Origin of the sequence: Curtobacterium sp. 314Chir4.1, from assembly GCF_900215175.1 — a bacterium.
GTDB lineage: Bacteria > Actinomycetota > Actinomycetes > Actinomycetales > Microbacteriaceae > Curtobacterium > Curtobacterium pusillum_A.
Window position 1 is genome coordinate 168,263 of the sequence record NZ_OCMI01000005.1, and the last position, 50,341, is coordinate 218,603.

Here is a 50,341-nt window from a genome sequence, read left to right on the forward strand (position 1 = left end):
GACCGGGTCGACGAGCTCCGAGTACGCCGTCGCGAGCTCGAACCCGCGGACGTACAGGTCCCACTTCTCGACGATGCCCGGACGGGTCCGGTGCTCGCGGGTCAGCGGGGAGGTGTCGACCGGGAAGTTCATCACGAACGTCGGACGATCGAGCGAGTCGATGACGAAGTGCTCCCAGAGCTCCTCGACGTACTTGCCGTGCGTGGCGTGTGCGACCTCGACGCCCTCCGCCGCGGCGAGGGCCTGCAGCTCGGACAGCGGCGTCTCCGGGGTGATCTCCCGACCGGCGGCCTCGGACAGCGAGCCGTACATGTCGATGCGCGGCCACTCGCCCCCGAGGTCGTAGGTCGTGCCGTCGGCCCACGTGACCTCGAGCGTGCCACCGGTCACCGCGCGGGCGGCGTTCTGCACGAGCTCCTGCGTGAGGTCGGCCATCTGCTCGTAGTCGCCGTACGCCTGGTAGGCCTCGAGCATCGCGAACTCGGGCGAGTGCGTCGAGTCGGCGCCCTCGTTGCGGAAGTTCCGGTTCACCTCGAACACCCGGTCGATCCCGCCGACGACGGCCCGCTTGAGGAAGAGCTCCGGCGCGATGCGCAGGTACAGCTCGGTGTCGAAGGCGTTCGAGTGCGTCACGAACGGGCGCGCCGAGGCTCCGCCGTGCTGGGTCTGCAGCATCGGGGTCTCGACCTCGAGGTAGTCGTGCCCGGCGAACGTCTGTCGCAACGAGGCCATCACGGCGGCACGCGCGCGGACGGTCTTCCTGGCGTCCTCGCGCACGATGAGGTCGAGGTACCGCTGACGGACCCGGGTCTCCTCGTTCAGCTCGTTGTGGAGGTTCGGCAGCGGCAGGATCGCCTTCGCCGCGATCGCCCAGTCGTCGACCATGATCGACAGCTCGCCACGTCGCGAGGAGATCACCCGACCGTGCACGAACACGTGGTCGCCGAGGTCGACGAACTCCTTCCAGCGCGCGAGCGACTCCTCGCCCACCTCGGCGAGGGAGACCATCGCCTGGATGCGGGAGCCGTCGCCGGACTGCAGCGACGCGAAGCAGAGCTTGCCGGTGTTGCGCGAGAACACGATGCGGCCCGCGACGCCGACGACGTCGTCCGTCTCGACCCCGGTCTCCAGGTCGGCGTACTCGTCGCGGACCGCCCGGATCGTGGTCGTGATCGGGAGCTCGGCCGGGTAGGCCTCGATCCCCGACTCGAGGAGCTTCGCCCGCTTGTCGAGCCGGACCTGTCGCTGCTCGCTGGTCTCTTCCGCGGAGAGCTCGGTGGCGGGTGCGGTCTCGTCGGTCATGCTGGTGCGGCTCCGATGGTCGTGGGGGTCCCGGAAATCGTACCGCCCGCCCCGACTACAGCGTCGCCTGCCCGTCCACCGCGGCGAGCGCGTTGTCCACGGCGGTGCGGACCAGCGCGCCGAGGACGCGTCCCGGGTACTCGACCCCGATGTCGGAGAGCGTGCCCGCGGACTGGTCGACGATGGCGGTCGAGAAGCTCACCGCGGCCCGGACGGCGTCGGCGTAGGCGGGCCGGTCCTGCTCGGTGACGACGAACGGCTCCGCCCCCATCTCCACGACGAGGGCCTGGGCGATCGGGAGCACGGGCGACGGCGCCGTCACGGCGCAGTACGCGTCGCGCAGCCGGGTGAGGTCCACGCTCGTGCCGGTGAAGGCCATGGCGGGGTGGATCGCGAGCGGGATCGCGCCGGCCGCCATCGCCGGCTGCAGGATCCCGACGCCGTGGTCCGGGCTCGTGTGCACGACGAGCTGCCCCGGCTGCCAGATCCCCGCGTCGGCGAGCCCCTGGACGAGGCCGGCGAGCTGGTCGTCGGGCACCGCGAGCAGCACGAGTTCGCTGCGCTCGACGAGGTCCGGCGTCTCGAGGACGGGCGCGCCGGGGAGCATCGCCTCGGCGCGGTCGCGTCCGGCCTCGGACACCGCCGTCACGCCGACGACGGCGTGCTCGGCGTTCGCGAGCGCGGCACCCAGCACCGGCCCGACCCGCCCCGCGCCGACGACGCCGATGCCCAGCCGCCCCGCCCTCACCGCGCGGCTCCCGGTGGCGGGACCTCGCCCCAGGGGCGGGCCGCACCGTCCACCGGACGTTGCGGCGACCAGTTCGGGTCCGCAGCGTGCGTGGCGGGGTCGAGCCGTGCCTCCCGTTCGCGCCATCGGTGGGACGTGTCGACCGCAGCGGCCTCGACCGCGCGCTCCGCGGTGTCCGACCACAGCCGCTGTGCGTCGCGCGCGTCCAGCGCACCGACGCGGGCCGACACCGGCCCCTGGACGGTCTGGACGTGCACCGAGGCGACCCGCAGCGCGCGCTCGAGCGGCCCCTGCGACACCTTGACGCTCTGCACGCGCGGCAGCGGCACGATCACGAGCGAGCGCCAGACCGCGCCGAGCCGGAGCAGGACGGCGCCGGGCACGAAGCGGTAGCCGTTGCGGCGGAACGCGAACGGACGCAGCCATGCGCCTCGACGGGGCGAGTGCACGAACCCGCCGCGGTCACCCGTGGTGGTGAGGCTGTCGTCGACGACGTTCACGGCTTCCGACGAGCCCTCGCGGAGTTCCTCCTGCGACGCCGCGGGTCCGGCGACGGCGGTGCCGACGAGGCCGGGGAGGATGATGTCGAGGACCTCGCGGACGTCGCGCGCGGTGCCGACCGGCAGCACGATCGACGAGACCTGCTGGTTGTTCGACGCTCCGTTGCCGGCGTTCGTGGCGCGGTTGATCCGGACGTCCCACCAGCCGAACGGCCGCCAGAGCAGCGGCTGCGCGACGCTCACCGCGTGGATGCGGCCTGGGGGCAGCGTCTCGTTCGAGGTCGAGACCAGGCCGAACCCGATCCGGATGCCGTCCCGGGTCTCGGCGATCGTGTACTGCAGCGAGCGCGAGAACTTCCGGACGTAGTAGCCGCCGGCACCGATCACCGCGGGGAACAGGCCGAACAGGATCCCGTACTCGTCGGTGAGCGCGACGCTGACGATCATCGCCGCGACGGCCAGCAGGATGAAGACCGTCGTCCCGGAGAGCAGCATCGACGCGATGAGTCGTCCGGGGTGCACCTTCACGATCCGCGTCGCACGGACCGCGGCGGGGTCGAGCTCCGGCGAGAAGATCTCGTCGACGCGGTCCTGCAGCACGCCGTTCGACCGTCGTGCCGAGCCGCCGGACTCCTCGTCCTTCGCACCCGACGCGAGCACGAGGATGCGCTGCCGGAGGTCGTCGGCCGCCTTCGTGCCGAGGTAGGCGAGCTGCACGTTGGCGTCGTTGCCGGCCTGGGCGATCTCGAGCTTCGCCGTGCCGAAGATCCGCGGCACCAGCGGCCGGGAGATGTTGATGCCCTGGATCCGGTCGAGCCGCGCCTTCCGGTTCGTCCGGAACAGCACGCCCGAGCGGACCTCGACGATCTCGCCGGTGACGCGGAACTCGTGCATCCGCCAGGACAGGTAGAACAACCCGATCAGCACGACCAGGAGCACCACGATGCCGAGCAGGACCCACCCCACGACGCCGTGCTCGTACACGTAGCGGACGGGGTCGCCGTCGTCCTGCGGCCCGCCGCCGGGGATGAAGAACTCGACGAGCTGGTCGCGCAGGCTGTTCAGCACGTAGCCGAGGATCACGATGAGGAAGATGCCGCCCTTGAGCAGCGGCGTCAGCGGGTGCATGCGGTGCCACTCGCCGTCGGTGAGCGGTGCGGCGGCCGCGGCGTTGCCGTGGCTCGGCGGTGCGGGCGGCGGCGGCCCGGGTCGGAACGTCATGCGCGCCCCTACAGTCCGGCGCGACGCGACTCGGCGAGCTCGACCAACCGGTCGCGCAGCGCGTCGGCGTCCTCGAACGGGATGCCCGGGATCCGGACGTTCGTCGACGCCGCGGCGGTCACGAACTTCAGCTCGCTCATGCCGAGCACCCGGTCCAGCGGGCCGCGGTTCACGTCGACGAGCTGCATGCGGCCGTACGGCACGGCCGTGAAGCGCTGCCACATCAGCCCGCGGCGCAGCACGAGGTCGTCGTCGCGGAGCGCGTAGCCGATGGCCCGGACACGGCGGGGCGTCAGGATCGCGGTGACGAGGGCGATGACCGCGACCGCGATGCCGATGAGGAGCCAGACCGTGCCGGCATCCCGCCCGAACCCGCCGCTCACGACGCCGATGATGACGCAGCCCGCGGTCACCACGACGCCCACCAGGACGGTCGAGACGAGCTCGGTCCAGACGAGCTTCGAGGACACCCGGGTCCAGGTGGTCCCGGTCAGACCGAGTCCCGGTTCGTCGAGTCGTTCACGCGGCATCGCGGGTCTCCTGCGGTCGGGTCGTGCCGCCTGGGCGCGGCTGGGTCAGTGCGCCTGCGTCGTGCCACCTCGGGGGAGGTCGTCGTCATCGTCACCGGGAGGGGCGATGCACATGCGTTCGGCGACGAGCGCGCACACCGTCAGCACGATCCCGCCCCCGACCGCCACGACGTTCGGCAGGGTCGAGCCTAGCGAAGGGAACGCCGACCGGGTCAGGAGGTACACGACCAGCCCGAGGGCGAAGCCGCCGAACAGTGCGCCACAGATGCTCGACGCCTTCGCGAGCACGACGACCCTGGTGGCGTAGAGCGGGTCCACGGGGCGTGACCGCCCGGCGCCGTCACGGGCGTGCCGACGCACCGGCCGGGCCATCAGGACGACGGCGATGCCGATGAACGCGAGGGTGACGCCGAGGGGCGTCGCCAGGAACAGCGTGGGCGCCTGCCGCGACGCCAGGACGGCGTCGAGGGCGAAGCCCGCCACGGCGGCCACGACGGCGATGCTGATCAGGGTGGAGGCGCGGGTCGGCTTCACGAGGCGGCTCCGGTCCGTCCGTCGGGCGCGGTCGTGGGCGTGGAGGAAGGGCCCACGCGGGCCGGCTCGTCGAAGAGGCGCGGCTCGTCGACGCGCTCGGTGTCGTCCCCCACCGCAGCGAGCAGGTCGGCCACCGGCCCGGCACCCGGCAGCACGGCGTCGGGGTCCGCGTCGAGCCACGGCGCCAGCACGAACGCCCGCTCCCCGGCACGGGGGTGCGGCACGGTCAGGGTCGCGGTGTCGATCGACCGGTCGTCGTACGCCACGAGGTCGAGGTCGAGCGTCCGGTCGCCCCAACGCTCCTGCCGGGTGCGGCCGTGGTCGTCCTCGATGCCGTGCAGGGCGTCGAGGAGCTCCTGCGGCCCGAGCTCGGTGTCGATCACGACGACGGCGTTCCGGTACCGGGGCTTCGACGTGTCCGGCCCGTCGAGCGTGACCGCGACGGACTCGACCTCCCGACTGGACGCCACCGGACGGACGCCGGGCAGCGCGGCGATCGCCTCGGCGGCGGCGCGCAGGGTGCTCCCCCGGTCGCCGAGGTTGGCGCCGAGTGCCACGACCGCGCGGCTCACTCTTCTTCCTCGTCGCCCGCTGGCCGGGCAGCGCCTCGGGACCGTCGGATGGTGATGGAGACGTCGGTGAACGGCACCGTGATCGGTGCCTGCGGCTTGTGCACGGTGACCTCGGTCGCCAGGGCGGCACGGTGGGTCAGCACGGCGGCCGCGATGCGCTCGGCGAGGGTCTCGATGAGGTCGACCGGATCGCGTTCGATCTCGGCGACGACCTGCTCGGCGAGCACCCCGTAGTGCACGGTGTGCTCGAGGTCGTCGCTGCCGGATGCGGCCCGGGCGTCGACCTCGACCGCGACGTCGACGACGAAGTCCTGCCCGTCGGCGCGCTCGTGGTCGAAGACGCCGTGGTGGCCCCGGGCGCGCACCCCGGTCAGGCGGATGGTGTCCCTCACGATCGTGCTGCCCTCCAGGCGTCCCAGACGTCGAGCACGGCACGGGTCGGTGCCGGGTCGTGCACGCGCACACCCCACGCCCCGCGTTCGGCGGAGAGCAGGCTGATGGCGGCGGTGGCGAGGTCGCGGTCCTTCGGCGGGGCACCGGCTGCGCTGCCGATGCCGTCGAGGAACCGCTTGCGGGAGGCGGCGACGAGCACCGGCAGCCCGATGGACGCGAAGCGCTCGTAGCCGGCCAGGATCTCCCAGTTCTGCGCGCCCTGCTTGGCGAAGCCCAGCCCGGGGTCGATCACGACCTGCTCCTGGCGGACGCCGAGGACGATGAGTTCCGCGACGCGGAGTTCGACCTCGCGCCGGACCTCCTCGACGGCGTGCACGTACTCGGCGTTCCGGTACATCCGGTCGCTGTGCCCCCGCCAGTGCATCACGACGAAGCCGGCGCCGGTGTCCCGGACGACGCGGGCCATGTCCGGGTCGGCGAGGCCGCCGGAGACGTCGTTGACGATCGCGGCCCCGAGCTCGACCGATCGTTCGGCGGTCGCGGCGTTCATCGTGTCGACGCTCACCGTGATGCCCTCGGCGACGAGCTGCTGCACGACCGGCAGCACCCGTTCCTGCTCGATGTCGACCGGCACGCGCTCGGACCCCGGTCGGGTGGACTCCCCGCCGACGTCGACGATGTCCGCCCCGGCCGCGACGAGCTCCCGGGCGTGCTGCACGGCGGCGTCGTACGCCTGGTGCAGGCCGCCGTCGCTGAACGAGTCCGGCGTGACGTTGAGGATGCCCATCACGCGGGTGCGCTGGTCGACGGGGGTCCCGCGGTGGCGGTCCCGCCGTCGACCGGACGCCTCGGCTGGGGCAGCGGCCGACGCCTGGCTCACCGCGGCGAGCCGACGCGACCGCCTCGTCGGCAGGTCGGTCATGCCGGCCTACGCGGGGGCGATACCCGGGTTGCCGAAGGGACGGCGACGGGGCTTCGACGACTCGGTGTCGGAGTGCTCGGACGCGGTGGAGGCGGCCTTGCCGGGCACCTCGATCGCGGGCAGGTTGCTGACCGGACGCTTGTCGCTGGAGAGCCACTGCGGGCGCTCCGGCAGCTTGCGGACGTCCTTGAAGATCTCCACGAGCTCCGGAGCGTCGAGCGTCTCCTTCTCGAGGAGCTCACCGGCGAGGCGGTCGAGGATGTCCCGGTTGTCGTTGAGCACCTGGTAGGCCTCGTCGTGCGCGGCCTCGAGCAGGGCACGGGTCTCGGCGTCGACGGTCTCGGCGATGTTCTCCGAGTAGTCGCGTCCGGTGCCACCGCTCATGTCGCGGCCGACGAACGGCTCGCTCGACCCGGAGCCGAGCTTGACCGAACCCACCGCGCGGCTCATGCCGTACTCGGTGACCATCTTGCGCGCGGTGCCGGTGGCCTTCTCGATGTCGTTCGACGCACCCGTGGTCGGGTCGTGGAAGACGATCTCCTCGGCGACGCGACCACCCATGGCGTAGGTGAGCTGGTCGAGCAGCTCGTTGCGGGTGACCGAGTACTTGTCCTCGAGCGGGAGCACCATCGTGTACCCGAGGGCACGGCCGCGGGGCAGGATCGTGATCTTCGTGACCGGGTCGGTGTGGCGCATCGCGGCAGCCGCGAGGGCGTGACCGCCCTCGTGGTACGCCGTTATGAGCCGCTCCTGGTCGGACATGATCCGCGTCCGGCGCTGCGGGCCGGCCATCACGCGGTCCACGGCCTCGTCGAGGGCGCGGTTGTCGATGAGCTGCGCGTTCGAACGAGCCGTCAGCAGCGCGGCCTCGTTCAGCACGTTGGCCAGGTCGGCACCGGTGAAGCCCGGCGTCTTGCGGGCGAGGAGCTCGAGGTCGACGCTCGCGGCGAGCGGCTTGCCCTTCGCGTGCACCTCGAGGATCTGCTTGCGACCCTGCAGGCTCGGGGCGTCGACGCCGATCTGGCGGTCGAACCGGCCCGGACGCAGCAGCGCGGGGTCGAGGACGTCGGGACGGTTCGTCGCGGCGATGAGGATGACGTTCGTCTTGCCGTCGAAGCCGTCCATCTCGACGAGGAGCTGGTTCAGCGTCTGCTCGCGCTCGTCGTTGCCGCCGCCGATGCCGGCGCCACGGTGACGACCCACGGCGTCGATCTCGTCGATGAAGACGATGGCGGGCGAGTTCTGCTTGGCCTGCTCGAAGAGGTCGCGCACACGGCTCGCACCGACACCGACGAACATCTCGACGAAGTCCGAACCGGAGATCGAGTAGAACGGCACGCCGGCCTCACCCGCGACGGCGCGGGCGAGCAGGGTCTTGCCGGTCCCGGGAGGGCCGTACAGGAGCACGCCCTTCGGGATCTTCGCGCCGACGGCCTGGAACTTCGCCGGCTCCTTGAGGAACTCCTTGATCTCGTGGAGTTCCTCGATCGCCTCGTCGGAGCCCGCCACGTCGGCGAACGACACCTGCGGGTTCTCCTTGTTGTTCATCTTCGCCCGGGACTTGCCGAACTGCATGACCTTGGAGCCGCCGCCCTGGGCGCTCGACAGCAGGAACCAGAACAGGGCACCGATGATCAGGAACGGCAGGATGATGCCGAGCAGCGAGAGGAACCAGTTCCCCTGGTTGACCACGTCGTTGTAGCCCTTGGGCAGGTTCGCGTCGTTGACGGCCTGGATGACCTCTTCACCGCGGGGCGTCGAGTAGTAGAACTGCTCGTGCGCGTTGCCGTCCTTCAGGGTGAGGTCGACGCGCTGCTCGGTGGAGTTCACCACCACGGAGGAGACCTTGCCGTCGGAGAGCTGGTCGAGGCCCTTCTGCGTGTCGATCTGCTGCGTGCCGGACTGGCTGATGACGGACCAGCCGATCCAGATCCCCACGATCGCGATCAGCACGTACAGGTACGGCCCGCGAAGGATGCGCTTGAAGTCCATGTGATCCGGGCAGAGCGCCCGACACCTTTCTCTGCCGAAGTTGCGTGCTGATCAGCATACGGCCGCGTTTCTGTGGCGAGAATGGGTGTCCTCTGCGGGCGAACTCCACCCGCCGACAGGATCAGCTGTAGACGTGGGGCGCGAGCACGCCGACACCGCGCAGGTTGCGGTAGCGCTCGTCGTAGTCCAGGCCGTAGCCGACCACGAACTCGTCGGGGATGTCGAAGCCCACGTACTTCACGTCCACCTCGACCTTGGCAGCCTCGGGCTTGCGGAGCAGGGCGACGATCTCGACGCTCGCGGCACCGCGCGACTCGAGGTTCTGCTTGAGCCAGGACAGCGTCAGACCGGAGTCGATGATGTCCTCGACGATGAGGACGTCGCGCCCGTGCAGGTCGGTGTCGAGGTCCTTGAGGATGCGGACGACACCGGACGACTTCGTTCCGGAGCCGTACGACGACACCGCCATCCAGTCCATCCGGGCCTGCATCTTGAGGTGGCGCGAGAAGTCGGCCATCACCATGACGGCACCCTTGAGGACACCGACGAGCAGCGGGTCGCGCCCGGCGTAGTCGGCGTCGACCACCGCGGCGAGTTCGGCGAGCTTGTCGTCGATCTGCTCGGGGGTGAAGAGGACTTCGGACAGGTCTGCCTGGACGTCGGAGAGTTCCACCACCCCAGCCTAACCGGCGCTGAACGCCAGGCGGTCGCCCGATCGGGACGCCTGCACACCCGGCAGGTCGATCGGACCCTGTCCGCTCCAGTCCGTGACGAGCCGGCACACCTCGAGGGTCTGCACACGGGAGAGCGTCACGCCGAACTCGCTCTCCACCGCGAGGCGCACGAGTCGCTGCCGCAGGGCCGGCGGGTTGGCCGCGAGCTCCGGCACGGACAGCGAGATGCCCGCCTCGGAGTGCTCGGCGAGGTCCTCCGCCATCTCCTCGGCGAAGTGGTCGAGCGCCGCGGAGTCCTCGCGCAGCTGGTCGGCCGTCCGCGCGAGCGCCTCGGGGACCCCCGCCCCGAGCTCGCGTTCGAGCGCCGGCATCAGCCTGTTCCGCACCCGGACGCGCGTGAACGCCGGGTCGTCGTTCTGCGGGTCGTCCCACGGCGCCAGTCCGGCGGCCGTGCACGCCTGTCGCGTCGTGTGGCGGCGGACGCCGAGCAGCGGCCGCCCGTAGGCGGGCCCCGTGTCGCGTCGCGTCAGCGGCGCCATGCCGGACAGCGAGTCCGGCCCGCTCCCGCGGGCGAGGCCCAGCAGGACGGACTCGGCCTGGTCGTCGAGGGTGTGCCCGAAGAGCACGAGGGCCGACCCCGTCTCGGACGCGACCTGTGCGATCGAGGCGTGTCGTGCCTCCCGGGCGGCCCCTTCCGGGCCCCCTTCGGAACCGACGGCGACCCGACGGACCGTCACCGGTGCGAGTCCCAGCTCCGACGCCTGCCTGGAGGCGCGGCTCGCCACCGCCTCGGAACCCGCCTGGAGTGCGTGGTCGACGACCACTGCCCCGGCGCGCAGGTCCTGCTTGGGCGCCTCGAACGCGGTGGCCGCGGCGAGCGCGAGCGAGTCCGGTCCGCCGCTCAGTGCGACGAGCACGAGGTCCCCTGGGCGCACCGAGCGGTCGTCGAGCGCCTGCGCGAGCAGCGTGCGGACCGCGCGACGGGTGTCGGCGACCGCGGGGTCGAGCCGGGGACGCGGAGTGTTCACCCGGTAACGTTAGCCGCGCTTTCTTCCCGCAAAGAGACCAGGAGCGCAACATGGCCGCGTACGACGTCGTCGTCGAGATCCCCAAGGGCAGCCGCAACAAGTACGAGGTGGACCACGAGACCGGTCGCGTGTACCTCGACCGCGTGCTGTTCACCTCGTTCGTCTACCCGACCGACTACGGGTTCTTCGAGAAGACCCTGGCCGACGACGGTGACCCCGTGGACGCGCTGCTGCTCCTCGAGTACCCGACGTTCCCCGGTGTGGGCGTCAAGGTCCGCCCGGTCGGCGTCTTCAAGATGAGCGACGAGGCCGGCAACGACGCGAAGGTCCTCGTCGTCCCCGCGAAGGACCCGCGCTGGGCGCACATCCAGGACATCTCGGACGTCGACGAGCAGACGAAGGCCGAGATCGCGCACTTCTTCGAGCGCTACAAGGACCTCGAGCCGAACAAGTGGGTCAAGGCCGAGGGCTGGGGCGACGCCGCCGAGGCCGAGGCGATCGTCACGGCCGGCCAGGCCGCGTACGTCCCCGCCGGTCACTGACCCTTCCGGTCGGGCGTTCGCGCCCGTCCGTGCGGGCGTCCGCGCCCTGCGACGCACAACGCGCCCCGTTTCCACGGGGCGCGTTGTTCGTTCTGGGGCGCAGTCCGACTAGAGCGAGCCGCTCGGCCGTGCCACGTACGGCAGGAGCTGGCTCGGGGTCCAGATCGCCCGCTCGAGCACGCCGCGCTGCGGGTTCGCCGCCTCGACCATGGTGCCGTAGCCGGTGACGATCGAGTCGTGGTAGGCCCCGGAGACGCTGCCGTTCGACGAGTAGAAGAGGATGTCGCCCGGCTGCCGCTGCGACAGGGGCACGAGGCGGCCGATCGACTTGAAGTAGTTGTACTGCCAGACGACGTTGTGCCCACCGGTCGCGATGCCCTGCGAGCTGTACGCCATCATCACGAGGCCGGAGCAGTCCCACTGGTTCGGGCCCGCGCCGCCGAAGACGTAGGCGTCGCCGATCTGCGCACGGGCGTAGGCGATCGCGCCGGCGGCCTTGGACGGGGTGCTCGGCGCGGTGGGGGTCGTCGGAGCCGCGGGTGTCGTCGGGGTGCTCGGCGTGCTCGGCTTCGACGGCGTGCTGGGCTTCGCCGGGGTGCTCGGGGTGGCGGGCTTCGCGGGCGTGCTCGGCGTGCTGGGCTTCGCGGGGGTGCCCGTGCCGGGGTTCGTGGCCGAGCCGCCGGATCTCGGCGTGGTGGGTGCGGTGCCGGTGCTGGGCGCGGTCGACGTGGTGCCGCCCCCGCCGGTGGTCGTGGTCTGGGACGCGAGCTGCGCCTCGGCCTGCTTCGCCTGCTGGGCGTTCCAGTACGCGGTCTCCGTGGCGACGCTCGTGCCCTTGAGGAACGCGAGCTGCTGGAGGACCTCGTCCTGCTGCTCCTGCTCCTTCTGGACGCGGGCCTGTGCGGACGAGGCCGTGTCGTTCGCGTCGTCGAGGGCGCGCTTCGTGGCGTCCGTGGCCTTGGCGAGCGCGGTCGTCGCCGAGCGCTGCTGCGCGGCGATCGAGTCGACGGTGTTCTGGTCCGCGCGGGCCTGGGCCAGCACGGTCGCGGAACGCTCGGACAGGTGGGACATCGTGCCGACGCGGTAGAGCAGGTCCTTCGAGTCGCTCGCGTCGATGAGCATCGTCGTCGACAGGTCACCACCACCGGTTCGGGAGAGCTCGACCACGAGCCCGGCGACCTGCTTCGCCGAGTCGTCCGCCGCGCGCTTCGCCCGCTTCGCCTGGGCCGTGAGGTCGTCGAGCGTCGCCTGCGCGTCCTGCTGCTCGGACGACGCGAGGGCGTACTTCTGCCCGGCCTGCAGCTCGACGACCTGCGCGCGGTCGGCCGCGTCCTGCAGGGTCTGCAGGCGGTCACTCAGCTCGTCGACCGTGGACTGCGCCTGGGCGGTGTCCGCCTTCGCTGCTCGCACGTCGTCCCAGCTCGGGGCGGACGGTGCCGCCTGGGCGGGGCCGGCGATCACGACGGAGAGGCCGATCCCGAGGACAGCGACCACCGCCATCCCGCAGGAGAGGGTGCGAGCGGAGTGCTTCACGGCGTTCAGGGCCTTTCGGGCGCGCACACGGTCATACCGAGATCCCCCGCGCTGCCATGAAGGGGACCGGGTCGACGGCGGAGCCGTTCACCCGGGTCTCGAAGTGGAGGTGGCACCCGGTCGACCAGCCGGTCGATCCGATCTTCGCGATCTGCTGGCCGGCACTGACGTGCTGGCCGACGGACACGAGGATGCCGCCGTCGACGATGTGCCCGTAGGCGGTGGAGATCCCGCCGCCGTTGTCGAGCACGACCTCGTTGCCGTACCCGCCACCGTTCGCGGCGAAGGTCACCGTGCCGGAGTGGGCCGCGTAGATCGGTGCGTAGCAGGCGGGCGCGAGGTCCACACCGGCGTGCAGTGCGCGGTAGTGCGTGTACGGGTCGACGCGGTAGCCGAAGGGGCTCGTCTGGTACCCGCCGGCGGGGCGGACCCAGCCGGAGGCGTTCGCGGTGCCGCCGCCCGTGCCACCCGAGTTCGTCGCCGCCGCCTTGGCCGCCGCTGCCGCGAGGGCCGCCTGACGCGCCTTCTCGACCTGGACGCCCTTGTTGTACTTCGCCTCGACGTTCGCCTCGTTGCTGGTGAGGAGGGTGAGCTGCGCCTCGAGCCGGGCCTGGTTGTCGCCCTGCGCATCGACGGCGGTCTGTGCGGCGTCGGCGGCCGACTGCGCCGCCTGCATCTTCTGCTGCGCCGCGTCGGCGAGCTTGCCGAGGGCGTCCTTCGCGCGGTCGGCCTTGTCGGCGAGGCCCTGCGCCACACCGCGGTCCTGCGTCGCCTGCGAGTAGATGCCGTCGGCCTGCTCGCTCAGCTTCGACATCGCGCCGAGCTCGTAGAGCAGGTCGCTCGACTTCGAGGGGTGCGTGAGGATGTCCGTCGTCACGTCGTTGGCGCTCGCCCGACCGAGCTGGGCCGCGAGCTGGCCGGCCTGCTCCTCCGACGCCGCGGCGGTCTTCTCGGCGTCGTCCGCCTGCGACTGCAGCTTCTGCTGGGTGAGGGTCGCGTCGTCGTACTTCGTCTGCGCCGTCTGGTAGGCCGTGCCGGCGGCCTCGGCGGACTTCTTCGCCGCCGTCGCCTTCGTGGTGAGGTCCGCGATGAGCGCCTTGATCTCGGTGACCTTGGCCTGCTGCGCCGACTTGGACGCCTTCGCCTTCTGCACGTCCGACCAGCTCGGGTAGGTCGCTGCGCTGGCTGACGTCATCGGAGCGAGGGCCGCGAGGGTGCCGGCGGTGAGCGCGACGGCGACCGCGGCGGCGATGAAGCGGCGGCGGGGACGGGGGCGGAGTGACAGCGATGGTGAGGTCGACATGTATCTCGATTTCGTAACAGCGCGGCAAGGCTCACGCACGTAACACTGTTAACAAACGCAACAGTAACAACAGGTGTCGCACCCGCACATCCCCTCGCACGAGGGGTACGGGCAGACGACGATGCTCGCATCCGATCATCGACAGCACGAATCAGGGCCTGGAGCCCCACGGTGAGTGAAGCCCGGTGCGCCCGCACGGACGCCGCGACACGCCGAGGATTCCGCGGGGACGGGCGCCGATTTGTGAAACCCGCAGGGCATCCGTATGCTTGTCCATCGGTAGCGCGAAGCACCGCTTGCGGCCCTATCGTTTAGTGGCCTAGGACACCGCCCTTTCACGGCGGCAGCACGGGTTCGAATCCCGTTGGGGTCACTCTTCACAGGGTGAGCGAGCAAGCAGAGCACCACCGAAGCAAGACAGCAACTCAATATGGCCCTGTAGCGCAGTTGGTTAGCGTGCCGCCCTGTCACGGCGGAGGTCGCGGGTTCAAGTCCCGTCAGGGTCGCCACGGCTGGATAGCTCAGTTGGTAGAGCGTTCGACTGAAAATCGAAAGGTCCACGGATCGATGCCGTGTCCAGCCACGGTGAAAGGCCCCCTACTCCGGTAGGGGGCCTTTTCGCGTTCCCGGGCGCCTCGTATCCCGGGGCGGTCTCGCGCCGAGGGGCGGACGGTCGGCCGTCGGCTCCGCCGGCCGCTCGACGCCCCGCACAACCGAAGTCACCCCGAACCACGCGACTGCGCAGTTCGGGGTGACTTCGGTTGTGCGACGCGTGGCTCAGGCCTCGCGGGTCTTCGGGCTGCTCTCCTGCGTCTTCGCCGGGTCGCGCTCGACGACCGAGCCGAGGGCGTCGTCGATGCGTGACAGCAGCTCGGCGGGGATGGTCACTCCGGCAGCGCCGGCGTTGTCGTGCACCTGCTCCGGTCGCGAGGCACCGATGATCGCCGACGCCACGTTCTGGTTCTGCAGCACCCACGCGACGGCGACCTGTGCCATCGACAGGTTCAGCTCGTCGGCGATCGACTTCAGGTCCTGCACCGCCGTGAGCACCTCGTCGCGCATGAACCGCTTGATCATGTTCGCGCCGCCCTTGTCGTCCGTGGCACGCGAGCCCTCGGGGAGCGGCTGACCCGGCTGGTACTTCCCGGTCAGGACGCCCTGGGCGATCGGGGACCACACGATCTGCGAGATACCGAGCTCCTCGGACGTCGGGACGACCTCACCCTCGATGACCCGCCAGAGCGCGGAGTACTGCGGCTGGTTCGAGATGAGCTGCACCCCGAGGTCGTCGGCGAGCTCGTGCCCGGCGCGGAGCTGCTCCGCGGTCCACTCGCTCACACCGATGTACAGCGCCTTGCCCTGCCGGACGACGTCGGCGAACGCCATCATCGTCTCCTCGAGCGGGGTCTCGTAATCGAAGCGGTGCGCCTGGTACAGGTCGACGTAGTCCGTCTGCAGGCGCTCGAGCGAGCCGTTGATCGACTCGAGGATGTGCTTCCGGCTCAGCCCGGTGTCGTTGTGGCCCTTCGGACCGGTCGGCCCGAACACCTTCGTGGCGATCTCGAGGGACTGCCGACGCTCGCCCTTCAGCGCTTCACCGAGGACGGTCTCGGCGCCGGTGTTCGCGTAGACGTCGGCGGTGTCGAACGTCGAGATGCCGACGTCGAGCGCTGCCCGGACGCAGGCGATCGCGGCGTCGTTCTCCACCTGGGAGGCGTGGGTGAGCCAGTTGCCGTAGGTGATCTCGGAGACCTTGAGGCCCGAGTTGCCGAGGTAGCGGTACTCCATGTGCGTGTCACTCCTGTCGTGGCCGCGTCGGTGCGGCTCCGCGGGTGACGGTAGTCCTTGAGGCCTTTGCGCGAGGCAGGAACTGTAAGGTGATGTATCAGAGAGTCGCGGCAAAGACGAAACCCCGGCGATGTGGCCTTGGCCAGTGATCGTTCCGGGGTCTTCGCTGACAACGGTAGCAGACAGGGGCATGATGCAGGAAGACGAGCTTGGACGCTTGATCACCGTCGAGCGGCTCCGCTCGTACACCGAGCGGACGGGTTCCTCCGCCGACGCGTTGCGGCTGTACGAGTGGAACATGCGTGCCGCGGCATCCGTCATGGAGCTCACCGGCGTCGTCGAGGTGATGGCGCGCAACGCGCTCGACCGCGAACTGCGTGAGTGGACAGCGAAGCGAACCGGTGCTCCCTGGTTCGACGTCGCCCCGCTCGACGGTCGCGGGCGCGCCGATCTGGTGAAGGCGCGAGCGCGTGCGAGCCGAGACGGACGTCGCGACGAGGTGCACGGAAGGGTCATTGCCGAGCTGACCTTCGGCTTCTGGCGCTACCTCGTCGAGACGCGGTACCTGACCGCGCTGTGGACACCTGCGCTCCACAAGGCGTTCCCCCACGGCCCCGCGGACTCCCTGACCCGCCAACGCGAGGTCCGGCGTCGGCTGCAGCAACTGCACTTCGTCCGCAACCGCGCAGCGCACCACGAACCCATCCACACACGGGACCTCCAGCGGGACCACGACTACGCACTCGAACTCGTCGGCTGGATCAGCCCGCACGCCGCGCTCTGGGCTGCGGACACCACGTCGCTCCGTGCGGTGCTCCGCGCTCGTCCTGACGGGTAGGTGCAGGATCGGAGAGGTTGCGGTGCAGTGGTGCACCGCCGGGAGCGAAGGAGCATCCATGTCGGGACCGAGCGTGCTGTTCATCGGCGGCAGCGGGGTCATCAGTGCCTCGTGCGTCCGCGAAGCCGTCGAGCAGGGGTTCGACGTGACCGTGCTCAACCGGGGGACCACCGGGGGCAGGCCGATCCCTGAGGGCGTGACGCGCCTCCAGGCCGACGTCTCGGACCGCAGCGCGCTCGCGGACGTGCTCGGCGACCGGAAGTGGGACACGGTCGTGAACTGGATCGCCTTCACACCGGACCAGGTGCAGGCGGACGTCGACTACTTCGCGGGTCGGACCCGGCAGTACGTCTTCATCAGCTCGGCGTCGGCGTACCAGACGCCGGCGACGCACCTGCCGATCACGGAGTCGACGCCGTTGAAGAACCCGTACTGGCAGTACTCGCGGGACAAGATCGCGTGCGAGGACCTGCTCATGACGGCGTACCGGGAGCAGGACTTCCCGGTGACGATCGTCCGGCCGTCGCACACCTACGACGAGACGAAGCTGCCGTTGACCGGTGGGTGGACGGCCGTCGCACGCATGCGGGCGGGGAAGCCGATCATCATCACGGGCGACGGCAGCTCGCTGTGGACCCTCACGCACAGCCGGGACTTCGCGGTCGGGTTCACGGGGCTGCTCGACCGGGCGGAGGCCATCGGCGAGGCGTTCACGATCACGAGCGACGAGGCACCGACCTGGAACGCCATCGCGCAGGAGATCGCCGCGGCGGCGGGGGTGGACGACCTGCGGATCGTGCACGTGCCGGCGGACGCGATCGCCGCGGCCGACCCGGAGTGGGGCGCCGCGCTGTTGGGCGACAAGGCGAACAGCTCGGTGTTCGACAACAGCAAGGTGCGGTCGCTCGTGCCCTGGTACCGGCCGCGGACGCCGTACCGGCACGGTGTGCGCGAGGTGATCGCCTGGTTCGAGGCGAACCCCGAGGCACAGGTCGTCGACGAGCGACTGGACGCGCTGATGGACGAGCTGGCGGCGCGCTGGGCGGTCTGACGCAGCGTCCACCGAGCAGGAATCGTCGGGTGCCGTGATCGGACCCGACGATTCCTGCTCAGTCGACGAGCGGCCTCACCGCGCGGCGAGCACCTCGGACAGCGTGCCGATCGCCAGGCGGATCTCGTCGTCGGTCACGACGAGCGGCGGCGCGAACCGGATCGTCGACCCGTGGGTGTCCTTCACGAGCACGCCCCGGTCGGCGAGGTCCTGCGAGATCTGCTTGCCCGTGCCGAGCGCAGGGTCGATGTCGATCCCGGCCCAGAGTCCGGCGACGCGGTGCGAGACGACCCCCTTCCCGAGCAGGTCGTCGAGCAGCCCGCGCAGCAGCGGTTCGCCCTCGAGGGCCCGCTGCTGGAACGTGCCCTCCCCGAGCATCGCCACGACCTCGGATCCGACGGCCGCCGCGAGCGGGTTGCCGCCGAAGGTCGAACCGTGCTCACCGGGACGCAGCACGCCCAGGACGTCACGCGAGCCCACCACGGCGGACACCGGGACGATGCCGCCACCGAGGGCCTTGCCGAGGGTGATCAGGTCGGGTCGGACCCCGACGCGCTGCACCGCCAGGGTGTGGCCGGTGCGCCCGAGCCCGGACTGGATCTCGTCGGCGACGAACAGCGCGCCGAACTCGTCGCAGACCGCACGGACGTCCCCGAGGTAGGAAGCCGGCGGGATGACCACGCCGCCCTCGCCCTGGATCGGCTCGAGCAGCACGGCCACGACGGTCTCGTCCATCGCCTCCCGCAGGGCAGCGGCGTCGCCGTACGGCACCGTGCGGAAGCCGGGCGTGTACGGCCCGAAGTCGTCGTGCGCCACGGGGTCGTCCGAGAACGACACGATGGTCGTGGTCCTGCCGTGGAAGTTCCCGGACGCGACGACGATCGTCGCCTGCCCCGCGGGGACCCCCTTCACCCGGTAGCCCCAGGCACGGGAGACCTTGATCGCGGACTCGACGGCCTCGGCGCCGGTGTTCATCGGGAGCACCAGCTGGGTGTCCGTCAGCGCGGCGAGCGACGCGGCGAACGGCCCGAGCTGGTCGTTCACGAACGCGCGCGACGTCAGCGTGACCCGGTCGAGCTGTGCGCGGGCGGCGTCGAGCAGCCGCGGGTTGCCGTGGCCGAAGTTCACGGCGGAGTACGCGGCGAGGCCGTCCAGGTAGCGCTTGCCGTCGACGTCGGTCACCCACGCCCCGGAGCCCGAGGCGATGACGACGGGCAGGGGGCTGTAGTTGTGCGCCAGCGAGCCGTCCTCGACGGCGAGCGCCGCAGCGGTCGCCGTCCCGAGAGCGGCGCTCATCAGGACCGTGCCACCGAGTTGCCGGTGCCGACGGGGTGCAGGTCGAGCGTGCAGCACTTCACGCCGCCGCCGCCGAGCAGGAGCTCGGACAGGTCGACGCCGATCGGGTTGTAGCCCTTGGCCCGGAGCTGCGACGCGAACGTGGTCGCGCGCGACGCGATCACGACGTTGTACCCGTCGGAGTACGAGTTCAGCCCGAGGATCGAGGCGTCCTCCTCGGTCGCGATGATCGCGTCCGGGAAGCGCTCGCGCAGGATGGCCAGCGAGGGCTCGTCGAACGCGCTCTCGAGGTACGCGATGTTCGACGTTCCGTCGGCGGCGGGCTCCGGGTCGAGCACGGCGATCGCGGTGTCCAGGTGGTAGAAGTTCGGGTTGACCAGCTTGAGCGTGACGACCTCGCGGCCGTAGATGCCGGCGAGTTCCTCGTGCGAGGTGCTGTCGGAGCGGAAGCCGGTGCCGGCGAAGATGGTGTTCCCGACGAGCAGGAAGTCGCCCTCGCCCTCGTTGGTCTGCTCGGGTTCGGCGACGGTCAGGCCGTTCGCGGCGAACCACTCCATGTACGCGGGGCCCTCGGGCTGGCGCTCGGGGTACTGGAACTTCGCGCCGTACGCGATGCCGTCGAGCACGAACCCGCCGTTGGCCGCGTAGACCATGTCGGGCAGGCCGTCGATCGGGTCGATGTAGGAGATGTCGAAGCCGAGTCCCTCGTAGACGTCGACGAGCGACTGCCACTGCTGGACGGCCTTCGACGTGTCGGTCGGGTCCTCGGGGTGCATCCACGGGTTGATCCGGTAGCTCACCGTGTAGAAGTCCGGCTTGCACATCAGGATCGTCCGCTTGGTCGCGGTACGGGTCGGTGCGTCGGTGGTCGAGGGTGCGGTGTTCGACATCAGTCCTCCTGGAGGGACCGGGGCCCGAGCCTGCCAGGAACCGAAACGGAACGGGGTGAAGTGCTCCGGCGAGATGCAGGCTCACTCGCCGTAGCGGACCAGGTCGACGCCGCTGACGAGTCTAGACAGAACCGTCCAGCGGGTGCAGCAACCGGGCGCGAAACACCGTGACACCCGTTCGGGGCGCGCACGTTTCGTGCGCAGACCCCGCCGCTCGTGCAACAACTCCGCGTAGCATGGGTCCAATGGATTCGCTCGACCACCGCATCCTGGACCAGCTCCGGGAGAACGCCCGCGCCGGCTACGGCGACATCGGGTCGGTGGTCGGACTCTCGGCCTCCGCCGTGAAGCGCCGCGTCGACCGGCTCGTCGGCGACGGGGTGATCCAGGGCTTCACGATCAAGGTCGACCCCGCCGTGGAGGACCGCGGCACCGAGGCCTGGGTGGAGCTCTACTGCCGCGGCACGGTCTCCCCCGACGAACTGCGCTCCCTGCTCGACACCGTCCCCGAGGTCATCGACGCCGGCACGGTCACGGGCAGCGCCGATGCCGTCGTGCACATGCGGTCCAAGGACCTCTCCGCCCTCGAGGAAGCGCTCGACAAGGTCCGCCTCGCTCCGCAGGTCGACCACACGCGTTCCGCGATCGTGCTCTCCAAGCTGGTCAGTCGCGAGACCGCGTAGCGTTCCGCACATGGGACGGACGGCGGCCTGGAGGCACGGATCACCTCCCGCGCGGTCGCGCACGGCCCGCCGGCTGGTCACCGCTGCGGGCCTCGCCTACGTCGCGAACTGCGCCTGGGGCACCGCCGTGGCGGTCCGGCTGATCCGGACGAAGAAGCTCCGGGTCGTCCACCACGGCCTGTTCGTCGTGACCGCCACGCTGACGGGTGTCGCCGCGACCACCCCGGTGTGGACCCGCGACCGGTCGGCACTCTTCCTGCTGCCCGCGCTCGTGCCGCTCGCGGTCGCCCCACGCACGAACCCGCGCTCGGGAGCACACTGGAGAGTCGCGGTCGCCGCTGCGCCGTCCTACCTGGGGGCGGTGCTGTTCCGGCGCTGACCGCGGGGAGGACAGCAGTGGAGCTCTTCGAGGCGATCCGACGGCGGCGCACGACCAACGGGGCGTTCCTGCCCGATCCGGTCTCCGAGGAGCACCAGCGACTGCTCATGGAGCTGGCGGGGCGGGCGCCGTCGCAGCTCAACAGCCAGCCGTGGCGGTTCGTGCTCGTCGAGGAACGGGACACGATCGACCGCGTCGCCGAGATCAGCGGCTCGTCGATGACCAGGACCATGGCCGAGGGCACGTTCTTCGAGCGGTACCGTCCGTACTTCCGGTTCTCGCAGGCCGAGATGGACGAGCGGCGCGACGGCATGCTGTTCGACAAGCTCCCCGGACCGCTCAAGCCGTTCACGAAGCAGGTGTTCACGAAGCGGGGGCAGCTCCTGATGAACACGCTCCGGGTGCCGCACACGCTCGGCGAGGAGAACCGGCGGCTCGTGGCCGGGTCGCCGCTGCTGCTCGGTGTGATGCTCGACCGGCACGAGTACCGGAAGGAGGAGCTCTCGGGCTTCTACTCGGTGTTCAGCATGGGTGCGGCGATGGAGAACATCTGGCTCGCCACCACCGAGCTCGGCCTCGGGATCCAGTTCGTGTCCTTCCCGATGGAGACCCCGGGCGCGTGGGCGGAGATCGAGGGCCTGCTCCGCGTCCCCGAGTCGCTCGAGCTGATGGCCGTCTACCGGATCGGGTACCTGCCACCCGAGCGCCGGCGTCCCGCCATCGACTGGACCTCGAGCGAACGGAAGCGCCCGTCGCAGTACGTGTTCCGCGGGACCTGCGACACCCCGCAGCAGGGGTGGGACGACGCGCCCGTGGCGGGGCACATCGCCCCGGAGGCGACCACCCCGTGACCGCCACGCCGCCCACCGGGGCCGCACCGCGCCTCCCGGCAGTCGCCCCCGGCCTGACCGGACGCCCCTGGATCGAACAGGCGTGGCGCGACGTCGTCTTCGTGCACTGGCGCGTCGACGTGTCGGCGGTGGCCCCGCTGCTGCCGGCGGGCACGCGGCCGGACACCCTCGGCGTCGACGGCGTCGACGACGGCGCGACCACCTGGGTCGGCCTCATCGCGTTCCGGTTCTCGGACACGCGCTTCCCACCGGTCTCCGTCGGCCGCGTCGGGGACTTCATCGAGGTGAACGTGCGCGTCTACACCGTCGACGACCGCGGGCAGCACGGAGTCGTGTTCCTGTCGCTCGACGCGGGCAAGCTCGCCCCGACGGTCGGCGCACGCGTGGCGACCGGGCTGCCGTACAAGTGGGCGGTGGCGCAGCAGCGACGGCCCGCGACGGACCGGGTCGCCTACGCGGTCCGTCGACACGGGACCCACCTGCGCTCCCTGGTCGACGTGCACACCGGGCCGCCGATCGCCGAGCCGACGGCACTCGAGACGTTCCTCACGGCACGGTGGGGCATGCACGTGCACCGGCTCGGCCGGACGCGCTTCTGGCCGAACGAGCACGAGTCGTGGCCGTTGCACCGGGCCTCGGTGGTGTCGCTGCGGGACGACCTGGTCGGGGCCGCCGGGCTGCCGTTCGCGCTGACCGAGCTCGCGCCGGACTCGGTGCTGTACTCCCCCGGGGTCGTGACCCGGTTCGGGCTCGGGCGCTGATCCTCGCCCCGGGACTACCGGCGGGGTGCGCGGGCGGCGGCCCGGGACTGGTGGACGACGACCACCACCGAGAACAGCGCGAAGACGCCGCCGGCAACCCAGGAGGCGCGCTGGACACTCGAGACGTCGTCGACGGTGAGCCCGATGACGGCGAGGGTCGCGCACATCGCGCCGACCACCCCGAAGGCCCACATGACCGCGAGGTGGTCGAAGCGGGGCACCGCGCGCGCAGAACTGAGCGTCAGGGGAAGCCCCACGATCCCGAACAGCACGCCGAACGGCAGACCGACCAGCAGGGTGGCTATCGCGACCACGCCCCCGATCGTCACCGCGACCAGGACGCTGGTGACGTGACCGCGCCAGGAGGCCTCGAGGGTCTGCTCGTCGTAGGCACGCCAGCTCGCCACGAACAGCGCCACGGCGCCGGCGGTGGTGAGTGCGGCGGCCGTCAGCCCGACGACCAGGGCGAACACACCCCCGAACCCGATGCCGCCGAGGACCTCCACGGCGGCGAGGAGCACGCTCAGGACCGGGACGGGCCAGATCTCCCGCCACCGTGTCGGCGTGCGGAGGACCCAGCCGGGCGGCGCCTCGGCGAGGTCGTCGGTCTCGGGGCCTCGGGTCTCCACTCGGCAATCATGCTCGGCCCTGACCTCCTCCGTCGATCCCGGGGGACAAGGGCTGTGGGGCGCCGCCCACCGCGTGCGTACAACTGGGTTCATGACACGAGTGGCTGTGGTGACCGGCGGATCGGCAGGACTGGGACGAGCGACGGTGCGGGAGCTCGCTGCCCGGGGCTGGGACGTCGCCGTCCTCGCCCGGGGACGGGACGGGGTCGATGCCGCCGTCGCCGAGGTCGAGGCCGCCGGACGACGCGGGCTCGCGCTCGTCGCCGACGTCTCCGACCGAGACGCCGTCGAAGCAGCGGCGGACCGGGTCGAGCAGGAACTCGGACCGATCGACCTGTGGGTGAACGGCGTGATGGTGGGGGTCTTCGGGAAGTTCCTCGACACCGCGCCGGAGGACTTCGAGCGTGCCCTGCACGTCACGTACCTCGGGTTCGTGAACGGGACGCGCGCGGCGCTGTCACGGATGGTCCCGCGCGATCGTGGCCAGGTGATCCAGGTCGGATCCGCACTGGGGTTCCGTGGGATCCCCCTGCAGGCCGCCTACTGCGGGGCGAAGCACGCGATCGTCGGCTTCACCGAGGCGGTGGTGTCCGAGCTCCTCGAGCAGGGCAGCCGCGTCCGGGTGTCCCGAGTGGACATGCCGGCGCTCAACACGATCCAGTTCCAGTGGGTGAAGTCGAAGTTGCCGCACCACCCGCAGCCGGTCGCGCCGATCTACCAGCCGGAGGTCGGCGCCCGAGCAATCGCCACCGTCGCGGAGCGGCCGCGGCGTCGCACGTGGGTCGGCGAGTCGACGGTCTACACGATCCTGGGCAACCGGATCAGCGGTGGGTTCGCGGACTGGTACGCGGCGAAGACCCTGGTGTCCGGGCAGCAGAACGCCGCGAAGGACGGCGAACAACTCGGCGACAACCTCTACGAACCGGTCCCCGGCGACCACGGCGCCCACGGGGTGTTCGACGACGCGGCGCACGGGTGGTCGCCCCAGACCTGGTGGGTGGAGCACCGCCGACTCGGCAACGGTCTGCTCGGCGCGCTCCTCGGCGCTGCGGGGGCCGTCGGCGCAGCGGCGGTGGCGGCCGGCCGTCGGCGATGACCGCACGACGCAGGCTCGGAGCGCGCACCGACGCAGGTTCACTCGTGGAGGTCCTGCGCCTGGCCGTCGGTGTCGGTCACGCTGTGCGTGCCACACGGGGGAAGCAGCCGGTGCTCGACTCGGTGCTCGCCGTCCGGCAGGTCGCACAGGCCGCCCTGGTCGGTCGATCGCAGCGCGCCGAGGCGCACACGCTCAGCGCGGTGGTCGACGCCGTGCACGGTGCGACCATGGTGCCGCTCGCCGTCCTCGACCCCCGGCGGCGGGCCTTCGCGCTCGGACAGGTCGGGATCGCCGTCGCGCTGACGATCGCCGAGGTCACCGCGGTCGGGACCGGTCGGCGCCGCGGCTGACCCGACGCCGTCCGACACGCGTCGCCGCATCGGACGCCCGTCGCCGTGTCGGACGCCCCCGGTACCGTCGCGCGCATGAACACGACCTCCTCCGTCGCCTCCTCCCTCGACGGGTTCGTGGCCGCCCCCGGTGACGACCTCGACTGGCTGCTGCAGTTCGGCTTCGAGCCGTTCCAGGAGCACCACGACCGCTTCTTCGCGGGCGTCGGCGCGATCGTGATGGGGTCGACCACCTACGAGTGGCTGCTCGCCCACGACGACACCTGGGCGTACCCGGACCTGCCGACCTGGGTGTTCACGACGCGCGACCTGCCCGTGGCGGACGGCGCCGAGGTGCACTTCGTGTCCGGATCGGTCGCAGACCACCAGGCCGTCGTCGAACGTGCGGCCGGCGAGCGCGACGTGTGGGTCGTCGGGGGCGGCCTGCTCGCGGCCCAGTACCAGCAGGCCGGACTGCTCGACGAACTCCGGGTGACGGTGATGCCGATCGCGCTCGGCGCCGGATCGCCCCTGCTGCCGGTGGCCGCGCCGACGCCGGTCTACGAGCTGGTGGGGACCACCACGTTCAGCGGTGGAGCGGTCGAGCTGCACTACCGCTCGGCGCGACCCCCGCGGCCTTGACCAACGTGTCGAGACGGCAGGTCGACCGCACCCAGCTCGCGAGCTCCGGGCTCGTCTGGCCGATCACCTGCACCATGTCGTCTCGTCGACGGGTGGCGCTCTGTCGCCAGACCGGCTCGTGGTGGGCGATCCGGTTCCGCAGCGAGTAGATCGGCTCCACGAGCACCCGGAGCGGCTCCATGTCGGCGTTGTTGCGCCCGAGCTTCCGGAGTTCGGGGTACAGGCGCATGACTGCGCTTCCGTGGGTGCGCTCGTACCTCCTGTCGATGAGCCGTCGCCAGAAGGAGAAGTTGAGTTCCGCGATGACGTGCCCGCGTCCGCTCACGTGATCGCCGTGACCGCTCCGGCGGTTGCGGATCGCGTCGGCGCGAGCCCGGTTGATCGCCTCGAGCGCGCGGTCGCTGAGCTCTCCGTGCCCGTCGTCCAACCAGTCGCCGGATCTCCGCTTGAAGTCGTGTCGGCTCCGCAGCGCGGCGTCCAGACTGTTCCGGAAGTGGATCTCGAAGTGACCGACCGTCTCGAACAGCGCGGCCGACACCTTCGAGTTCTGGTCGTAGAGGGCCAGCGCTTCGTACGGGTTGCGGTCGCTCGCGTCGAGGTACACCCGCATGCGTTCGAAGGGCATCGCATCGAACACGGCACGGAGTCGGGCCTTCTCGGCCTCGTCCAACTGTCGCAGCATCGATCATCCCCTCCGACCGATCACGACGTCGGCAACACCTGGTAGCATCTCACATGCAAGCCGAGGAGTACGCGGCGTCACAGGCTCTGGAGTAGTGGTCGAGTGCGTCGCCCAAGGCAGATCGTCCCTCCGTGCGGAGGCGTCAAAGGGAGTGCGAGTTCGCACTCCCTTTGGTGTTCCCGGGCATGCGGCGGACATCGTGGGCGAGACGCCCATGCGCCACGGCGTAGCGTCCGCGACATGAGCGATCACGAACAGACCGAGCCCGTCATGGACGGCGCCACCGAGGCCACGAACCACGAGAAGCTGCACGGCCTCATCGAACAGGTCGACCATGACCACGCGGGCGAGGGAGCCGGCGCGATGGCCGACCACCTCCGCGACCGCATGGACGAGACGGGTGTCGAGGACGAGGAAGCCGGCGACACCGAGGACTGAACCAGCGGATCGGTGCCGCGGCGTCCTGCCGGGCCGTACCGACCGGTCAGGCGACGTCCGCGCGGAACGTGCGCAGTGCCTCCAGGTCGGCGTCGTCGAGACCGGACCGCTCGACGAAGCGCACCGGGTCGAACCCGTCGAGCGCCGCGCGGAAGGCGCCCTCCACCGTGGTGCCGTGCTCGGCGCACAGGGCCTCGATCTTCGCCTCGTTCGACGGGACGCCGATCGAGGCAAGCAGCGCCGGCGCGTTGTCGACCGTGACGAGGTAGTCCGCGACGATCGACTCGGGTTCGACGCCCGCGATCTTCAGGAGCGCGAGCGCGATGATGCCGGTGCGGTCCCGCCCGCCGGCGCAGTGGAACAGGACTCCGCCCGGTTCGGCGCGGGCGATCGCCCGCAACGCGGACCCGGTCCGTTCCGGGAGCTCGTCGAGGTGCGGTCCGTAGTACAACGGGGTGCCGACCAGGCCGGTCTCCCAGTAGGCCGACCAGAACGACGGGGCGTCGTCGAGCCCGTCGTGGTCGATCACCACGGTGGTGAGCCAGTCCGGACGCGCGCCGGAGTCCTTCGCGGTCTCGGACGGCGCCCGCAGGTCCACGATCGTCCGGATGCCGGCGTCGTGGAGTGCCTGCCAGCCGTCGGCCGTCAGTCGGTCGACGCTCTCCGACCGGAACACGCGACGGGGCGGGGTCGACCCACCGCCCTTCAGCGGGAGGCCGCCCAGGTCGCGGCCGTTGAACAGGCCGTCGGCGTGCAGGGTCCGGTCGTCAGACATGCAGCTCCGAGAGGTCGGGGTCCAGGTCGCCGAACCGGTGCGCCGTGATCGACACCGCCTGCTCGCGCAGGAACGGCAGCATCTCGATGATCCCGGCCTCGACGACGGGGGCGTCGTGGATCGCCACGTCGACGCTCGCGCCGAGGGCTTCCTCGAGGGCGAGGGGATCCCCGCCGACGAGCCGGATGCGCGCACCAGGTCCACCGAACGCCGTGTGCGCGGGCGGCTCCTGCCCCTGGGAGAGCACGGTCTCGAGCGCGTCCTGCGTGTCGTCCTCGCCGTTGGTCCAGGACGCTCGGAAGACCTCGCCGGACGCCGCCCGGCGCAGGAACTCCTCGTCGGACTCGACCAGGTGGTCGACGACGTCGAGCGGGGAGCGGCTGGACGCGAGCAGCTGCGTCAGTGGTCCGGGGAGCGGCCGAGCGCTGCTCAGCAGGACATGGGCTCGTGCCGCGGTCGCGGCGACCAGGACACGGACGAGGTCACCGGTCGTGGCCCCCTCGGCCTGCCGCACGATCACGGACTGCGGGCGCCAGCGCAGCACGTTCCGCTGCACCACGAGCGCAGAGGGGTCGTGCGAGACGCCGAACTCCGTCGCCCGCGCGCGGACGTCGCTGAGCGCGCCCGCACGGACCTGGTCGAACTCCTCGAACGAGAGTCCGCTGCGTGCTGCCTCGATCACCGCGGTGACCCGCGGCGGCAGCCCGTGCAGCTGGATGCTCTTGTGCACGGTGCGCGGGATCGGCTGCCACCGGCCGAGGGTCGCGACGTACATGGACCCGCCGGCCTTCGTGCCCGTGCCGACGGCCGAGCGCTTCCAGCCGCCGAAGGGCTGGCGACGGACGATCGCCCCGGTGATGCCGCGGTTGACGTACAGGTTGCCGGCCTGGACACCGGCGATCCAGTCCGCGACCTCGTCGGTGTCGAGCGAGTGGATGCCCGCCGTCAGTCCGTAGTCCGTGCCGTTCTGGATCGCGATGGCCTGCTCGAGGGTCTCGGCGCGCACGATGCCGAGCACCGGACCGAAGTACTCGGTCTGGTGGAAGTCGCTGCCCGGCCGGACGCCGTCACGGATGCCGGGTGACCAGAGCCGTCCAGAGTCGTCGAGGGGCACCGGCTGCACGAGCCAGGACTCGCCCGGTCCGAGCTCCGTGAGGCCGCTCCGGAGCTTGCCCTCGGGCTCGGCGATGACCGGCCCCATCTGCGCGGTCGGGTCGTCCGGCCAGGCGACCCGGAGCGTGCGCGTCGCGTCGACGAGCTGCCGGCGGAAGCGCTCACTGTCGCCGACGGAGCCGACCAGGATCACCAGGGACGCGGCGGAGCACTTCTGCCCGGCGTGCCCGAAGGCCGACTGCACGATGTCCTGCACGGCGAGGTCGAGGTCGGCGCTGGGCGTGACGACGATCGCGTTCTTGCCGCTCGTCTCGGCGGTCAGCGGCAGGCCGGCACGCCACCAGCGGAAGGACCGTGCGGTGTCGGCGGAGCCCGTCAGGATGATGCGGTCGACGGCGGGGTGCGCGATGAGGTCACGGCCGAGTTCGTCCTCGTCGAGGTCGACGAGCTGCAGCAGGGAGTGCGGCACACCGGCGTCCCAGAGCACGTCGGCGAGCAGGGCGCCGCACCGCTTCGCCTCCGGCGCGGGCTTGAGGACGACCCCGCTGCCCGCGGCGAGAGCAGCCAGCACACCACCGGCGGGGATCGCCACGGGGAAGTTCCACGGCGGGACGACCACGGTCAGCCGCGGCGGGACGTAGCGCGCGCCGTCGCCGTCGAGCACGGCGAGGTGCCTCGCGCTCTCGGCGTAGTGGTGCGCGAAGTCGATCGCCTCGCTGACCTCGGCGTCGGCCTCGGACAGGGTCTTGCCAGTCTCCGCCGCCATCACCTCGATGAGGTCGGCCCGCCGGGTCTCGAGCTCGTGGGCGATGAGGTCGAGGAGCTCGGCGCGGTCGGACGGGTCCTGCCGGCCCCAGTTCACGCCGGCCTGCGCGGTGCGGGCGACGATGCGCTCGAGCTTGGAGCGGTCGGCGACCTTCGCGCCGCGGATCGTCTGCGCGCCGAGCTGCGACCGCGGCACCCGGCGGAGCACGTCGAGCGCCCACTCGCGGTTGGCCGCGAGTGCTGGGTCGGTGTCCGGGACGTTCGCGAAGGCGTCCCGGTGCACGGGTTCCCCGAGCGGCGCGCTGCGGTCCTGCGTGCGGTTCGTGGCGGGGACCGGCTCTGCGGCGTCGAGCGCCCGGACCGAGGCGAGCCACCGGCCGTGCTCCCGTTCGAAGACGCTCTCGTCGTGGTCGATCTCCGCGGCGCTCGCGATGAAGTTCTCGGGGCTCGCGCTCTCCTGCAGCCGACGGGCGAGGTACGCGATCGCGGAGTCGAACTGGTCCGGCTGCACGACCGGCGTGTAGAGCAGCACCTGCCCGACGTCCGCACGGACAGCGTCGGCGTGGGTCGAGGCCATGCCGAGGAGCATCTCGACGTCGATCCCGTCGGTGACCCCGCGGCGTTGGGCGAGCACCCACGCGGTGGCGAGGTCGAACAGGTTGTGCCCGGCGACGCCGATGCGCACCGCGTCGATCCGCTCGGGCGTCAGCGCGGCGTCGAGCATCCGGAGGTACGCGGTGTCGGTCTCCTGCTTCGAACCCCACGTCGCGAGCGGCCACTCGTGCAGGATCGCGTCGACCCGCTCCATCGCGAGGTTGGCGCCCTTGACGAGCCGGACCTTGATCGGTGCACCGCCCCGTGCACGCCGCTCCTGCGCCCACGAGGTCAGGGACTCCAGCGCACCGGCCGCATCGGGCAGGTACGCCTGCAGGACGATGCCGGCCTCGAGGCCGAGGAACTCGTCGCGGTCGAGCAACGCGCGGAACACGGCGAGCGTGACGTCGAGGTCGCGGTACTCCTCCATGTCGAGGTTGATGAACTTCGCCGGGCGGCCGGACGCCGGCCCGGACGCCGCCAGCCGGTAGAGCGGCACGAGTCGGTCCACCACGCGCTCGACGGTCTGGTCGAAGGCCCACATCGACATCTGCGGGACGACCGAGCTCACCTTGATCGACACGTGGTCGACGTCGTCGCGCGCGAGCAGGTCCATCGTCCCCTGCAGCCGCCGGTCGCTCTCAGCGCTGCCGAGCACGGCCTCACCGAGGAGGTTCACGTTGAGCCGGGTGCCGGGCCCGCCGACCTTGGCGAGCGCGGGTCCGAGCTTCGCGGGCGTCGCGTCGATGACGAGGTGCCCGGTCATGCGTCGCAGGATCTTCCGCGCCGTGGGGACGACCGCCCACGGGGCCATCGTCGCGAAACCGCCGCCGAGCGTCACCGCACCGCGGAGGTACCAGGCGAGGAAGTCCGGGACGTCCCGGCTGACCTGCTCGAGGTTCCGTGCGGCGACCCGCGGGTCTTCCGGCCGGATGACCTTGTCGACGAACCCCCGAGTGAAGTCGAGCCCCTGCTCGTCGCGGAGGACGCCCGCGAGACGGGCGGCACCGGCGTCCGGCTTCGCCCCGGCGGACGCCGCCAGCCACCGCCGCACGAGGGCGACGGCGTCGTCGGTGCAGTCCTGCAGTCGGGCGCTCGGCATGCTCCGATCGTAGGCCTCGCCACCGACTCCACCTCGGAGCGAGCCGTGTGCGCACACCGAGTCGTCTGGGCGGGACCCGGTCATCCGAGCGGATGATCATCGCGGCGAACGGGTCCGAGGTGGATACGCTGGCGCAATGCCGAACGAGGGGGCCGGAGGCCACGACTGGGCCACGTGGGACGCCTACCACGACGTGTGGCGACGACTCGACCGAGCGCTGGACCACGCGGTGCAGCAGGGGGCCGGGATCTCGATACCGGAGTTCGAGATCCTCATCGGGCTCCACCGCGAACCGGAGCACCGGTTGCGTGTGCGCGACATCGCCGCGGGCATCGGGTGGGAGAAGTCCCGGGTGAGCCACCAGGTCACGCGCATGGTCGCGCGCGGGCTGGTGGAGCGGGCGGACTGCCCGACGGACGGCCGCGGCAGCTGGGTCGAGATGACCCGCGACGGTCGTCGCGCGGTGCTCGCCGGCATCCGTGCGCACACGGGTGCGCTCGAGGACCTGTTCTGGAGGCCCGTGGGGACCGACGCCGAGACGCTGCGGTCCGTCAGCGCGCGCGTCCAGGACGCCATCGGCCCCGACGAGCCGGAGACGGACGCCGCCGGCTGACACCACGACGACGAAGGCCCCGCCCCGGCGGGTGCCGGGACGGGGCCGTCGAGTGGATCGGTCCTACTTGATCTTGGCGGTGATGGTTGCGGTGCCGACGAGGAGGCCGCTCTTGACGGCGTCAGTCTTGAAGGTGCTGTTGAGCAGCTTCGCCGCGTCACCCGAGACGTGCACCGTGGTACCGGTCAGGATCGCGTTGTCACCCTCGAGCTGCAGCGGCTTGAGCGTGCCACCGTGCAGCGAGAACAGGTACGCGTTCGCAACCGCGACCTTGCCGTTGACCAGCACGTCACCGTAGAGCTTGGACGAACCCGGGTTCACCACGAAGTTCTCCAGCGTCACCGTCGTGTCACCAGCCGACAGGGTCAGCCCCGAGTCGTCGTGGTTCAGCAGACCCTGCACATACGGACGGTACTTGCCGTCCGGCGACCAGTACGTCACCGAACCCGACGTGATCGGGAACGACACCGACCCGTCCGCGAGCTTGGCGTTGCCGGACACACCCGGGGTCAGCTTCAGCGCCGTCAACGCGTCGGTGAAGCCCGAGTCCAGGGCGACGGCCGTGTTGCCACCGAGGACCTCCGGCACCGAAGCGACCGGAGCCGGGATCTTCGACGAGCTGGAGGAAACAGTGTGCACCGTCGGCGTGGACGCCTGGGCGGAGGAGATGCCGAACGCGGCACCACCGAGCACGAGCGCACCGGTGGTGGCGAGGGTGATCGAGGTCTTGAGGCTCTTGCGCATTGGTCTGTCCTTTGCTGTGCTGGGCGCTCCGGCCGGTGGCCGAGCCGTCCGCTCCTGTGCGGCGGCTTGCTGTGAGTCAGCTACAGCCCGGCCGAGTACGACCGGAGAGCGCCCTGGGCATTTGCCCTTGTGACACTCATTCGGCACCCCCTCGGAATCGGTTTGGAAGATTTTCTGGGATTCGCCGGACGCCCCCTCCGTACCGTGGGTGCATGGCTCCCACCCCCACCTCGAGCACCGACCGGATCCGCGCGATCGACGCCTGGTGGCGCGCCGCGAACTACCTGACGGTCGGACAGATCTACCTGCTCGACAACCCACTGCTCGACCGCTCGATCACACCCGAGGACGTCAAGCCCCGACTCCTCGGGCACTGGGGCACCTCGCCGGCGCTCAACCTCATCTACGCGCACTGCAACGCGCTCATCGCCGAGACCGACCGGCAGCTGCTGTACATCTGCGGACCGGGCCACGGCGGCCCGGCCATGAACGCGAACGCGCTGCTCGACGGTACGTGGGGCGAGCTGTACCCGTCGATCACACCCGACCAGGCGGGGTTGCGGCAGTTCTTCAAGCAGTTCTCCTTCCCCGGGGGCATCCCCTCGCACGCGGCACCGGAGACGCCAGGATCGATCAACGAGGGCGGTGAGCTCGGCTACTCCCTCGCCCACGCGTACGGCGCAGCGTTGGACAACCCGGACCTCGTCGTCGCGTGCGTCGTCGGCGACGGCGAGGCCGAGACCGGTCCGCTCGCCGGGTCCTGGCAGGCGCACACGTTCCTCGACCCGGTGTCGGACGGTGCCGTGCTGCCGATCCTCAACCTCAACGGGTGGAAGATCGCGAACCCGACCGTCCTCGCACGGATCCCGCACGACGACCTGCACGCGTACTTCCGCGGCCTCGGGTACGAGCCGATCGTGGTCGACTCCGCCCGGGTCGACGACGACCCCTTCGCGGTGCACGCCCTGTTCGACGGCGCCCTCCGGCGTGCACTCGCCACGATCGACGACATCCAGGCCGCGGCACGTGCCCAGGCCCAGCGCGCGGCCGCCGGCCAACCCGCCGGCGCCGCCGAGCTCCGCCCCCGCTGGCCGATGATCGTGCTGCGCACGCCGAAGGGCTGGACCGGGCCGAAGGAGGTCGACGGGCAGCAGGTGGAGGGCACGTTCCGCGCCCACCAGGTCCCCCTGCCCGCCGTGCGCGAGGACGACGAGCACCGCCGGCAGCTCGAGGAGTGGATGCGGTCGTACCGTCCCGAGGAGCTCTTCGACGACGACGGACAGCCGATCGGCATCCTCACCTCGATCCGTCCGACCGGTGACCTCCGGATGAGCGCGACCCCGCACGCGAACGGCGGACGGCTCCGCACCGCACTCGACCGGCCAGGCCTCGAGGAGTTCGGCGTCCCCGTCGGCACCCCGGCGAGCGCCACCGGGACACTCGGCCCGTGGCTCGCCGCGCTCGTCGAGCGGAACGGCTCGACGTTCCGTCTGTTCGGGCCCGACGAGACGATCTCGAACAAGCTGGACGCCGTGTTCGACGTCACCTCACGCGTCTGGCGGGCCCAGCGTGCCGTCGGCGACGAGCACCTCGGTGCACACGGGCGGGTCACCGAGGTGCTGTCCGAGCACCTGCTGGAGGGGATGCTCGAGGGCTACGTGCTGAGCGGACGCCACGGCGTCCTCAACACCTACGAGGCGTTCGCGCACATCATCGACTCGATGGTCGGGCAGTACGCGAAGTGGCTGGAGTCGTCGACCGACATCGACTGGCGCGCCCCCGTCTCGAACCTGTCGATCCTGCTGTCGTCGCACGTCTGGCGGCAGGACCACAACGGGTTCTCGCACCAGGACCCCGGGTTCCTCGACGTCGTCGCCTCCAAGCAGCAGGACCTCGTCCGGATCAAGCTGCCGGCGGACGCGAACACCCTGCTCGCCGTGGCCGCGCACGCGATGGAGACGACCGACCGCATCGAGGTCATCGTCGCCGGCAAGCACCCGGAGCCGGTCTTCCTGTCGCTGCCCGACGCGGTCGAGCACGTGGCTGCAGGCCTGGGCGTCTGGGAGTGGGCCGGCACGGAGCAGTCCGTCGGACGCGTCGACGTCGTGCTCGCCTGCGCCGGGGACGTCCCCACCGTCGAGGCCGTCGCTGCAGCGGACATCATCCGGCGGCACGCGCCGTCGGTCGGCGTCCGCGTCGTGAACGTCGTCGACCTGCTGTCCCTCGGCGACCCGGGGAAGCACGAGCACCCGATCAGCGACGACCGCTACGACGAGACGTTCCTGCCCGGCACGCCGACCGTCTTCGCGTTCCACGGGTACCCGTCGCTCGTCCACCAGCTGACGTACCGTCGGCACGGACACGACGACCTGCACGTGCACGGGTTCCTCGAGCGGGGCACCACGACGACGCCGTTCGACATGCTGATGCGGAACGAGATGGACCGGTTCGCGCTCGCGCACGATGCACTGACGCGGGTGGACGCCGCGGCGCACTCGGATCTGCTCGCTCGGCTGACCGATGCGCGGACCGCGGCGCGGGCGTACGCGTACTCGAAGGGCGAGGACCACCCGTCGGTCGGAGGGTGGGAGTTCTCGGGGTGGCCGGTGGGCGACTGACGTCGGTCCTCCACAGACTGGAGGCACGGATCACCTTCCACAGGACCGGTCACGCATCGCGCGTGGCCGGTCCTCGTGCGTCACGGTGGTCTGCATGGACGTCGGAGTGATCAGTGCATTCGTGTCGGTCTCGAGCGCGTTCGTCGCGGTCGGTGCGTTGATCGCGAGCGTTGTGGACGGCAGAGCCGGGCGAAGGAATACAGAGTTCTTGGGGCACCGCGACATGTGGTGGCAGCGTTGGTCATGGGTTGCCGAGCGGGCGACCTCGAACGACTCGTCCATGCGGCGTGCCGCGGCGATCATGGCCTCGGCACTGGTGACGCGTGACTGGACGACTGAAGACGACACGTGGGTCTTCGCGAGGGTCGACCAGACATTGAAGACCCTCGACCCGGACCGAACGGAGGAGGCGGATCGACATGATCTCGACGATGAGTGACACCGAGTTCAAGCAGTGGCTGGACGGGATGGAGGTGGCCGTGCCCCGACTCCTCGCGAGCACCCACTACGGTCCGCTCGCCCGCGCTCGCGGTGACGACGAGCGACTGCGACGAGCCCGGATCGAGTGGCGGGAACGCGAGGAACGGGCTCGCGCCCGCAAGCTGCGGTGGGAGGCCTCGATCAGCGAGGGCTGAGCGGCAGTCTCGCCGGAGTGCCACGCTGGACCGGTGAGCGACCTCGTCATCCCGGCCCCCGCCCTCCCGACCGTCCCGACCTCGACCGGTGGGCGGTTCCCGGTACGACGGGTGTTCTGCGTCGGACGGAACTACGCGGCACACGCGCGGGAGATGGGGCACGACCCGGACCGCGAGCCGCCGTTCTTCTTCACGAAGCCGGCCGACGCGGTCGTGGTCGACGGTGCCGACACCCCGTACCCGAGCGTGACGGAACGGCTCGAGCACGAGGTCGAACTCGTCGTGGCGATCGGGACCGGCGGCGCGGACATCGCCGTCGAGGACGCGCTCGGGCACGTGTGGGGCTACACCGTCGGCCTCGACCTCACCCGCCGCGACCTCCAGGCCGAGGCGAAGCGGCTCGGACGGCCGTGGGACACCGCGAAGGGGTTCGATGCGTCGGCCCCGGTCGGTGTCATCGTGCCGGCGGCGGACGTCGACCCGACTGCGGGGGCGATCGACCTCCGGGTGAACGGCGAGCTCCGACAGTCCGGCGACCTCGCCGACCAGATCTGGTCGGTGGCCGAGACCGTCGCCGAGCTCTCCCGCTTCGTGGCGCTCGCTCCGGGGGACCTGCTGATGACCGGGACTCCCGAGGGGGTCGGGGTCCTGGAGCGCGGCGACGTCCTGCAGGGCTCGATCGCCGGCGTCGGGTCGGTCCGCACCCGCATCGTCTGACGGCACCGCATCGCACGGCCGTTTCGCGCGTGTGTCGGGGGCCTGGGAGCGCTCGCAGCACCGGCGAGTAGCAATGTGTCGACGCCGCTGCGGGGTGCGCGGCGTCTCCACACACGGGACACGTCGTTCGTGACGGGGCGTCGAGCGTGTCCGGACTACGGAGGTGACGCCGTGCAGGAACACGACCTGCTCGCGACGTCCTGGACATGGGCGGGCACCGAGCCGATCGCGGAGCGCATCCGCGCCGTCGGTGCCGCCGGGTTCGCAGGACTCTCGCTCACGCTCGGTGACCTGCACGAGGTGCGGGCGACCACCGGGTTCGCAGAACTCCGCCGGATCCTCGACGGAGCCGGCATCGTCTGGGTCCAGCTCGGACCGCTCGAACAGTGGTGGACCTGCTCGGGACGCACCGCCGGGCAGGACGCCGATCGCGGCGTCGTGCTCGAGGCCGCTGCGACCCTGAGCGCCTGGCAGGTCGTCGTCCGCGCCGACACCACGCTCCCGGGCATCTCGCCGACCGCGATGGTCGACGACTGGAACGACCTCGCCGGACAGGCCGCGAAGGTCGGCGCACAGCTCGTCCTCGAACCGGAGCCGTGGTCGAACCTGCCGACGGTGGAGCGGGCCTCACGGTTCGTCGCCTCGGCCGGGCACCCGAACGGCGGACTCCTCGTCGACGCGATGCACGCGCTGCGCGGCGGCTCGACGCTCGCGTCCATCCGGCAGGGTGTCGCTCCGGCGACGCTCGCGGCGGTCGAGCTGAGCGACGGCTTGCTGCACACCCCGGCGGGCATGACGCTCGCCGAGGAGTCCCGCGAGGCCCGGCACCTCCCGGGTGCCGGCGCGTGGGACATCCCCGGGTTCATCCGGACCGTGCGCGACCTCGGGTACGACGAGCCCTGGGGCGTCGAGGTCCGGACGGCAGCGCACCGTGCGATGCCGCTCGGGGACGCCCTCCGCACCGCCGCTGCGGCCACCCGCGCGGTGCTCGACGCCGCGGACGCCTACGGCACACCGGCGGCACCGGCGATGCCGACCACGCCCGCTCCGACGTCCGCGGTCGACTTCGAGCCGCCGACGCCACGACCGCAGACCAGCCCGCGGCGCGATGCCGACACAGGGACGCCCGCGTAGCCTCGGCCGCATGACCGACCACGCAGCACACGACGACGACCTGCTCCGCCGTTCGCAGGAGTCCATCGACGAAGCGAAGGCCGCAGCAGCAGCGGTGAGCGAGCCCGAGGAGGACGAGCTGGTCGACGAGGACCTGCCGGTCGCCGACGACGCCGAACCGACGGACGGTCCCGCGCCGGCCCCCTGACCGCGCAGCGTGCCGGTCTCCTGACCGCGCCTCGTACCGTCAGTCGATCTCGACGACGCGCACGGTGACGGCTGCCGGGTGTCGACCCAACGCGTCAGTGGCCGCAACCACGACGGCATCCCGCACAGCGCGGACGAGTGCGATCGTGGGCGTCCGGCGGTCCGTGGTCACGACCACCCGGATCCGTGCGCCGTCCGCCCGGTCCTGCACGAGCACTGCTCCGCCGTCCCGAGGCAGGTCCAGCACGGACCGGATGTCCCGCACGAGCGTCGCGAGCTTCGGCCCTGGCGGTACGACCGATCGCACGCCAGGCACGCCGAGCACCACCTCGGTCAGGCCGCGCGAGACACTCCGCACGTCGTCGCTCATGGTCGTCCTCCGTCGATCAGGTCCGCCACCCGGACGGTGAGCGAGCGCACCGTGAAGGGGGCGTGCGCGGAGAAGGCCACGGCCACGAGTTCACGGAGGGCCTCGGCGCGCAGGTGCACCGGCCCGTCGGCGGTCACCGCGATCGACACCTCGACGTCGACCTGGCCGCCCGGCACCTCGACGTCGCCGGTGAAGCGGGTCCGCCGGACGGTCACGCCAGGGACGTCGTCGCCGAGTGCCCGGACGAGTGCCCGCAGTGCGCCCTCGGTCACGACGAGCGTCGAAGCGGGGTCGTCGTCGGGCACCGGGATGTCCCGTCCAGCATGCGCCGTGGTCCGGATGGACGTGAGCACGCTCGCGATCCAGCCGTCGTCCGTGCCGACGGCTTCGGCGTCGAGCAGGTCCCGCGACGCGGTCCGGAGCCGTTCGAGCCGGCGGAGGGCAACCGTGGCCTCGGGGTCGTCCTCGATGTCCGGGCGGACGGGCGTCCGGTGCGAGTCGAGGTAGTCGGACAGCTCTTCGAGGGTGAAGGCGCCGAAGCGTTCGTCGTCGGTCATCGCCACCCCTCCATCTGTTCCAGGACACGACGCCGTGTCCGGGCGAGCACCCCGCGAACCGTCGCCTGCGGCATCCCCGTCGCCTCGGCGATCTCGGCGTACGACGCCCCACCGATCTCCCGCATCACCCACACCGCGCGCGGGCCGTCCGGGAGAGCCTGCACGATACGCGCGAGTTCCTGGACCTGCAGCCGTGCGCTCACCACGTCGTCGACCGGACGGTCGTCGACGGACTCGGCCACTGCCTCCAGGTCGAGGTGGGGGTGACGACGCCGGAGACGGTCGAGCGCCTTGTTGGCGGCGATCCGGAACAGCCAGTTCCGCACCCGGTCGGGATCGTCCACGCGGTCGATGCGCTGCCACGCCTGCAGCGCTGCCTCCTGCACGGCGTCGTCGGCCTCGCCGTCGCCGTGCCCGAGGATCCGTGCGGCGTAGGCACGCATGTGCGGACCGTACCGACGGATGAGCACACCGAACGCGACGGTGTCGCCGTCCGCGCTGCGTTCGACCAGGGAGGCGTCCGACAGGGACGCCAGGGCGTCAGCGTCGCTCAGGATCGACTCCTCGGTGCTGGTTCGGATCGGGCATTTCGGGATGGGACGTGACGAACGGCGCGTTCGTCACGTCATACATACGTGCCTACCAGGTGCGCTCCGCGCGCCTGGTGCGAAAGCGCGTCGTGGCCGGCCATCCCTGAACGGTCGGTCACGGCGCTTCGACGGCGGCCCGTGCGTTCCCTGATCCGGCGCACGGGTCGCCTTCCCCCACGGTCGCGCGTTCCGCTACTCGTCGACCTCGTCGCCGAGGAAGTCCGCGTACGTGACCTCGGACTCCGACAGCGCGCCCGGATCGACCGGTGTCCTCGCTGACCGGTCCCCCGCGACCGTGACTCGTTCCTCCGCGGTGAACGGGGGCAGGTACTTGCTCGCGCTCATGCTCGCGCCCTTTCGTCCCGGTGAACGTAACAGCCCGTGACGGAATACCAGGCGATCAGGGCGCAATCGTCCCCCGGTCGAGGGCCGAACGGGGGACGGAAGTTCGCCGCGGGCTGACCCCATGCGGACGCATGCTCAGGTGTCCCGGACGACGTCCGACGGGTCCTTGTCCACCCGCCATCCGCGCCAGGACGGCTGCCGCAGCCGACCGTCCGACGTCCACTCGGCGAACTCGACCTCGCCGACGCGCTTCGGCGTGACCCAGCGCGCGTCGCGTGCATCGGGTCGTGGGACGTCGACGAACGGCGAGGTCTTCCGTTCCAGTGCGTCGAGCACGGTGCCGATCTCGTCGAGGTCCCGGTCGCGGAACCCCGTCCCGACCTTCCCGATGTACTCCAGCCCGTCGGGCCCCGGCACCCCGAGCAGCAGGGAGCCGACGCCACCTGCGCGCCGGCCACTGCCGGGCTTCCACCCACCGACGACCACCTCCTGCGTGGCGTGGTGCTTCAGCTTGAGCCACGCTTCCGAGCGTCGTCCCTCGGCGTACTTCGACGACCGCTTCTTCGCGACGACCCCCTCGAGCCCCCGCTCGGCCGAGTCGGACATCGCGCGGGCCAGGTCCCCTTGGTACGCCGGCGGGACGTCGATCGCGCCACCGGGTTCGACGACGGTCTCGAGGGCCTGCCGCCGAGCGTCGTAGCCGAGCCGTGTCAGCTCGTGCCCGTCCGCCTCGAGCACGTCGAACAGCAGCAGGCGGACGGGCGTGGACTCGCGGGCGGCGTCGACCTCCCGCTTCCGCGTCAGCCCCATGCGGTTCTGGAGCAGCTGGAACGACGGGCGTCCCCGGTCGTCGAGTGCCACGATCTCACCGTCGAACACGCCGTCCACACCGGCTCGGTCGCCGAGTTCCTGCAGCTCGGGGTACTGCGCCGTCAGGTCGTTGTCGTTGCGGCTGCGGAGTGTCACCGCACCGTCACGGACGGTCGCGAGGGCGCGGATCCCGTCCCACTTCATCTCGAACGCCCAGTCCGCCGGGTCGAGGGTCGGCTCGCCCTTCGCGAGCGATGCCTGCATGGTCCGGCGGTCCGCCGGCGCGGTCCCCGAGTCGGCGGCCCGGTCGATGCGCCCCTGCCCGTCGTGCGCGGGACCGGGCCGGGAGGCGCGGCTCGGCGCAGCCGGTCGGCCGCCGTCCGCCAGGCGGTCCGGCTGGTCCTTCGTGCGGTGGATGAGCCAGTTCTTCTCGTCGCCGTCACGGCCGCGACCACGACCACGGGTGTGCAGGAGCGCCAGGCGGCGAGCGCCGCCGGTGCGACCGTGCAGGGTGACGATGACCTCCTCGCCCTCCCGCCACTTCTCGAGCTCGTAGGTGCCGTCGTCCCAGATCGTGACGGTTCCGCCGCCGTACTCGTCCTTCGGGATCGTGCCCTCGAAGGCGCCGTACTCGAGCGGGTGGTCCTCGGTCTGCACGGCGAGGTGGTTCTTGCCCGGGTCGGTCGGTTCACCCTTCGGCAGCGCCCAGCTGACCAGGACGCCGTCGTGCTCCAGGCGGAAGTCGTAGTGGTCCCGGGTCGCGTGGTGCTCCTGGATCACGAACGTCGGGGTGTCGTCCTTCCGCACCGTCGGCGCGCCCTCGGGGACGGGCTCCGGCGTCCGGGACGCGTCGCGCTTCGCGCGGTAGGCGGCCAGCCGGTCACGACCGGGTTGTTCGGCTTCGTTCGCCTGCTGGGTCCGGTCGCTGTCCCAGTGGCCGTGGTCGTCGCGCCCGACCGCCAACGAGGCGGACGCGACCGGGTGCAGGAAGTCCCCCCGTGCCTCCAGGCGTTCCAGCACCTCGTCCAGCGTGAGCTGGGCCAACCCGCGTTCCTCGAGTTCCTTCCAGGTGCGGGGCGCCGCGACCGTCGGCCGGTCACGGCCGCGCAGCGAGTACGGGGCGATCGTCGTCTTGTTGCCGTTGTTCTGCGACCAGTCGACGAAGACCTTGCCCGTCCGTTCGGCGCGGCTCATCGACGACAGCACGAGGTCCGGCATGTCCTGCTCGAGCGCCTTCGCGAGCTCGTGCGCCACGTCGGAGACGTGCGCCGTGGTCGCGCGGCCGTCCAGTGCGGCGTAGAGGTGGATGCCCTTCGACCCGGAGGTCACCGGGTAGGGGTCCAGCCCCATGCCGTGCAGGAGCTCCCGTGCCGCGACGGCCACCTCGACGCACTCCGGCAGGCCGACGCCGTCCCCGGGGTCGAGGTCGAGCACGAGCCGGTCGGGGTTCTGCTGGCCGCCGCGGGGGCCGAACCGCCACTGCGGCACGTGCAGCTCGAGCGCGGCCTGCTGCGCCATCCACACCAGCGTCGGCAGGTCGTCGACGATCGGGTACTCGTTGTCGTGCTCGGAGTGGTGGATGGTGTGGTGCCGGACCCAGTCGGGAGCGGAGTCCGGCAGGTTCTTCTCGAAGAACACCTTGCCGTCCACGCCGTTCGCCCACCGCTTCCGGGTCACCGGACGGTCCTTCACGTGCGGGATCATCCACGGCGCCACCCGCTCGTAGTACTCGATCACCCGACCCTTGGTGGTCCCGGTCGCCGGGTAGAGGACCTTGTCGGTGTTGGTCAGCGCCAGGCGGCGGTCCCCGACCAGGACCACGGTCTTGCGTGCGGTCGGGCTCACAGCGCCACCCCGGTCGCACCGGCCACCGTGAGTGTCGTGCCCGAGGTGTAGGAGGACTCCGGACCGGCCAGGTAGACGTACGCGCCGCCGAGCTCGACGGGCTGTGCCGGCCGACCGAACGGGGTGTCCTGGCCGTAGGCGGCGATCTCGTCGCCCGGGTAGCTGATCGGTTGGAGCGGGGTCCACACCGGACCCGGCACGACGGTGTTCGCGCGGATGCCCTTCGCCGCGAGCTGCCGGGCGAGCCCGTTCGTGTAGGTGATGATCGCGGCCTTCGTCGCCGCGTAGTCGATCATGCGGTCCTGCGGTTGGTACGCCGACACCGAGCTCGTCGTCACGATCGCACTGCCGGGGGCCATGTGCGGGACGGCCGCCCGGACCAGCCAGAAGAGCGAGTACAGGTTGACCTTCATCGTGCGGTCGAAGTCCTCGGTCGACTGCTCGGTGACGTCCTCGTGCACCTGCTGGTGGCCCGCGACGAGCACCAGGGCGTCGAGGCCGCCGAGCTCGCTCACGGCGTCGCGGACGAGCGTCTCGCAGAAGCCCTCGTCGGTCAGGTCGCCGGGGAGCAGCACGGCCTTCCGGCCGAGGTCGCCCACGACGTCCCGGACGGCCTCCAGGTCGTCGCGCTCCTCGGGCAGGGCGTTCAGGGCGACGTCCGCGCCCTCCTTCGCCATCGCGATCGCCGCCGCACGCCCGATCCCCGAATCGGCTCCGGTGACGAGCACGCGGTACCCGGGCATGCGCCCCGTTCCGAGGTACGACGTCTCCCCGTGGTCGGGCTCCGGGTCCATCGCGCTCGCCAGCCCGGACCCCTGCTGCGTCTGCGCGGGGAAGGGTGGGCGCGGGAACTGCGAGCGCGGGTCCTGCTTGTCGAGCTGGCTCATGGGCCCATCGTGCTCGCTGACAGTCTCGGGCGTTCCCGGCTGCGCACGGGCATCATGGCCCCATGAGGTCGATCTGGAAGGGCTCCATCGCGTTCGGGCTCGTCAACGTGCCCATCAAGGTCTACGCGGCCACCGAGACCCACGACGTCTCGCTCCACCAGGTCCACGACGAGGACAAGGGCCGCATCCGGTACAAGCGCGTGTGCGAGTTCGGCCACGAGGTCGAGTACGCCGACATCCAGCGCGCCTACGACGACGGCGACAAGACCGTGGTGCTGACGGCGGACGACTTCAAGAAGCTCCCCGAGGAGCAGTCCCACGAGATCGAGGTCCTCGAGTTCGTGCCGGTCGAGCAGGTCGACCCGATGATGTTCGAGAAGTCGTACTACCTCGAGCCCGACTCCCGCTCCCCGAAGGCGTACGTGCTGCTGCGCGAGACGCTGGCGAAGACCGACCGGCTGGCGATCGTGCAGTTCACCCTGCGCCAGAAGACCCGCCTCGGCGTCCTCCGGGTGAACGACGAGGTCATCCTCCTGCAGGGTCTGCTCTGGGGCGACGAGGTGCGCGCCGCTGACTTCAAGGCGCTCGACACGTCGGTGAAGGTCAGCCCGACCGAGCTGAAGATGTCGTCGTCGCTCGTCGACAGCATGTCCACCGATTTCGACCCCGACCGATACACGGACTCGTACCAGGCGGAGCTGCAGCAGCTCATCGACGCGAAGCTCGAGGCCGGCGACGACATCGACACCGAGAAGACGTTCGGTGAGCAGTCGGACGAGGAGGACGAGGGCGAGGGCGGCGACGTCATCGACCTGATGGCCGCCCTGCGGGCGTCCGTGGACAAGAAGCGGTCTGGAGGCACGGGGTCGCGTTCCCGCAGCGGGTCCGGTTCCGCGAAGAACGAGTCCACGGCCGACGAGTCACCGAAGAAGGCGCCCGCCAAGAAGGCACCGGCGAAGAAACCCGCCGCGAAGTCGACCTCGTCGACGACGCGGAAGACCCCGGCGAAGAAGCCCGCGGCGAAGAAGAAGGCCAGCTAACCGTCCTTGCGGGTCCGCCGGAGCGCGAGCGGGATCGACACCCAGAGCAGCGCGGTCCCGACGAACACGACGATGCCGCCCACGAGTCCGCCGAGGTCGCCGATCACCACGTCGAAGACGAACAGCACGGTCCCGGCGAACAGCAGCGCGCTCGCGATCAGGGCGGCGATCAGGATGGCGTTCCCCACCCGGACCAGGTCGTGCTTCTGCCGCTGGCGGAACACGAGTCGGTGCGAGGCCACCGCCGACAGCGCCACCACGGTCACGAGGACGGCCAGCACGACCAGGACGAGGTAGATCGTCTCCTGTCGGGCACTCAGCGACGCGAAGCGCTGCTGGAACGGCAGGGTGAGCAGGAACCCTGCGAGGATCTGGGTGCCCGTCTGCACGATGCGGAGCTCCTGCTGGATGTCCGCCCAGTTCCGGTCCCACCGTTCCGTCGGCGTCTCGTGCCGGCCGCGTTCGGTCTCACTCACGCCCCCGAAACTACCGCCGTCGGGCCGATCGCGACACGAGCCGGAAACACCGGTCCGGGACACTGGACACATGACTCCAGAAGAGCCTGGGGCCTTGTCGTCGCCACCCGCGACCGATGGCCCGCCCGTCACCGTGTCCATCACCCGCCTGGTCGAACCCGAACGCATCCCCGACGTCACCCGGTGGGTGCAGTCCGGCGTGAACCTCGCGAACCGCTACCCGGGCTTCCTCGGCTCGGGGTGGGTGCGCTCGCACGCGACGAGCCGTGAGTGGCACATGCTGTACCGGTTCGCCGACCACGACTCCCTCGCCACGTGGGAGAACTCCGACGATCGGCTGCGCTGGCTCGACCTCGGCCGCGACCTCGTGGTGGAGTCCCGCGTCGAGAAGCGCACCGGGATCGAGGGCTGGTTCGACGCCCCGGCCGATGCCCCGGCATCGAGCGCTCCCCCGCGGTGGAAGCAGGCGGTGAGCATCTGGTTGGGGTTCTTCCCGGTGAACCTGGCGTTCACGTACCTGGTCGGCTGGCTCGTCCCGGCGTTCGGACACCTGCCCGTGCTGCCCCGGGTGCTCGTGACGACGCTCGTGCTCACGCCGATCATGACCTTCTGGGTGCTGCCGTTCGTCACCCGGATGATCCGCCCGTGGCTGCTCGCCCCGCCGAGGAACGGCTAGCCCAGCACGCTCAACTGGTCGAGCCGCTCCAGGATCACGCCCTCGCGGAGCGCCCACGGGCAGATCTCCAGCGCGGGCAGGTCGAAGATGTCCAGGCACGCCTCGGCGACGAGCGCTCCCGGGACGACCTGGTGCGCCCGGCTCGGCGACACCCCGGGTAGCTCCGCGAGTTCGGCCACCGACATCGTGAGCAGCGACGGCAGCGTCGCCCGGAGCACGTCCCCGTCGAGGGCGCGCGGCACGAGCGGCCCGGCACCCGACGGCGCGGCACCGCAGATCCGCGCGATCGACCGGAAGGTCTTCGACGTCGCGACCGCACGGTCCGGCCGGCCGGTGCGCAGGAGGAGTCCCGCGTCGCGGGCGATCTCGACCCGGATCTCGTGGCGGATCCGCCGGACGTCGTCCTCGGTGGGGGTCCCGGCGGCGAAGTACGTGCGGGCGAGCCGGGCGGCACCGATCGGCATCGACCACGCCACGTCGGGGGCCTCGTCGCCACCGCCGGCGATCTCGAGCGAGCCGCCACCGATGTCGAACACGGCCAGTCGCCCGGCCGACCAGCCGAACCACCGCCGGACGGCGAGGAACGTCAGGCGCGCTTCGTCGCCGCCGGACAGCACGGCGAGCTCGACACCGGTGGCCGACTCCACGTGGGCCAGGACGGCCTCGGAGTTCACCGCGTCCCGCACCGCTGAAGTCGCGAACGCGAGCATGTCCTCGCACCCGCGTTCCTCGGCGACGCGGACGGCGTCGGCGACGAACGCGGTCAGTGCCTCGACGCCCGCTGCCGTCACCGCACCGGCGTCGTCGAGGTGCTCGGCGAGCCGGAGGGGCTGCTTGAACGACGACGCCGGCAGCGGCGCCGCACCGCCGTGGGCGTCGACCACCAGGAGGTGGCCGGTGTTGGACCCGATGTCGAGGACTCCCACGCGCATGCATGCAGAATACCGGCGCGCTGGCTCCGTGACGGACGGGAGGCAGGATCACGCGGCCAGGAACGACTCCAGTTCCGCGGTGGTCGGGTACGACGCCTGTGCGCCCGCCTTCGTCGCGGCGTACGCCCCGACGCCGACGGCGAAGCGTGCAGCGTCGACGAGGGCGTCCCCCGCAGCCAGCCGCAGCGCGACAGCGCCCATGAACGCGTCGCCGCAGCCCGTGGTGTCGACCGGCTCGACCCGGACGGCGTCGACCGACACCGGCTCGTCGTCGCCGTCGTGCACGGTGCAGCCCGCGCCACCCCGGGTCACGATCGACCGCTGGACACCGTGGTCCCCGAGCTCGGCGGCCTCGTGCTCGTTCACCAGCAGGACGTCGGTCAGCTCGAGGAGCTCGGCCGGCACGGCACCGAACGGGGACAGGTTCGTCAACACCGTGACGCCGGCGGCACGAGCGGCCCGGGCGGCGGCGAGGACGACGTCGATCGAGACCTCGAGGCAGAGGCCCAGGACGCCCGCGTCCTCGAAGGCGTCCGACGGCACGTCCGAGGGCGTCAGCGTGCCGTTCGCGCCGGCGGAGATCACGATGGTGTTCTCCCCCGCGCCGTCGACCGTGATGACGGCGGTGCCGGTGGCCGTTCCCTGCCGGACGGCGACGTGCGTCGTGTCGACACCCGCCGCCGCGACGGAGTCGCGGAGCAGTGCACCGTTCCCGTCGTCGCCGACCGCACCGATCATGCGCACCGTGCCCCCGAGCCTCCCGGCGGCCACCGCCTGGTTGGCGGACTTGCCCCCCGGCAGGATGGCGAGGTCGGACCCCTGGAGGGTCTCACCGGGCTTCGGGAAGCGCTCCGTGCGGACCACCAGGTCCGCGTTGAGGCTCCCCACGACGACGATGCCGGTCATGCGGCGGCTCCTGTCTCGGCCGAGGCCGGGCGCGGGATGAGGAAGGACGTGGCGAGTGCCGCGCAGGTGATCACGGCACCGAGCAGCATCCCACCGGAGTAGCCGGCGGTGCCCGCGGACCCGCCGGTCCCGAGCGCGATCTGCAGGGCCGGCAGGACGGCGAAGCTGATGCCGGCACCCAGGTTGAACGCACCGGCGTTGAGGCCGGGCAGGAAGCCGGGGTTCGACTCAGGGGAGAGCACGATGCCGAGGCCGTTCAGGATGATGTTCGCGATGCCGGCGTAGGTGATGCCGATGAGGACGGTCGCCGCGATGAGCACCGGCAGCGAGTGGACGCCGACGAGCGCCATGACCACGGTCGCGACGATGCTGCCGACGAGCCCGACGCGCAGCACCGCCCGGTAGCCGAGCGTCGGCGCGAGCCGGCCGGCGAACGGTCCGACGATCCAGCCGACCAGCGCGTACGGGGTGAGGAACGCGAGCGAGGCGAGGTCGGCCTCCATGCCGAAGCCCGCGTCCTGGTTCTGCGCGAGGCTCGTGACGAGGCCGTTCACGACGGCGAACACACCCGTCATCGTGAGCAGGGTCGTGACGAGGAGCGCCCAGGTCGCACGGCGCTTGAGGAACCGCGTCTCGACGAGGGGCTCGCGCACCCGCGACTCGACCGCCCAGAAGACGCCGAAGGCCACGAGCGCGAGGACGATCCCACCGACCACGAGTCCCCAGTTCGCGGCCGCGAGCTTGCCCGCCTCGTTGAACGCGGTGAGCAGTGCGCCGACGCTGATGACGAGCGGGAGCACGCCCCACCAGTCCATCCGGGTGCCGGCCGACGGCTTCGACTCGACGCCCCAGGCCGCGACCATGACCGCAGCGACGACCGTGACGATCGCGATGACCCAGAAGATGCCGCGGAACCCGAAGTGCGTCGCGATCCAGCCACCTGCCAGGGCGTCGACGCCGGCGATGCCGCCGTTCACCGCGGTGAGCAGGCCGAGCGCGGCACCGTAGCGCTTCGGGTCGGCGATCTCGTTGCGGAGGATGAGCAGCCCGATCGGCACGACCGGACCGGTCACGCCCTGGATCATGCGGCCGACGAAGAGCATCGGCACGTTGACCGCGAGGGCGGCGACGACGCTGCCGACGAGCATCACCGCGAGCATGCCGAGCAGGACGCGCTTGCGACCGACGATGTCGGACAGACGCGGCAGGAACAGCGAGAACAGCGCGGCCAGGGTGAAGAACAGCGTCTGCGACAGACCGATCGTGGCGTCGTCGGTGTGCAGCTCGCGGGCCATCGTGACCAGGGCGGGGCTGAGCATGCTCGCGTTGAGCTGGAACGCGATGCAGGCTGCGAGGAGCGCGGCGGTGAGGGCGCCGATCGACTTCTTCGTCGACGTGGTGGTCATGGGGGTCAGTGCTCCGTGGTGGTCGTGATGGCTGCGGTCCGAGGGGTCCAACCGGTGTCCGGGGTCTCGCCGATGCGCTCCAGGGCGTCGACGACGAGGTCCCAGAACCGGCCGTGGTCGAGCTCCATCGCGGCGCTCGTGCGGCAGTCCTCCGGCGCGGGCGCGCGGAAGTCGGCGACGGTCATGCCGAGGGTCAGGGAGCCCTGCGTCTCGATGTGGATCGGGACCTTCACGGCACGGACGACCGTCGGGTCGATGACGTACGCGACGGCGCAGGGGTCGTGCACGGGCGGGGAGTCGAAGCCCTGGGCGTCCTTGTAGGTCTGGCCGAAGAAGTCGAGCAGCTCGCCGACGAACGCGGCGGGGCCGGTGCCGACGGCGGCGATGCGCGCGGCGACCTCCGGGGTGGCGAGCGCCTGGTGCGTCAGGTCGAGGCCGACCATGACGACGTCCCAGCCCGCGTCGAAGACGATCGAGGCGGCCTCGGGGTCGATGACGATGTTGAACTCGGCGACCGGGCTCCAGTTGCCGACGTGCACGCCACCGCCCATGAGCACGACCTGCTTGACGCGCTCGACGATGCGGGGTTCCTTGCGGGCCGCGAGGGCGATGTTCGTCAGGCCGCCGGTCGGCACCAGGGTGACGGTGCCGGGCTCGTGCGCCATGACGGTCTCGATGATGAGGTCGACCGCGTGCCGCTCGTCCAGCTCGAACGACGGCTCCGGCAGCGTCGGCCCGTCGAGGCCGCTCTCGCCGTGGATGTCCGGCGCGACCTCGATCTCGCGCAGCAGCGGACGGTCGGCGCCGGCGGCGAACGGCACGCCGGCGATCCCCGCGATGCGGGCGACGGCGAGGGCGTTGCGGGTGACCTTCGGGAGCGTCTGGTTCCCGACGACGGTCGTCACGGCGAGGAGCTCGATGTCCGGGTTGCCGTGGGCCAGCAGGATGGCGACGGCGTCGTCGTGCCCGGGGTCGCAGTCGAGGATGATCTTCTCGGGCACTGGCGTGCTCCACTTCTTCGGGGATGAGGTCTGGGCCCGACGTGGTGGGGATCCGCGGCGGAGGATCAGCTCCCGCGGCACGTCAAGCGTTTGACATCAGAACACGTCAAGCGCTTGACGTCAAGTCGGTCGGCCTGCTCTGACGCGGCGCCCGACCTCGCGCACCGCCGGTCGGTAGCATCGTCGGGTGCCATCCTCCGCCGCTCCCGGTCGCCGTGTGACCGCGGCGATGGTGGCCGAGCGTGCCGGCACGAGCATCGCCACCGTCTCCCTCGTCGTGAACGGCAAGGAGCGCGGCCGGGTCTCCGAGCCGATCGCCACCCGGGTGCGCGACGCCGTCGACGCCCTCGGGTACGTCGTCGACCACGCGGCGAGCTCCCTGGCGCGGGGCTCCGGCGACCTGGTCGTCCTCATCGCGCCGGACCTGTCGAACCCGTTCTTCGCCGAGGTCATCCGTGGCGTCCGGGACACCGTCGGCGACCGCTTCCAGCTCGTGCTCTCCGTGACCGAGCGCGGCGCGCAGCCCGTGGCCGCGGACGTCCGACGCTTCGAACGACTCCGGCCGGCGGGGATCCTCGTCGACGCCCCGGCCGCCGGCGAGGCCATGACCGCCACCGTGCCCGTGGTGCTGCTCGACGCCCCCGGCGGCGAGGAGGCCGTGAACTACGACCTCTCCCCCGGCGTGCACGAACTCGTCGCGCACCTGCACGAGCGCGGGCACCGGCGGGTCGGCTACCTCGACGGGACCTCACGGGCGGCGACGTTCGGCGTCCGCCGGGAGCTCTTCGAGCAGGAGTGCGCCGCGGTCGGCATCGCGGTCTCCGAGGTCACCGCCCGGGCCGACCTCACGGTGGACGCCGCGGCGTCGGCGACCGAGCACGTCCTCGAGGCGTGGCAGGACGACGACGTCACCGCGGTCGTGGCGGCCGCGGACACGCTCGCGTACGGGGTGCTCCGGGTCGCCGGACAGCTCGGCATCGCGGTCCCCGGCGAACTCGCGGTCGCGGGCTTCGACGACCTGCCGTCGTCCTCGGTCACCGCGCCGGCCCTGACGAGCGTCGCGCTCCCGGGCGCGGACCTCGGCCGGGCCGCTGCGCTCCGGTTGCTCGCGACGCTCGACGGCACCGCGCCCGAGGCAGCGGCGCTGCCCGCGCGGCTCGTGCGCCGCGCGAGCACGGGCGCGTAGCGCCCGGCCCCCGGCGCCCCGCGCCTGGCGGCGGTTCCTGCTGCGAAAGCGACGACGTACCGCCACCGGTCGGCGGCTGTCCCGGCACAGCGACAGATGCCCGCCGGGATCTGACGGAAGACTGTCGCTTTTGCGTGAAAGGGGCCGTAGACGTCGGCGATGGCGGCCTGG

General features: G+C 71.3%; 53 protein-coding genes and 3 tRNA genes (1 of these 56 only partly in view). 24 read left to right on the top strand and 32 right to left on the bottom strand.

Annotated features, from left to right (window positions below; translation table 11 throughout):
- The 11 genes from lysS to tilS all read right to left on the bottom strand — a co-directional run.
- Positions 1-1,302 carry the 5' portion of a lysine--tRNA ligase gene (gene lysS / locus CRP27_RS16665; RefSeq protein ID WP_097181736.1) on the bottom strand. It extends 204 nt beyond the left edge of the window, so only the first 1,302 of its 1,506 coding nucleotides appear in the window; the start codon lies at positions 1,300-1,302; its stop codon lies off the left edge, out of view.
- A 55-nt stretch (positions 1,303-1,357) separates the two neighbouring features.
- Complete coding sequence (locus CRP27_RS16670) at positions 1,358-2,050, bottom strand: Rossmann-like and DUF2520 domain-containing protein (protein ID WP_255257634.1); 693 nt, start codon at positions 2,048-2,050, stop codon at positions 1,358-1,360.
- On the bottom strand, positions 2,047-3,771 hold the full coding sequence (locus CRP27_RS16675; RefSeq protein WP_097181737.1) for a PH domain-containing protein: 1,725 nt from the start codon (positions 3,769-3,771) through the stop codon (positions 2,047-2,049). The genes CRP27_RS16670 and CRP27_RS16675 overlap by 4 nt, the downstream gene beginning before the upstream one ends.
- 8 nt (positions 3,772-3,779) lie before the next feature.
- Positions 3,780-4,301 (bottom strand): PH domain-containing protein, encoded by a 522-nt coding sequence (locus CRP27_RS16680; protein WP_097181738.1) that lies wholly within the window; start codon positions 4,299-4,301, stop codon positions 3,780-3,782.
- 45 nt (positions 4,302-4,346) lie between these two features.
- The gene (locus CRP27_RS16685) at positions 4,347-4,835 is read right to left on the bottom strand and encodes a DUF3180 domain-containing protein (RefSeq protein ID WP_097181739.1); all 489 of its coding nucleotides are present in this window, start codon (positions 4,833-4,835) and stop codon (positions 4,347-4,349) included.
- Positions 4,832-5,407 carry a 2-amino-4-hydroxy-6-hydroxymethyldihydropteridine diphosphokinase gene (gene folK, locus CRP27_RS16690; protein ID WP_097181740.1) on the bottom strand — a complete coding sequence of 192 codons (576 nt, stop codon included), beginning with the start codon at positions 5,405-5,407 and terminating at the stop codon, positions 4,832-4,834. The genes CRP27_RS16685 and folK overlap by 4 nt, the downstream gene beginning before the upstream one ends.
- Positions 5,404-5,799: a dihydroneopterin aldolase gene (gene folB, locus CRP27_RS16695; RefSeq protein WP_217990758.1), complete on the bottom strand. Its 396-nt coding sequence runs from the start codon at positions 5,797-5,799 to the stop codon at positions 5,404-5,406. The genes folK and folB overlap by 4 nt, the downstream gene beginning before the upstream one ends.
- Positions 5,796-6,722 (bottom strand): dihydropteroate synthase, encoded by a 927-nt coding sequence (gene folP, locus CRP27_RS16700; RefSeq protein ID WP_097181741.1) that lies wholly within the window; start codon positions 6,720-6,722, stop codon positions 5,796-5,798. Before folP ends, folB begins: the two co-directional genes overlap by 4 nt.
- A gap of 6 nt (positions 6,723-6,728) precedes the next feature.
- Positions 6,729-8,714, bottom strand: coding sequence for an ATP-dependent zinc metalloprotease FtsH (gene ftsH, locus CRP27_RS16705; protein ID WP_097181742.1), 1,986 nt, complete (start codon positions 8,712-8,714; stop codon positions 6,729-6,731).
- 121 nt (positions 8,715-8,835) lie between these two features.
- Positions 8,836-9,387, bottom strand: coding sequence for a hypoxanthine phosphoribosyltransferase (hpt, locus tag CRP27_RS16710; protein ID WP_097181743.1), 552 nt, complete (start codon positions 9,385-9,387; stop codon positions 8,836-8,838).
- Positions 9,388-9,396: 9 nt separating this feature from the next.
- Positions 9,397-10,416 carry a tRNA lysidine(34) synthetase TilS gene (gene tilS, locus CRP27_RS16715; RefSeq protein ID WP_097181744.1) on the bottom strand — a complete coding sequence of 340 codons (1,020 nt, stop codon included), beginning with the start codon at positions 10,414-10,416 and terminating at the stop codon, positions 9,397-9,399.
- A 50-nt stretch (positions 10,417-10,466) separates the two neighbouring features.
- Between tilS and CRP27_RS16720 the strand changes: the two genes are divergently transcribed.
- Positions 10,467-10,958 carry an inorganic diphosphatase gene (locus CRP27_RS16720; RefSeq protein WP_070417329.1) on the top strand — a complete coding sequence of 164 codons (492 nt, stop codon included), beginning with the start codon at positions 10,467-10,469 and terminating at the stop codon, positions 10,956-10,958.
- Between the two features lie 108 nt (positions 10,959-11,066).
- On the opposite strand, the gene CRP27_RS16725 is transcribed toward CRP27_RS16720, so the two are convergent.
- On the bottom strand, positions 11,067-12,458 hold the full coding sequence (locus CRP27_RS16725) for an NlpC/P60 family protein (RefSeq protein WP_141399797.1): 1,392 nt from the start codon (positions 12,456-12,458) through the stop codon (positions 11,067-11,069).
- Positions 12,459-12,522: 64 nt separating this feature from the next.
- Complete coding sequence (locus tag CRP27_RS16730; RefSeq protein WP_097181746.1) at positions 12,523-13,794, bottom strand: M23 family metallopeptidase; 1,272 nt, start codon at positions 13,792-13,794, stop codon at positions 12,523-12,525.
- Between the two features lie 300 nt (positions 13,795-14,094).
- On the opposite strand from CRP27_RS16730, the gene CRP27_RS16735 reads away from it, so the two are divergent.
- From CRP27_RS16735 to CRP27_RS16745, 3 genes are all read left to right on the top strand, one after another.
- Positions 14,095-14,167, top strand: a tRNA-Glu gene (locus tag CRP27_RS16735).
- Between the two features lie 59 nt (positions 14,168-14,226).
- Positions 14,227-14,303, top strand: a tRNA-Asp gene (locus tag CRP27_RS16740).
- Position 14,304: 1 nt separating this feature from the next.
- Positions 14,305-14,377, top strand: a tRNA-Phe gene (locus CRP27_RS16745).
- A 194-nt stretch (positions 14,378-14,571) separates the two neighbouring features.
- Here CRP27_RS16745 and CRP27_RS16750 read toward each other — a convergent pair.
- Positions 14,572-15,582: an aldo/keto reductase family protein gene (locus CRP27_RS16750; protein WP_097181747.1), complete on the bottom strand. Its 1,011-nt coding sequence runs from the start codon at positions 15,580-15,582 to the stop codon at positions 14,572-14,574.
- A gap of 190 nt (positions 15,583-15,772) precedes the next feature.
- Here CRP27_RS16750 and CRP27_RS16755 point away from each other — a divergent pair, with 190 nt between their 5' ends.
- Together CRP27_RS16755 and CRP27_RS16760 are read left to right on the top strand one after the other, a co-directional pair.
- Positions 15,773-16,420 carry a hypothetical protein gene (locus CRP27_RS16755; RefSeq protein ID WP_097181748.1) on the top strand — a complete coding sequence of 216 codons (648 nt, stop codon included), beginning with the start codon at positions 15,773-15,775 and terminating at the stop codon, positions 16,418-16,420.
- Between the two features lie 58 nt (positions 16,421-16,478).
- Positions 16,479-17,471, top strand: a complete 993-nt coding sequence (locus CRP27_RS16760; protein WP_097181749.1) for an NAD-dependent epimerase/dehydratase family protein — start codon at positions 16,479-16,481, stop codon at positions 17,469-17,471.
- 75 nt (positions 17,472-17,546) lie between these two features.
- On the opposite strand, the gene rocD is transcribed toward CRP27_RS16760, so the two are convergent.
- Together rocD and ddaH are read right to left on the bottom strand one after the other, a co-directional pair.
- On the bottom strand, positions 17,547-18,767 hold the full coding sequence (gene rocD / locus CRP27_RS16765; protein ID WP_097181750.1) for an ornithine--oxo-acid transaminase: 1,221 nt from the start codon (positions 18,765-18,767) through the stop codon (positions 17,547-17,549).
- Entirely contained in the window at positions 18,767-19,657 is an 891-nt protein-coding gene (ddaH, locus tag CRP27_RS16770; RefSeq protein ID WP_097181751.1) for a dimethylargininase, read from the bottom strand. Before ddaH ends, rocD begins: the two co-directional genes overlap by 1 nt.
- A 245-nt stretch (positions 19,658-19,902) precedes the next feature.
- Here ddaH and CRP27_RS16775 point away from each other — a divergent pair, with 245 nt between their 5' ends.
- The 4 genes from CRP27_RS16775 to CRP27_RS16790 are packed head-to-tail and all read left to right on the top strand — an operon-like array spanning position 19,903 to position 22,331.
- Positions 19,903-20,340: an Lrp/AsnC family transcriptional regulator gene (locus tag CRP27_RS16775; protein WP_071293350.1), complete on the top strand. Its 438-nt coding sequence runs from the start codon at positions 19,903-19,905 to the stop codon at positions 20,338-20,340.
- Positions 20,341-20,350: 10 nt separating this feature from the next.
- Entirely contained in the window at positions 20,351-20,719 is a 369-nt protein-coding gene (locus CRP27_RS16780) for a hypothetical protein (protein WP_097181752.1), read from the top strand.
- Between the two features lie 17 nt (positions 20,720-20,736).
- Positions 20,737-21,570, top strand: a complete 834-nt coding sequence (locus CRP27_RS16785) for a nitroreductase family protein (RefSeq protein ID WP_097181753.1) — start codon at positions 20,737-20,739, stop codon at positions 21,568-21,570.
- A complete protein-coding gene (locus CRP27_RS16790; RefSeq protein ID WP_097181754.1) occupies positions 21,567-22,331 on the top strand; it encodes a YqjF family protein in 765 nt (254 codons plus the stop codon). Before CRP27_RS16785 ends, CRP27_RS16790 begins: the two co-directional genes overlap by 4 nt.
- Before the next feature lie 14 nt (positions 22,332-22,345).
- Here the strand turns inward: CRP27_RS16790 and CRP27_RS16795 are convergent, their stop codons facing one another.
- The gene (locus tag CRP27_RS16795; RefSeq protein ID WP_097181755.1) at positions 22,346-22,960 is read right to left on the bottom strand and encodes a hypothetical protein; all 615 of its coding nucleotides are present in this window, start codon (positions 22,958-22,960) and stop codon (positions 22,346-22,348) included.
- Positions 22,961-23,051: 91 nt separating this feature from the next.
- Between CRP27_RS16795 and CRP27_RS16800 the strand changes: the two genes are divergently transcribed.
- From CRP27_RS16800 to CRP27_RS16810, 3 genes are all read left to right on the top strand, one after another.
- A complete protein-coding gene (locus tag CRP27_RS16800) occupies positions 23,052-24,056 on the top strand; it encodes an SDR family oxidoreductase (protein ID WP_097181756.1) in 1,005 nt (334 codons plus the stop codon).
- Between the two features lie 44 nt (positions 24,057-24,100).
- Complete coding sequence (locus CRP27_RS16805) at positions 24,101-24,406, top strand: hypothetical protein (protein WP_097181757.1); 306 nt, start codon at positions 24,101-24,103, stop codon at positions 24,404-24,406.
- 75 nt (positions 24,407-24,481) lie between these two features.
- Entirely contained in the window at positions 24,482-25,027 is a 546-nt protein-coding gene (locus tag CRP27_RS16810) for a dihydrofolate reductase family protein (protein WP_097181758.1), read from the top strand.
- Here CRP27_RS16810 and CRP27_RS16815 read toward each other — a convergent pair.
- Positions 24,972-25,709 carry an Abi family protein gene (locus CRP27_RS16815; protein ID WP_141399799.1) on the bottom strand — a complete coding sequence of 246 codons (738 nt, stop codon included), beginning with the start codon at positions 25,707-25,709 and terminating at the stop codon, positions 24,972-24,974. The two genes, CRP27_RS16810 and CRP27_RS16815, sit on opposite strands and share 56 nt — an antisense overlap.
- A 240-nt stretch (positions 25,710-25,949) precedes the next feature.
- On the opposite strand from CRP27_RS16815, the gene CRP27_RS18045 reads away from it, so the two are divergent.
- Entirely contained in the window at positions 25,950-26,147 is a 198-nt protein-coding gene (locus CRP27_RS18045; protein ID WP_141399800.1) for a hypothetical protein, read from the top strand.
- Between the two features lie 46 nt (positions 26,148-26,193).
- Here the strand turns inward: CRP27_RS18045 and CRP27_RS16820 are convergent, their stop codons facing one another.
- Positions 26,194-26,922, bottom strand: a complete 729-nt coding sequence (locus CRP27_RS16820; protein ID WP_097181760.1) for a tyrosine-protein phosphatase — start codon at positions 26,920-26,922, stop codon at positions 26,194-26,196.
- Positions 26,915-30,496, bottom strand: coding sequence for a bifunctional proline dehydrogenase/L-glutamate gamma-semialdehyde dehydrogenase (locus tag CRP27_RS16825; RefSeq protein ID WP_097181761.1), 3,582 nt, complete (start codon positions 30,494-30,496; stop codon positions 26,915-26,917). Before CRP27_RS16825 ends, CRP27_RS16820 begins: the two co-directional genes overlap by 8 nt.
- 136 nt (positions 30,497-30,632) lie before the next feature.
- On the opposite strand from CRP27_RS16825, the gene CRP27_RS16830 reads away from it, so the two are divergent.
- Entirely contained in the window at positions 30,633-31,109 is a 477-nt protein-coding gene (locus CRP27_RS16830; RefSeq protein ID WP_097181762.1) for a MarR family winged helix-turn-helix transcriptional regulator, read from the top strand.
- Positions 31,110-31,172: 63 nt separating this feature from the next.
- Here the strand turns inward: CRP27_RS16830 and CRP27_RS16835 are convergent, their stop codons facing one another.
- Positions 31,173-31,853, bottom strand: coding sequence for a hypothetical protein (locus CRP27_RS16835; RefSeq protein ID WP_079237901.1), 681 nt, complete (start codon positions 31,851-31,853; stop codon positions 31,173-31,175).
- Between the two features lie 212 nt (positions 31,854-32,065).
- Here CRP27_RS16835 and CRP27_RS16840 point away from each other — a divergent pair, with 212 nt between their 5' ends.
- The 6 genes from CRP27_RS16840 to CRP27_RS18320 all read left to right on the top strand — a co-directional run bounded on the left by CRP27_RS16840 (position 32,066) and on the right by CRP27_RS18320 (position 37,144).
- On the top strand, positions 32,066-34,471 hold the full coding sequence (locus CRP27_RS16840) for a phosphoketolase (RefSeq protein WP_097181763.1): 2,406 nt from the start codon (positions 32,066-32,068) through the stop codon (positions 34,469-34,471).
- A 94-nt stretch (positions 34,472-34,565) separates the two neighbouring features.
- A complete protein-coding gene (locus CRP27_RS16845) occupies positions 34,566-34,910 on the top strand; it encodes a hypothetical protein (RefSeq protein WP_097181764.1) in 345 nt (114 codons plus the stop codon).
- Complete coding sequence (locus tag CRP27_RS16850) at positions 34,903-35,106, top strand: hypothetical protein (protein WP_141399801.1); 204 nt, start codon at positions 34,903-34,905, stop codon at positions 35,104-35,106. The genes CRP27_RS16845 and CRP27_RS16850 overlap by 8 nt, the downstream gene beginning before the upstream one ends.
- A 33-nt stretch (positions 35,107-35,139) precedes the next feature.
- Entirely contained in the window at positions 35,140-35,823 is a 684-nt protein-coding gene (locus CRP27_RS16855; protein ID WP_097181766.1) for a fumarylacetoacetate hydrolase family protein, read from the top strand.
- 171 nt (positions 35,824-35,994) lie between these two features.
- Positions 35,995-36,957 carry a sugar phosphate isomerase/epimerase gene (locus CRP27_RS16860; protein ID WP_176505658.1) on the top strand — a complete coding sequence of 321 codons (963 nt, stop codon included), beginning with the start codon at positions 35,995-35,997 and terminating at the stop codon, positions 36,955-36,957.
- A 10-nt stretch (positions 36,958-36,967) separates the two neighbouring features.
- Positions 36,968-37,144: a hypothetical protein gene (locus tag CRP27_RS18320; RefSeq protein WP_176505659.1), complete on the top strand. Its 177-nt coding sequence runs from the start codon at positions 36,968-36,970 to the stop codon at positions 37,142-37,144.
- A 39-nt stretch (positions 37,145-37,183) separates the two neighbouring features.
- On the opposite strand, the gene CRP27_RS16865 is transcribed toward CRP27_RS18320, so the two are convergent.
- The 6 genes from CRP27_RS16865 to CRP27_RS16885 form a co-directional block, all read right to left on the bottom strand.
- The gene (locus CRP27_RS16865) at positions 37,184-37,513 is read right to left on the bottom strand and encodes a hypothetical protein (protein ID WP_097181768.1); all 330 of its coding nucleotides are present in this window, start codon (positions 37,511-37,513) and stop codon (positions 37,184-37,186) included.
- Entirely contained in the window at positions 37,510-38,070 is a 561-nt protein-coding gene (locus CRP27_RS16870; RefSeq protein WP_141399802.1) for a hypothetical protein, read from the bottom strand. The genes CRP27_RS16865 and CRP27_RS16870 overlap by 4 nt, the downstream gene beginning before the upstream one ends.
- Positions 38,067-38,627 (bottom strand): RNA polymerase sigma factor, encoded by a 561-nt coding sequence (locus tag CRP27_RS16875; RefSeq protein WP_369680023.1) that lies wholly within the window; start codon positions 38,625-38,627, stop codon positions 38,067-38,069. Before CRP27_RS16875 ends, CRP27_RS16870 begins: the two co-directional genes overlap by 4 nt.
- 225 nt (positions 38,628-38,852) lie before the next feature.
- On the bottom strand, positions 38,853-39,005 hold the full coding sequence (locus CRP27_RS18325; RefSeq protein ID WP_158521878.1) for a hypothetical protein: 153 nt from the start codon (positions 39,003-39,005) through the stop codon (positions 38,853-38,855).
- A 135-nt stretch (positions 39,006-39,140) separates the two neighbouring features.
- Positions 39,141-41,660: an ATP-dependent DNA ligase gene (locus CRP27_RS16880; protein WP_097181770.1), complete on the bottom strand. Its 2,520-nt coding sequence runs from the start codon at positions 41,658-41,660 to the stop codon at positions 39,141-39,143.
- Positions 41,657-42,547, bottom strand: a complete 891-nt coding sequence (locus tag CRP27_RS16885) for an SDR family oxidoreductase (RefSeq protein ID WP_079237892.1) — start codon at positions 42,545-42,547, stop codon at positions 41,657-41,659. Before CRP27_RS16885 ends, CRP27_RS16880 begins: the two co-directional genes overlap by 4 nt.
- A gap of 62 nt (positions 42,548-42,609) precedes the next feature.
- Between CRP27_RS16885 and CRP27_RS16890 the strand changes: the two genes are divergently transcribed.
- A complete protein-coding gene (locus CRP27_RS16890; RefSeq protein WP_097181771.1) occupies positions 42,610-43,587 on the top strand; it encodes a Ku protein in 978 nt (325 codons plus the stop codon).
- On the opposite strand, the gene CRP27_RS16895 is transcribed toward CRP27_RS16890, so the two are convergent.
- Positions 43,584-44,063 (bottom strand): DUF6328 family protein, encoded by a 480-nt coding sequence (locus CRP27_RS16895; protein ID WP_097181772.1) that lies wholly within the window; start codon positions 44,061-44,063, stop codon positions 43,584-43,586. The genes CRP27_RS16890 and CRP27_RS16895 overlap by 4 nt on opposite strands.
- Positions 44,064-44,157: 94 nt before the next feature.
- Between CRP27_RS16895 and CRP27_RS16900 the strand changes: the two genes are divergently transcribed.
- Complete coding sequence (locus CRP27_RS16900; RefSeq protein ID WP_255257635.1) at positions 44,158-44,739, top strand: antibiotic biosynthesis monooxygenase; 582 nt, start codon at positions 44,158-44,160, stop codon at positions 44,737-44,739.
- Here the strand turns inward: CRP27_RS16900 and CRP27_RS16905 are convergent.
- The 4 genes from CRP27_RS16905 to CRP27_RS16920 are packed head-to-tail and all read right to left on the bottom strand — an operon-like array spanning position 44,736 to position 48,984.
- A complete protein-coding gene (locus CRP27_RS16905; RefSeq protein ID WP_097181774.1) occupies positions 44,736-45,671 on the bottom strand; it encodes an exopolyphosphatase in 936 nt (311 codons plus the stop codon). The two genes, CRP27_RS16900 and CRP27_RS16905, sit on opposite strands and share 4 nt — an antisense overlap.
- A gap of 48 nt (positions 45,672-45,719) precedes the next feature.
- The gene (locus CRP27_RS16910) at positions 45,720-46,577 is read right to left on the bottom strand and encodes a ribokinase (protein WP_097181775.1); all 858 of its coding nucleotides are present in this window, start codon (positions 46,575-46,577) and stop codon (positions 45,720-45,722) included.
- Positions 46,574-47,983, bottom strand: coding sequence for an MFS transporter (locus CRP27_RS16915; protein ID WP_097181776.1), 1,410 nt, complete (start codon positions 47,981-47,983; stop codon positions 46,574-46,576). Before CRP27_RS16915 ends, CRP27_RS16910 begins: the two co-directional genes overlap by 4 nt.
- A 5-nt stretch (positions 47,984-47,988) precedes the next feature.
- Complete coding sequence (locus CRP27_RS16920) at positions 47,989-48,984, bottom strand: nucleoside hydrolase (RefSeq protein ID WP_097181777.1); 996 nt, start codon at positions 48,982-48,984, stop codon at positions 47,989-47,991.
- 187 nt (positions 48,985-49,171) lie between these two features.
- Between CRP27_RS16920 and CRP27_RS16925 the strand changes: the two genes are divergently transcribed.
- On the top strand, positions 49,172-50,170 hold the full coding sequence (locus tag CRP27_RS16925) for a LacI family DNA-binding transcriptional regulator (RefSeq protein WP_255257636.1): 999 nt from the start codon (positions 49,172-49,174) through the stop codon (positions 50,168-50,170).
- Positions 50,171-50,341: the final 171 nt, after the last annotated feature.

Excerpts from the sequence above, each read along its gene's own strand:
- CRP27_RS16845 (WP_097181764.1), top strand. The coding sequence starts at position 34,566 with ATGGACGTCGGAGTGATCAGTGCATTCGTGTCGGTCTCGAGCGCGTTC.
- CRP27_RS16750 (WP_097181747.1), bottom strand. The coding sequence starts at position 15,582 with ATGGAGTACCGCTACCTCGGCAACTCGGGCCTCAAGGTCTCCGAGATC.
- CRP27_RS18320 (WP_176505659.1), top strand. The coding sequence starts at position 36,968 with ATGACCGACCACGCAGCACACGACGACGACCTGCTCCGCCGTTCGCAG.
- CRP27_RS16815 (WP_141399799.1), bottom strand. The coding sequence starts at position 25,709 with ATGCTGCGACAGTTGGACGAGGCCGAGAAGGCCCGACTCCGTGCCGTG.
- CRP27_RS16830 (WP_097181762.1), top strand. The coding sequence starts at position 30,633 with ATGCCGAACGAGGGGGCCGGAGGCCACGACTGGGCCACGTGGGACGCC.
- CRP27_RS16675 (WP_097181737.1), bottom strand. The coding sequence starts at position 3,771 with ATGACGTTCCGACCCGGGCCGCCGCCGCCCGCACCGCCGAGCCACGGC.
- CRP27_RS16850 (WP_141399801.1), top strand. The coding sequence starts at position 34,903 with ATGAGTGACACCGAGTTCAAGCAGTGGCTGGACGGGATGGAGGTGGCC.
- CRP27_RS16760 (WP_097181749.1), top strand. The coding sequence starts at position 16,479 with ATGTCGGGACCGAGCGTGCTGTTCATCGGCGGCAGCGGGGTCATCAGT.
- CRP27_RS18325 (WP_158521878.1), bottom strand. The coding sequence starts at position 39,005 with ATGAGCGCGAGCAAGTACCTGCCCCCGTTCACCGCGGAGGAACGAGTC.
- CRP27_RS16680 (WP_097181738.1), bottom strand. The coding sequence starts at position 4,301 with ATGCCGCGTGAACGACTCGACGAACCGGGACTCGGTCTGACCGGGACC.
- CRP27_RS16885 (WP_079237892.1), bottom strand. The coding sequence starts at position 42,547 with ATGAGCCAGCTCGACAAGCAGGACCCGCGCTCGCAGTTCCCGCGCCCA.
- rocD (WP_097181750.1), bottom strand. The coding sequence starts at position 18,767 with ATGAGCGCCGCTCTCGGGACGGCGACCGCTGCGGCGCTCGCCGTCGAG.
- CRP27_RS16865 (WP_097181768.1), bottom strand. The coding sequence starts at position 37,513 with ATGAGCGACGACGTGCGGAGTGTCTCGCGCGGCCTGACCGAGGTGGTG.
- CRP27_RS16840 (WP_097181763.1), top strand. The coding sequence starts at position 32,066 with ATGGCTCCCACCCCCACCTCGAGCACCGACCGGATCCGCGCGATCGAC.
- CRP27_RS16780 (WP_097181752.1), top strand. The coding sequence starts at position 20,351 with ATGGGACGGACGGCGGCCTGGAGGCACGGATCACCTCCCGCGCGGTCG.
- CRP27_RS16720 (WP_070417329.1), top strand. The coding sequence starts at position 10,467 with ATGGCCGCGTACGACGTCGTCGTCGAGATCCCCAAGGGCAGCCGCAAC.
- CRP27_RS16800 (WP_097181756.1), top strand. The coding sequence starts at position 23,052 with ATGACACGAGTGGCTGTGGTGACCGGCGGATCGGCAGGACTGGGACGA.
- CRP27_RS18045 (WP_141399800.1), top strand. The coding sequence starts at position 25,950 with ATGAGCGATCACGAACAGACCGAGCCCGTCATGGACGGCGCCACCGAG.
- CRP27_RS16870 (WP_141399802.1), bottom strand. The coding sequence starts at position 38,070 with ATGACCGACGACGAACGCTTCGGCGCCTTCACCCTCGAAGAGCTGTCC.
- CRP27_RS16910 (WP_097181775.1), bottom strand. The coding sequence starts at position 46,577 with ATGACCGGCATCGTCGTCGTGGGGAGCCTCAACGCGGACCTGGTGGTC.
- CRP27_RS16835 (WP_079237901.1), bottom strand. The coding sequence starts at position 31,853 with ATGCGCAAGAGCCTCAAGACCTCGATCACCCTCGCCACCACCGGTGCG.
- CRP27_RS16915 (WP_097181776.1), bottom strand. The coding sequence starts at position 47,983 with ATGACCACCACGTCGACGAAGAAGTCGATCGGCGCCCTCACCGCCGCG.
- CRP27_RS16905 (WP_097181774.1), bottom strand. The coding sequence starts at position 45,671 with ATGCGCGTGGGAGTCCTCGACATCGGGTCCAACACCGGCCACCTCCTG.
- CRP27_RS16825 (WP_097181761.1), bottom strand. The coding sequence starts at position 30,496 with ATGCCGAGCGCCCGACTGCAGGACTGCACCGACGACGCCGTCGCCCTC.
- ftsH (WP_097181742.1), bottom strand. The coding sequence starts at position 8,714 with ATGGACTTCAAGCGCATCCTTCGCGGGCCGTACCTGTACGTGCTGATC.
- CRP27_RS16810 (WP_097181758.1), top strand. The coding sequence starts at position 24,482 with ATGAACACGACCTCCTCCGTCGCCTCCTCCCTCGACGGGTTCGTGGCC.
- CRP27_RS16730 (WP_097181746.1), bottom strand. The coding sequence starts at position 13,794 with ATGTCGACCTCACCATCGCTGTCACTCCGCCCCCGTCCCCGCCGCCGC.
- CRP27_RS16890 (WP_097181771.1), top strand. The coding sequence starts at position 42,610 with ATGAGGTCGATCTGGAAGGGCTCCATCGCGTTCGGGCTCGTCAACGTG.
- CRP27_RS16820 (WP_097181760.1), bottom strand. The coding sequence starts at position 26,922 with ATGTCTGACGACCGGACCCTGCACGCCGACGGCCTGTTCAACGGCCGC.
- CRP27_RS16725 (WP_141399797.1), bottom strand. The coding sequence starts at position 12,458 with ATGGCGGTGGTCGCTGTCCTCGGGATCGGCCTCTCCGTCGTGATCGCC.
- CRP27_RS16775 (WP_071293350.1), top strand. The coding sequence starts at position 19,903 with ATGGATTCGCTCGACCACCGCATCCTGGACCAGCTCCGGGAGAACGCC.
- CRP27_RS16755 (WP_097181748.1), top strand. The coding sequence starts at position 15,773 with ATGATGCAGGAAGACGAGCTTGGACGCTTGATCACCGTCGAGCGGCTC.
- ddaH (WP_097181751.1), bottom strand. The coding sequence starts at position 19,657 with ATGTCGAACACCGCACCCTCGACCACCGACGCACCGACCCGTACCGCG.
- folP (WP_097181741.1), bottom strand. The coding sequence starts at position 6,722 with ATGACCGACCTGCCGACGAGGCGGTCGCGTCGGCTCGCCGCGGTGAGC.